At 67.5% G+C, this 57,200-nt stretch carries 53 protein-coding genes, 2 rRNA genes and 1 riboswitch (1 of these 56 running past the window's edge); of the genes, 13 read left to right on the top strand and 42 right to left on the bottom strand.

Annotated elements, in window-relative coordinates; all coding sequences use genetic code 11:
• Positions 1–304, bottom strand: partial view of a carbonic anhydrase gene (locus ACNJ7K_RS18750; protein ID WP_120281274.1) — the beginning only. The gene continues 326 nt to the left of window position 1, outside the view; the window shows 304 of its 630 coding nt (coding positions 1–304); its start codon is at positions 302–304; the stop codon falls past the left edge of the window.
• A gap of 93 nt (positions 305–397) precedes the next feature.
• Between ACNJ7K_RS18750 and ACNJ7K_RS18745 the strand changes: the two genes are divergently transcribed.
• Positions 398–1,282 (top strand): HhH-GPD family protein, encoded by an 885-nt coding sequence (locus ACNJ7K_RS18745; protein WP_120281273.1) that lies wholly within the window; start codon positions 398–400, stop codon positions 1,280–1,282.
• Positions 1,283–1,327: 45 nt separating this feature from the next.
• Here the strand turns inward: ACNJ7K_RS18745 and ACNJ7K_RS18740 are convergent, their stop codons facing one another.
• Complete coding sequence (locus tag ACNJ7K_RS18740) at positions 1,328–2,086, bottom strand: alpha/beta fold hydrolase (RefSeq protein ID WP_230788537.1); 759 nt, start codon at positions 2,084–2,086, stop codon at positions 1,328–1,330.
• Between the two features lie 33 nt (positions 2,087–2,119).
• Here ACNJ7K_RS18740 and ACNJ7K_RS18735 point away from each other — a divergent pair, with 33 nt between their 5' ends.
• The gene (locus ACNJ7K_RS18735) at positions 2,120–2,425 is read left to right on the top strand and encodes an antibiotic biosynthesis monooxygenase family protein (RefSeq protein WP_006550495.1); all 306 of its coding nucleotides are present in this window, start codon (positions 2,120–2,122) and stop codon (positions 2,423–2,425) included.
• 1 nt (position 2,426) lies between these two features.
• Positions 2,427–2,957 carry a DUF1990 domain-containing protein gene (locus ACNJ7K_RS18730; RefSeq protein WP_487042047.1) on the top strand — a complete coding sequence of 177 codons (531 nt, stop codon included), beginning with the start codon at positions 2,427–2,429 and terminating at the stop codon, positions 2,955–2,957.
• On the opposite strand, the gene ACNJ7K_RS18725 is transcribed toward ACNJ7K_RS18730, so the two are convergent.
• The 3 genes from ACNJ7K_RS18725 to ACNJ7K_RS18715 all read right to left on the bottom strand — a co-directional run bounded on the left by ACNJ7K_RS18725 (position 2,947) and on the right by ACNJ7K_RS18715 (position 5,551).
• Complete coding sequence (locus ACNJ7K_RS18725; RefSeq protein ID WP_159416832.1) at positions 2,947–3,633, bottom strand: DsbA family oxidoreductase; 687 nt, start codon at positions 3,631–3,633, stop codon at positions 2,947–2,949. The two genes, ACNJ7K_RS18730 and ACNJ7K_RS18725, sit on opposite strands and share 11 nt — an antisense overlap.
• A gap of 61 nt (positions 3,634–3,694) precedes the next feature.
• Positions 3,695–4,135, bottom strand: coding sequence for an OsmC family protein (locus tag ACNJ7K_RS18720; protein ID WP_060653552.1), 441 nt, complete (start codon positions 4,133–4,135; stop codon positions 3,695–3,697).
• 117 nt (positions 4,136–4,252) lie between these two features.
• Complete coding sequence (locus tag ACNJ7K_RS18715) at positions 4,253–5,551, bottom strand: oxygenase MpaB family protein (RefSeq protein WP_120281269.1); 1,299 nt, start codon at positions 5,549–5,551, stop codon at positions 4,253–4,255.
• A gap of 119 nt (positions 5,552–5,670) precedes the next feature.
• On the opposite strand from ACNJ7K_RS18715, the gene ACNJ7K_RS18710 reads away from it, so the two are divergent.
• Positions 5,671–6,297, top strand: a complete 627-nt coding sequence (locus ACNJ7K_RS18710; RefSeq protein ID WP_060653547.1) for a TetR/AcrR family transcriptional regulator — start codon at positions 5,671–5,673, stop codon at positions 6,295–6,297.
• Positions 6,298–6,355: 58 nt separating this feature from the next.
• On the opposite strand, the gene ACNJ7K_RS18705 is transcribed toward ACNJ7K_RS18710, so the two are convergent.
• From ACNJ7K_RS18705 to dacB, 21 genes are all read right to left on the bottom strand, one after another.
• Positions 6,356–7,000: an MBL fold metallo-hydrolase gene (locus tag ACNJ7K_RS18705; RefSeq protein ID WP_159416833.1), complete on the bottom strand. Its 645-nt coding sequence runs from the start codon at positions 6,998–7,000 to the stop codon at positions 6,356–6,358.
• A gap of 180 nt (positions 7,001–7,180) precedes the next feature.
• Entirely contained in the window at positions 7,181–9,724 is a 2,544-nt protein-coding gene (locus ACNJ7K_RS18700; RefSeq protein ID WP_120281267.1) for an ATP-dependent Clp protease ATP-binding subunit, read from the bottom strand.
• Positions 9,725–9,994: 270 nt separating this feature from the next.
• Positions 9,995–11,425 (bottom strand): phospholipase D-like domain-containing protein, encoded by a 1,431-nt coding sequence (locus ACNJ7K_RS18695; protein ID WP_120281266.1) that lies wholly within the window; start codon positions 11,423–11,425, stop codon positions 9,995–9,997.
• A 150-nt stretch (positions 11,426–11,575) separates the two neighbouring features.
• Positions 11,576–11,935: a histone-like nucleoid-structuring protein Lsr2 gene (locus ACNJ7K_RS18690; RefSeq protein ID WP_006550504.1), complete on the bottom strand. Its 360-nt coding sequence runs from the start codon at positions 11,933–11,935 to the stop codon at positions 11,576–11,578.
• 95 nt (positions 11,936–12,030) lie between these two features.
• Entirely contained in the window at positions 12,031–13,497 is a 1,467-nt protein-coding gene (lysS, locus tag ACNJ7K_RS18685) for a lysine--tRNA ligase (protein ID WP_230788602.1), read from the bottom strand.
• Between the two features lie 98 nt (positions 13,498–13,595).
• Positions 13,596–14,048, bottom strand: coding sequence for a rhodanese-like domain-containing protein (locus ACNJ7K_RS18680; RefSeq protein WP_159416836.1), 453 nt, complete (start codon positions 14,046–14,048; stop codon positions 13,596–13,598).
• A 93-nt stretch (positions 14,049–14,141) separates the two neighbouring features.
• On the bottom strand, positions 14,142–14,975 hold the full coding sequence (locus tag ACNJ7K_RS18675; RefSeq protein WP_006550509.1) for a type III pantothenate kinase: 834 nt from the start codon (positions 14,973–14,975) through the stop codon (positions 14,142–14,144).
• A 2-nt stretch (positions 14,976–14,977) separates the two neighbouring features.
• Entirely contained in the window at positions 14,978–15,415 is a 438-nt protein-coding gene (panD, locus tag ACNJ7K_RS18670) for an aspartate 1-decarboxylase (RefSeq protein ID WP_060653532.1), read from the bottom strand.
• 44 nt (positions 15,416–15,459) lie between these two features.
• Positions 15,460–16,398, bottom strand: coding sequence for a pantoate--beta-alanine ligase (gene panC / locus ACNJ7K_RS18665; protein ID WP_120281263.1), 939 nt, complete (start codon positions 16,396–16,398; stop codon positions 15,460–15,462).
• Positions 16,391–17,326 carry a Rossmann-like and DUF2520 domain-containing protein gene (locus tag ACNJ7K_RS18660; RefSeq protein WP_230788545.1) on the bottom strand — a complete coding sequence of 312 codons (936 nt, stop codon included), beginning with the start codon at positions 17,324–17,326 and terminating at the stop codon, positions 16,391–16,393. Before ACNJ7K_RS18660 ends, panC begins: the two co-directional genes overlap by 8 nt.
• 159 nt (positions 17,327–17,485) lie before the next feature.
• Complete coding sequence (locus tag ACNJ7K_RS18655) at positions 17,486–18,637, bottom strand: DUF6779 domain-containing protein (RefSeq protein WP_487042046.1); 1,152 nt, start codon at positions 18,635–18,637, stop codon at positions 17,486–17,488.
• Between the two features lie 74 nt (positions 18,638–18,711).
• Positions 18,712–19,188, bottom strand: a complete 477-nt coding sequence (locus tag ACNJ7K_RS18650; RefSeq protein ID WP_120281260.1) for a DUF3180 domain-containing protein — start codon at positions 19,186–19,188, stop codon at positions 18,712–18,714.
• An 11-nt stretch (positions 19,189–19,199) separates the two neighbouring features.
• On the bottom strand, positions 19,200–19,724 hold the full coding sequence (folK, locus tag ACNJ7K_RS18645) for a 2-amino-4-hydroxy-6-hydroxymethyldihydropteridine diphosphokinase (RefSeq protein WP_487042045.1): 525 nt from the start codon (positions 19,722–19,724) through the stop codon (positions 19,200–19,202).
• The gene (gene folB, locus ACNJ7K_RS18640; protein ID WP_487042044.1) at positions 19,721–20,104 is read right to left on the bottom strand and encodes a dihydroneopterin aldolase; all 384 of its coding nucleotides are present in this window, start codon (positions 20,102–20,104) and stop codon (positions 19,721–19,723) included. Before folB ends, folK begins: the two co-directional genes overlap by 4 nt.
• A complete protein-coding gene (gene folP, locus ACNJ7K_RS18635) occupies positions 20,101–20,922 on the bottom strand; it encodes a dihydropteroate synthase (protein ID WP_174247090.1) in 822 nt (273 codons plus the stop codon). Before folP ends, folB begins: the two co-directional genes overlap by 4 nt.
• A gap of 32 nt (positions 20,923–20,954) precedes the next feature.
• Positions 20,955–21,641, bottom strand: a complete 687-nt coding sequence (folE, locus tag ACNJ7K_RS18630) for a GTP cyclohydrolase I FolE (protein ID WP_269072366.1) — start codon at positions 21,639–21,641, stop codon at positions 20,955–20,957.
• Between the two features lie 50 nt (positions 21,642–21,691).
• Positions 21,692–24,247 carry an ATP-dependent zinc metalloprotease FtsH gene (ftsH, locus tag ACNJ7K_RS18625; RefSeq protein ID WP_487042043.1) on the bottom strand — a complete coding sequence of 852 codons (2,556 nt, stop codon included), beginning with the start codon at positions 24,245–24,247 and terminating at the stop codon, positions 21,692–21,694.
• Positions 24,248–24,498: 251 nt separating this feature from the next.
• Entirely contained in the window at positions 24,499–25,053 is a 555-nt protein-coding gene (hpt, locus tag ACNJ7K_RS18620; RefSeq protein WP_060653514.1) for a hypoxanthine phosphoribosyltransferase, read from the bottom strand.
• On the bottom strand, positions 25,035–26,087 hold the full coding sequence (gene tilS, locus ACNJ7K_RS18615; protein WP_487042042.1) for a tRNA lysidine(34) synthetase TilS: 1,053 nt from the start codon (positions 26,085–26,087) through the stop codon (positions 25,035–25,037). The genes hpt and tilS overlap by 19 nt, the downstream gene beginning before the upstream one ends.
• A 2-nt stretch (positions 26,088–26,089) precedes the next feature.
• The gene (locus ACNJ7K_RS18610; RefSeq protein ID WP_174246945.1) at positions 26,090–27,139 is read right to left on the bottom strand and encodes a zinc-dependent metalloprotease; all 1,050 of its coding nucleotides are present in this window, start codon (positions 27,137–27,139) and stop codon (positions 26,090–26,092) included.
• Positions 27,136–28,479, bottom strand: coding sequence for a D-alanyl-D-alanine carboxypeptidase/D-alanyl-D-alanine endopeptidase (dacB, locus tag ACNJ7K_RS18605; protein ID WP_230788560.1), 1,344 nt, complete (start codon positions 28,477–28,479; stop codon positions 27,136–27,138). The genes ACNJ7K_RS18610 and dacB overlap by 4 nt, the downstream gene beginning before the upstream one ends.
• 262 nt (positions 28,480–28,741) lie before the next feature.
• Here dacB and ACNJ7K_RS18600 point away from each other — a divergent pair, with 262 nt between their 5' ends.
• Complete coding sequence (locus ACNJ7K_RS18600; RefSeq protein WP_016933994.1) at positions 28,742–29,233, top strand: inorganic diphosphatase; 492 nt, start codon at positions 28,742–28,744, stop codon at positions 29,231–29,233.
• A gap of 68 nt (positions 29,234–29,301) precedes the next feature.
• Here the strand turns inward: ACNJ7K_RS18600 and ACNJ7K_RS18595 are convergent, their stop codons facing one another.
• Entirely contained in the window at positions 29,302–30,132 is an 831-nt protein-coding gene (locus ACNJ7K_RS18595; protein ID WP_120281251.1) for a crotonase/enoyl-CoA hydratase family protein, read from the bottom strand.
• A gap of 113 nt (positions 30,133–30,245) precedes the next feature.
• On the opposite strand from ACNJ7K_RS18595, the gene ACNJ7K_RS18590 reads away from it, so the two are divergent.
• The gene (locus tag ACNJ7K_RS18590; RefSeq protein WP_120281250.1) at positions 30,246–30,719 is read left to right on the top strand and encodes a YbaK/EbsC family protein; all 474 of its coding nucleotides are present in this window, start codon (positions 30,246–30,248) and stop codon (positions 30,717–30,719) included.
• Between the two features lie 219 nt (positions 30,720–30,938).
• Entirely contained in the window at positions 30,939–31,469 is a 531-nt protein-coding gene (locus ACNJ7K_RS18585) for a winged helix-turn-helix domain-containing protein (protein ID WP_487042041.1), read from the top strand.
• A 61-nt stretch (positions 31,470–31,530) separates the two neighbouring features.
• Here the strand turns inward: ACNJ7K_RS18585 and ACNJ7K_RS18580 are convergent, their stop codons facing one another.
• Both ACNJ7K_RS18580 and ACNJ7K_RS18575 read right to left on the bottom strand, forming a co-directional pair.
• Entirely contained in the window at positions 31,531–32,163 is a 633-nt protein-coding gene (locus ACNJ7K_RS18580) for a hypothetical protein (RefSeq protein ID WP_174246946.1), read from the bottom strand.
• A 207-nt stretch (positions 32,164–32,370) separates the two neighbouring features.
• Positions 32,371–33,684, bottom strand: coding sequence for an aminotransferase class V-fold PLP-dependent enzyme (locus ACNJ7K_RS18575; protein WP_120281248.1), 1,314 nt, complete (start codon positions 33,682–33,684; stop codon positions 32,371–32,373).
• Positions 33,685–33,752: 68 nt separating this feature from the next.
• A riboswitch (SAM riboswitch) is annotated at positions 33,753–33,870 on the bottom strand.
• Positions 33,871–34,035: 165 nt separating this feature from the next.
• Here ACNJ7K_RS18575 and ACNJ7K_RS18570 point away from each other — a divergent pair.
• Complete coding sequence (locus ACNJ7K_RS18570; RefSeq protein ID WP_159416847.1) at positions 34,036–37,941, top strand: Pls/PosA family non-ribosomal peptide synthetase; 3,906 nt, start codon at positions 34,036–34,038, stop codon at positions 37,939–37,941.
• Positions 37,908–39,287, top strand: a complete 1,380-nt coding sequence (locus ACNJ7K_RS18565) for a M1 family metallopeptidase (RefSeq protein WP_159416848.1) — start codon at positions 37,908–37,910, stop codon at positions 39,285–39,287. The genes ACNJ7K_RS18570 and ACNJ7K_RS18565 overlap by 34 nt, the downstream gene beginning before the upstream one ends.
• A gap of 12 nt (positions 39,288–39,299) precedes the next feature.
• Here the strand turns inward: ACNJ7K_RS18565 and ACNJ7K_RS18560 are convergent, their stop codons facing one another.
• The 9 genes from ACNJ7K_RS18560 to ACNJ7K_RS18520 are packed head-to-tail and all read right to left on the bottom strand — an operon-like array spanning position 39,300 to position 48,456.
• The gene (locus ACNJ7K_RS18560) at positions 39,300–39,866 is read right to left on the bottom strand and encodes a hypothetical protein (protein ID WP_159416849.1); all 567 of its coding nucleotides are present in this window, start codon (positions 39,864–39,866) and stop codon (positions 39,300–39,302) included.
• A gap of 39 nt (positions 39,867–39,905) precedes the next feature.
• A complete protein-coding gene (locus tag ACNJ7K_RS18555; RefSeq protein WP_159416850.1) occupies positions 39,906–41,168 on the bottom strand; it encodes an MlaD family protein in 1,263 nt (420 codons plus the stop codon).
• Entirely contained in the window at positions 41,165–42,286 is a 1,122-nt protein-coding gene (locus ACNJ7K_RS18550; protein ID WP_159416851.1) for an MlaD family protein, read from the bottom strand. Before ACNJ7K_RS18550 ends, ACNJ7K_RS18555 begins: the two co-directional genes overlap by 4 nt.
• A complete protein-coding gene (locus ACNJ7K_RS18545) occupies positions 42,283–43,389 on the bottom strand; it encodes an MCE family protein (RefSeq protein ID WP_487042040.1) in 1,107 nt (368 codons plus the stop codon). Before ACNJ7K_RS18545 ends, ACNJ7K_RS18550 begins: the two co-directional genes overlap by 4 nt.
• Positions 43,386–44,408 carry an MCE family protein gene (locus ACNJ7K_RS18540; protein WP_230788580.1) on the bottom strand — a complete coding sequence of 341 codons (1,023 nt, stop codon included), beginning with the start codon at positions 44,406–44,408 and terminating at the stop codon, positions 43,386–43,388. The genes ACNJ7K_RS18545 and ACNJ7K_RS18540 overlap by 4 nt, the downstream gene beginning before the upstream one ends.
• Positions 44,409–44,412: 4 nt before the next feature.
• Complete coding sequence (locus ACNJ7K_RS18535) at positions 44,413–45,450, bottom strand: MCE family protein (protein WP_487042039.1); 1,038 nt, start codon at positions 45,448–45,450, stop codon at positions 44,413–44,415.
• The gene (locus ACNJ7K_RS18530) at positions 45,447–46,763 is read right to left on the bottom strand and encodes an MlaD family protein (RefSeq protein WP_159416854.1); all 1,317 of its coding nucleotides are present in this window, start codon (positions 46,761–46,763) and stop codon (positions 45,447–45,449) included. The genes ACNJ7K_RS18535 and ACNJ7K_RS18530 overlap by 4 nt, the downstream gene beginning before the upstream one ends.
• Positions 46,764–46,765: 2 nt before the next feature.
• Positions 46,766–47,620, bottom strand: a complete 855-nt coding sequence (locus ACNJ7K_RS18525; RefSeq protein WP_120281240.1) for an ABC transporter permease — start codon at positions 47,618–47,620, stop codon at positions 46,766–46,768.
• A 2-nt stretch (positions 47,621–47,622) separates the two neighbouring features.
• The gene (locus tag ACNJ7K_RS18520; protein ID WP_120281239.1) at positions 47,623–48,456 is read right to left on the bottom strand and encodes an MlaE family ABC transporter permease; all 834 of its coding nucleotides are present in this window, start codon (positions 48,454–48,456) and stop codon (positions 47,623–47,625) included.
• A 94-nt stretch (positions 48,457–48,550) separates the two neighbouring features.
• Between ACNJ7K_RS18520 and ACNJ7K_RS18515 the strand changes: the two genes are divergently transcribed.
• Positions 48,551–48,778, top strand: a complete 228-nt coding sequence (locus ACNJ7K_RS18515; RefSeq protein WP_268655065.1) for a hypothetical protein — start codon at positions 48,551–48,553, stop codon at positions 48,776–48,778.
• A gap of 68 nt (positions 48,779–48,846) precedes the next feature.
• Here ACNJ7K_RS18515 and ACNJ7K_RS18510 read toward each other — a convergent pair whose 3' ends face one another.
• Positions 48,847–49,476 (bottom strand): TetR/AcrR family transcriptional regulator, encoded by a 630-nt coding sequence (locus tag ACNJ7K_RS18510; protein WP_120281238.1) that lies wholly within the window; start codon positions 49,474–49,476, stop codon positions 48,847–48,849.
• A gap of 227 nt (positions 49,477–49,703) precedes the next feature.
• Between ACNJ7K_RS18510 and ACNJ7K_RS18505 the strand changes: the two genes are divergently transcribed.
• Both ACNJ7K_RS18505 and ACNJ7K_RS18500 read left to right on the top strand, forming a co-directional pair.
• A complete protein-coding gene (locus tag ACNJ7K_RS18505) occupies positions 49,704–50,999 on the top strand; it encodes a cytochrome P450 (protein WP_120281237.1) in 1,296 nt (431 codons plus the stop codon).
• Positions 50,989–51,756 (top strand): SDR family NAD(P)-dependent oxidoreductase, encoded by a 768-nt coding sequence (locus tag ACNJ7K_RS18500; protein ID WP_016694630.1) that lies wholly within the window; start codon positions 50,989–50,991, stop codon positions 51,754–51,756. Before ACNJ7K_RS18505 ends, ACNJ7K_RS18500 begins: the two co-directional genes overlap by 11 nt.
• Before the next feature lie 99 nt (positions 51,757–51,855).
• On the opposite strand, the gene ACNJ7K_RS18495 is transcribed toward ACNJ7K_RS18500, so the two are convergent.
• A complete protein-coding gene (locus ACNJ7K_RS18495; RefSeq protein WP_230793008.1) occupies positions 51,856–52,362 on the bottom strand; it encodes a putative immunity protein in 507 nt (168 codons plus the stop codon).
• A 166-nt stretch (positions 52,363–52,528) separates the two neighbouring features.
• On the opposite strand from ACNJ7K_RS18495, the gene ACNJ7K_RS18490 reads away from it, so the two are divergent.
• Entirely contained in the window at positions 52,529–54,160 is a 1,632-nt protein-coding gene (locus ACNJ7K_RS18490) for an IS1634 family transposase (protein WP_487042038.1), read from the top strand.
• 133 nt (positions 54,161–54,293) lie between these two features.
• Here the strand turns inward: ACNJ7K_RS18490 and rrf are convergent.
• A 5S ribosomal RNA gene (rrf, locus tag ACNJ7K_RS18485) occupies positions 54,294–54,410 on the bottom strand.
• A gap of 110 nt (positions 54,411–54,520) precedes the next feature.
• Positions 54,521–57,200, bottom strand: a 23S ribosomal RNA gene (locus tag ACNJ7K_RS18480); the annotation flags it as partial.

The raw sequence follows: 57,200 nt of genomic DNA, 5'->3' as shown, positions 1-57,200 counted from the left end.
GGATGACGATGAGCGGAACGTCGAGGATGTCGACGGCATACTCGATGGAGCCGAGCACGGAGCTGTCGATGACGTGACCCGCGGTGCGGACCACGAACATGTCGCCGAGCCCCTGGTCGAAGATGATCTCTGCGGCGACGCGGGAGTCTCCGCAGCCGAACAGCACGGCGGTGGGATGCTGACCGTTGACGAGCTCGGCGCGACGGTCGATTCCCTGGCTCGGGTGCAGCGGGGTGCCGCTGACGAAACGATGATTACCCTCGGTCAGGGCTTTCCAGGCGGAGATGGGATTGGAGTTCGGCATGCGTACATTATTCACCTGCACCCATGTCCGATTTCGTTCGACATCTTCTCGATGGAACCCGACACCCGACCCTGTGACCGGAGGAGACCCGAGATGTCCGTGGATGCGCCGTCGTTGCTGCGCTGGTATGCCGCCCAGGCGCGCGACCTGCCGTGGCGCCGCGACGGGGTGACGGGCTGGCAGATCCTCATGTCCGAGGTCATGCTGCAGCAGACGCCGGTGGCCCGGGTCGCCCCGATCTGGGAGGAGTGGGTGCAGCGCTGGCCCGTGCCGTCCGCCATGGCCGTCTCGAGTCGGGCCGAGGTGTTGCGGGCGTGGGGCAAGCTCGGCTATCCGCGCCGCGCGCTGCGCCTGCACGAGTGCGCCGGCGTACTCGCCGCCGAGCACGACGATCGGGTTCCCGAGGACGTCGACGTCCTGCTGACCCTGCCCGGCGTCGGCGCATACACCGCGCGAGCGGTGGCGTGTTTCGCGTACGGGCAGCGTGTGCCGGTGGTGGACACGAACGTGCGTCGTGTCGTCGCCCGCGCCGTCCACGGCCGGGCGGAACCCGGAAACCCCTCGACCACGCGGGATCTCGCCGATGTCGAGGCGATCCTTCCGCGTCAGCGTGCGCGTGCGGCGACCTTCTCCGCGGCACTGATGGAACTCGGCGCGACCGTGTGCACCGCCCGCACACCCGACTGCGGGCGCTGCCCGCTGCCCGAGTGCGCGTGGGTGCAGGCCGGGCGACCCGCCCACGACGGACCGCCCCGGAAGGTGCAGAAGTTCGCCGGCACCGACCGGCAGGTGCGAGGCCGATTGATGGCGGTACTGCGCGAGAGCAGCGTCCCTGTGGAGCGACCCGTTCTCGACAGCGTGTGGACCACGGATCCGGGCCAGCGCGACCGCGCCCTGCATTCGCTGCTCGTGGACGGTCTCGTCGAGCAGACCGACGACGGCCGGTTCGCACTCGCCGGCGAGGGCTCGACCTCCTAGAGTCGGCTTACCGGCAGTGCTACTCGAGTCGGCTCGCCGACAGTGCTACCCGAGGCGGCTCGCCGAGAGTGCGTGCGCGGTGAGGAAGTGTTCCACGGCGGTGCGGAACTCGTCGGGCCGGTCGTCGTGCACGAGATGCCCGGCGCCGTCGACGAGGACGTGGTCGGTGCCGGGTCGCGTCGCCATCCGCCGCATCTGTCCCTCGGGGGTGATGGTGAACTCGCCTTCGAGCAGCAGCGCGGGCACGCGGATCGAGTTCCACTCGTCCCAGAAGTGCCGCGACCCCCACTCTTCCGAGATGTCGCGGAAGGTCTCGACGTCGCCGTGCAGATACCAGCCGTCGTCGCGGCGGACGAACGAATCGAGGAAGTAGCGACCCGCGACGGGCCCGAAGAAATCGAACACCGCGTCCTCGGTGGGGAACGGCTGCGGCCACTGCGTGATCATCGCCGCCCAGTTCGCGGCTGTGCGTCCCCGGAAGTCGGGCGCCATGTCCTCGAGCACCAGCCCGGTGACCCGCTCGGGATGGGCGGCGGCGAAGCACCACGCGTGCAGGGCGCCCATCGAATGCCCGATCACGACGAGTGGTTCGGTGATCTCAGTGAGGTGGGTTGTGAGATCGGCGACGAACGCTTCGGTGGTGAGTTCGTCGGGAGCGGGACGGCCGTGACCGGCGGCGTCGAAGGTGTACACGTGCCCGTGTCCGCGTAACCACGGCACGTGACGACGCCACGTGCGGGCGCTGCCCATGAGGCCGTGCAACAGCAGGATGGGTCGTCCGGTTCCGCCCTCGTCGTGCAACACAATCGACCAAGTTAGCGGAGTAGGCTCTCGCGCATGGCAGTCGTGAAGATCAACGCAATCGAAGTTCCCGAAGGCGCCGGCCCCGAGCTGGAGAAGCGATTCGCCAATCGGGCGCACACCGTCGACAACTCCCCCGGCTTCCTGGGTTTCCAGCTGCTCCGCCCCACCGCCGGCGAGAACCGGTACTTCGTGGTGACGCAGTGGGAGTCCGAGGAGGACTTCGCCGCATGGCGCGACGGCGACGCACGCGCCGCCCACGCGGGTGAGGCGAAGAAGCCCGTCGCGACCGGCGCCTCGCTCCTCGAGTTCGAGGTCGTCCTCGACGTCAAGAAGTCCTGAGATGTCCGCGTCCGGCGGGTCCGGGCGTGAGTTCACCTATCCGGAGGTGGGAGCGAGCCTGCGTGCCTTCCGCGGCGAGGCGCCGCTCCCCTCCGGTTATCGGCACCTGAGGGTCGAGAGCGAACTGGGCAGCGGCGACACCGTGTTCGAGGTCGCCGCTGCCCGGTTGTTCTCGTGGGACATGCATCGCGGCGCGGGCATGCGGATCCCGGCCGGTACGCCCCTCGCAGTACCCGGCGTCGAAGTGGATCTCGGCTTCGGTCTCGGTCCGGTGCGCGCGTCGGCGCGGTGCCGCGTGATCGACATCGTCGACACCCCGGACGTACGCGGGTTCACCTACGGCACACTCCCGGGCCATCCCGAATGCGGCGAGGAGACCTTCGTCGTCGAGCGCACCGCGGACGGGCGGGTGCGGGGCACGGTGCTCGCGTTCTCCCGCCCCGCCCGCTGGTATACGAAGGTGGCCGGTCCCGTCGGGCACCTGCTCCAGCAGCAGATCGCGCGACGTTATCTCGCGGCACTCACAGCTTGACCGTCACATCGTCGACGGCCTTGCGCAGGAACTGACGGAAGACGTCCACCGGCTGCGCACCCGACACTGCGACGGCGCGGTTGGCCACGAAGAACGGCACCCCCTGCATGCCGATCCGTCGTGCGTCGAAGAGATCGGCGGTCACGGCGTCGGCCGCGGCCTCACCGGCGGGATCGTCGCCGTCGAGGGCTGCGCGCGTCGACTCCGGATCGAGCCCGACCTCGGTGGCGACCTTCACGAGGACATCCACATCGTCGACCACCTCGCCGTCGACGAAATGCGCACGGAACAACGCCTCGAGGACCTCGTCGCGCTTGTCGCCGGCCAGATGCGCGAGCCGATGCGCATCGAAGGTGTTGGCGGCGACGACGTTGTCGAAGTCGATCTCGAGTCCCACGTCGGCAGCGGTGTCCGAGACCTGGGCGAACATCTGCCGGACCTGCTCGGCCGGCATCCCCTTCATCGCGACGAGCGCCTCGATCTCGGGGACCCGTCGCCCGACCGGTGTGTCGGGCGAGAGCTGGTACGACCTCCAGGTGACCTCGATCCGGTCGCGGTCGTCGAAGGACTCGAGCGCCTCCGCGAAACGCCGCTTGCCGATGTAGCACCAGGGGCAGGCGATGTCGGACCAGATCTCGATGTGGGCTGTGGGGAGAAGTACGTCGGGCATGCTCATATTCGGGTACAACCCGGCCCTGACGTGCTCTGTTCCCGGGCCGATCGGTCCATGAACCCGGTCAGCTCTCGAGGGCGGCGTCCAGGGAGATCTCGACGCCGGTGAGTGCCTTGCTCACGGGACATCCCGCCTTCGCGTCCTCTGCGGCCTTGACGAAGCCGTCGGCGTCGAGGCCGTCGACCTCACCCCGCACCTTCAGTTCGATTCCGGTGAGCCGGAATCCGCCCGCCGGGTCGGGCCCCAGCGAGACGTCGGCGGTGACCTCGAGGCTCTGCGGTGTGCCGCCCGCCTCCGCGATCAGTGCGGACAACTGCATCGCGTAGCACGACGAATGCGCGGCGGCGACGAGCTCCTCGGGGCTGGTGGTGCCGTCCGCGTTCTCCGCCGAGCGTTTCGGGAACGACACGTCGAACGTGCCACGGCCCGAGCTGGTGAGCTCCACCTGACCGGAGCCCTTCTGCAGATCCCCGTTCCATGCGGTCCGTGCGGTACGAGTGGGCATGACCTCTCCTTCTCTGCGTGCGACAGCTCTGCATGCGACAGTTCCTTCACGAACCACACTTGCAGAGTCGCGATGGTGGCGAGGGCTGTTCGCGCCAGAGCGTTCCCGATGTCCGGATCAGGCCGATCGCGCCCGGAGTTCGCGGTCGCGTTCGCGGATCGACTGCACGGCTCCGTCCCGTTCGTAGGGCCGTACTTCGAGCCGCCGCTTCACCTCGGCGATCTCCCGCATGCGCTCGGCGTGACCCCGCCGGGCGGCGCGTCCGGCACCACCGGGCACCAGGACACTCAGGCGGTCGCGTAGGAGGTTGCGCGCGAACCACACCGGATACAGCGCCGCCATCGGGCTCAGTCGCGGAACGCCCACGGCGTCGGCGTATCCGGAGCCCAGCGACAGGCGGGCCAGGTCGGCGTGGAAGTGGTAGTGCGCCCAGCTCCTGATGCGGTTCGCCGCGCCGGGGCCGTCGACCCCGTAGATGCGGGGAACGGCCTTCAGCGCGGCCTCGGTGAGAGCGGCGGACGAGTCGTCGGGGTCGACCTCCGACCAGACCGCCAGCCAGATCAGACGCAGGAGCTCGTCGAAGGACGTGACCTGCAGTTCCGCCGTCACGCCCATGGTGTGGGCGACGTAGCGGTAGAGGTGGACGATCGCGTCGCGCTCACGTCGCGAGTACCAGTGCCCGGCCGCCATGACGGCGAGGGCCACCCCGGCGATCGGGATCATCGTCACGCAGTAGTGCAACTGGTTCACGGGCCGGCCGTGCGTGTCGGTGTTCCAGTCGTCGACCCGATCGATCCCGGCACGGATGTAGGCGTGCACGACGCGGACACGGGCGGTGTTCTTCGTCCCCGCTCCGAAGCGCTCCATTCCGCCGGGCGCCGTGCAGTCCATCGACCACGAGACCGTCTCGACGATCCGACCCGCGGCGCGTTTCGCGAGGTCGCCGCCGCGCAACAGCACGTCGTTGACGCGCGGGGAGACGTAGCTGGCCGGGAAGGCGATGGCGGTGGTGAACGCCATGAGGGTGCTCATCGGCATCCGTGCGATTGCCCGCGCAGCGAGATCGAGCTTGTCGTAGTCGACCCAGAACGGCACGTCGTCGAGGGTGGCGATGAACGCTGCCACCTCGGGTGCGGGATCGTCCACGGTCTCGATGCCGTGTTCGAGTGCCTGCTCGAACTGTGTGCGGATGCGGAGCCGGTCGCGGCGCATCGCGGCGACCAGATCGTCGGCCACGGGATCGCAGGTGTGCGCGAACTTGGCGAACGCCCGGGCCTGGGCCCGGGTCGGTCGCACCGAGTCGCCGGCGAGCAACGACATCGCCAGACGCGGGCCGCCCTCTCGCAGGATCGGCTTCGGTGCGAGTCGATCGGTTCGGTCGTGCAGGTGGGCAGTCGACGGGGCATCGATCGTCACGTTTCCTCCTCGTCCGGATTCGGGGATCGACTATGACAAGGATTCCACAATTAGTAAACACTTGATTCCGGAATTGATCGATTCCTGAAGGTCGGTGGTGTTGTGCCACACTCGACGATGTGTCCGAGCCCGAAGCCACCCGCGCGTATCGCGGCGTCGCCCCGGCCGACCGGCGCGCCGAACGCCGCAAGCGTCTCCAGAACGCGGTGATCGACGTCGTCGCCGACGAGGGCTGGTCGGCGGCGACGGTACGGAAGGTCGCGGCCACTGCGGGAGTCGGCCCGCGCTTCTTCTACGAGAGTTTCACCGACATGACCGACCTCGTCACCACCGCCTACGACGAGCTCGGCGCGACCCTGCTCGAACGCGCCGTCGACGCCATCGCGGCGGCCCCCGACGAGCTGCACGCCAAGGCGCGCGCCGCGGTGGGAGCGATCGTCGGCGCCGTCGAACGCAACCCCCAGCAGGGTCGCTTCCTCATCTCCGACGCGCCCCCGCTCGCCGAGCGGAAGAGCGCGTTCATCCGGTCCGCCGCCGACGAACTCGCCAAGCAGAGCGACGCGGTGGGCACCCGCCTCGACTCCCGGCAGGCCGAACTGTGCGCGGTGGTCGTCATGGCCGGTGCCGTCGAGCTCGTCCGCGGCTGGCTCGACGGCACGCTCGACATCCGCCCCGACGAACTCACCGAGATCGTCGCCAGCACCCTGTCGACACTCACCGCGCACATGCCGACCATCGGCAGATGAGCCGGCGGCAAGGTCGGCCACGACCCGCGGCAGGGCAGACGGTCCGGAAGAGCTCTCCTCAGCCCTGCACCGCGGCAGACAACCCGGTCAGAGCCTGGTCGATGTGGGCAGGCCATTCGCGGGGGTCGATCCGGTGCACGCCCGACTCCCCCGCGAACGCACTCGAGATCACCACATCGGGTTCCGCCGTCGCCAGCAGGCGCAGACTGTCGGCGAGCGCACGGGCGTCGCTCATCCCCTCGATGTAGCCGGCCCGCCACTTCCCCGAAGCACCGCGGTACAGCGTGTCGCCGGTGAACAGGTAGCGGGTCCCGTCCGCGCCGGGCACCAGATAGCAGATGCTCCCCACCGTGTGCCCGGGCGTCGGAACGATCTCCACCCCGTTGTCGTCCACGTGACGTTCCGTCAGCGGGACGTCGATGCGGGCGTGCCGGCCGACCACATCGGCCTCCGCCGCCGCCGCGTGGAGTCTCGACCCGAAGCGCTCGGCGATCCTGCCGAGCATCGGGCCGGCCTCGTCCTGGTGGGACAGGTACTGGTCGGTGATCCCACCGAGGCGGTCCAGTGCGTCGAAATCGGACTCACCGGCAACCGAATAGAAGAGCACGTTGTTCTTCCCGGTCCACAGATAGGCGTGCGTCCTCAGCCCCGGGAACGGGTTGTCCTCCTGTGTCTCCCACAGATCGGGCAGTACTTGCCGCATCGCGATACCTCCTGGTCGTCGTCCGGTCACCACCACCGTGCAACCTCGAGCCGACTGGAGGTCAAGTGCGTCGGACGGCGAGAGGGGCGGCACCCTCTCGCGGGTGCCGCCCCTCTCGGTACAGCAGGCGCCTGCTCTCACAGGCAGCAACACGTGCCTGCTCTCACAGGCAGCGGACGCTTATCCGGATTCGGACTCGCCCTCGCTGGACTTGGCCAGCGCGACCGCCGGGGTGTCCGGGACCTCGGCCGGCTTCTCGCTCGGCGTGAACGTGAACTTCGCGTTCTCGCCGGCGCCCTCGCCGTCCCAGCCCTCGACGTCGACGAGGACGATCTGGCCCGCGCCGATCTCGCCGAACAGGATCTTCTCGGAGAGCTGATCCTCGATCTCGCGCTGGATCGTGCGACGCAGCGGACGTGCACCGAGCACCGGGTCGAAGCCGCGCTTGGCGAGCAGCGACTTCGCCTTCTCGGTGAGCTCGATACCCATGTCCTTGTTCTTCAGCTGCGTCTCCACACGTCCGATCATCAGGTCGACCATCTGGATGATCTGATCCTGCGTGAGCTGGTGGAAGACGATGATGTCGTCGATACGGTTGAGGAACTCGGGCCGGAAGTGCTTCTTCAGCTCGTCGTGGACCTTGTTCTTCATCCGCTCGTAGTTCGACTGCTCGCCCGTTCCGGCCGAGAAGCCGAGCCCGACGGCCTTCGAGATGTCGGCAGTGCCCAGGTTCGACGTGAAGATCAGCACGGTGTTCTTGAAGTCGACCGTGCGTCCCTGACCGTCGGTGAGACGACCGTCCTCGAGGACCTGCAGGAGGGTGTTGTAGATCTCCTGGTGGGCCTTCTCGATCTCGTCGAACAGAACCACGGAGAACGGCTTGCGGCGCACCTTCTCGGTGAGCTGGCCGCCCTCCTCGTATCCGACGTAGCCGGGAGGCGCACCGAACAGACGCGACGCGGTGAAGCGGTCGTGGAACTCACCCATGTCGATCTGGATGAGCGCGTCGTCCTCGCCGAACAGGAAGTTCGCGAGCGCCTTGGACAGCTCCGTCTTACCCACACCGGACGGGCCGGCGAAGATGAACGAACCGGACGGACGCTTCGGGTCCTTCAGGCCGGCACGCGTACGACGGATCGCCTTGGCGACGGCCTTGACGGCGTCCTCCTGGCCGATGATCCGCTTGTGCAGCTCGTCCTCCATGCGGAGCAGACGCGTGGTCTCCTCCTCGGTGAGCTTGAACACCGGGATACCGGTCCAGTTGGCGAGGACCTCGGCGATCTGCTCCTCGTCGACCTCGGCGATGACGTCGAGATCGCCCGCACGCCACTGCTTCTCGCGCTCGGCACGCTGCGCGACGAGCTGCTTCTCCTTGTCGCGCAGGCTCGCGGCCTTCTCGAAGTCCTGCGCGTCGATCGCCGATTCCTTCTCGCGACGGGCGTCGGCGATCTTGTCGTCGAACTCGCGCAGGTCCGGCGGCGCGGTCATGCGACGGATGCGCATGCGTGCACCGGCCTCGTCGATGAGGTCGATCGCCTTGTCCGGCAGGAAGCGGTCGTTGATGTAGCGGTCGGCGAGAGTGGCCGACGCGACGAGCGCCTTGTCGGTGATCGAGACGCGGTGGTGCGCCTCGTAGCGGTCGCGCAGACCCTTGAGGATCTCGATGGTGTGCTCCACCGTCGGCTCCCCGACCTGCACCGGCTGGAAGCGGCGCTCGAGAGCGGCGTCCTTCTCGATGTACTTGCGGTACTCGTCGAGGGTCGTCGCACCGATGGTCTGCAGCTCACCGCGGGCGAGCTTGGGCTTGAGGATCGACGCGGCGTCGATCGCGCCCTCGGCAGCACCGGCACCGACGAGCGTGTGCAGCTCGTCGATGAACAGGATGATGTCGCCGCGGCTGTTGATCTCCTTGAGGACCTTCTTCAGGCGTTCCTCGAAATCGCCGCGGTAACGGCTGCCGGCGACGAGCGAGCCCAGGTCGAGCGTGTAGAGCTGCTTGTCCTTGAGGGTCTCGGGGACCTCACCGTTGACGATGGCCTGCGCGAGGCCCTCGACGACGGCGGTCTTACCGACACCCGGCTCGCCGATGAGCACCGGGTTGTTCTTCGTACGACGCGACAGCACCTGCATGACGCGCTCGATCTCCTTCGCCCGGCCGATGACCGGGTCGAGCTTGCCCTCGAGAGCTGCCTGCGTGAGGTTGCGGCCGAACTGGTCCAGGACGAGCGACGTGGACGGAGTGCCGGTCTCGCCACGGCTCGTGCCGGATTCTGCGGGCTCCTTGCCCTGGTAACCGGACAGCAGCTGGATGACCTGCTGACGCACCCGGTTGAGGTCGGCGCCGAGCTTGACGAGCACCTGCGCCGCCACGCCCTCACCCTCGCGGATGAGACCGAGCAGGATGTGTTCGGTACCGATGTAGTTGTGTCCGAGCTGGAGCGCTTCGCGAAGGCTCAGCTCGAGGACCTTCTTGGCACGAGGAGTGAAGGGAATGTGCCCCGAGGGCGCCTGCTGACCCTGGCCGATGATCTCTTCGACCTGGCTGCGCACACCTTCGAGGGAGATACCCAACGACTCGAGCGACTTCGCCGCCACACCCTCACCCTCGTGGATGAGGCCGAGGAGGATGTGCTCCGTGCCGATGTAGTTGTGGTTGAGCATCCTGGCCTCTTCTTGAGCCAGGACAACGACGCGCCGCGCGCGATCGGTGAACCTTTCGAACATCGCACTCCCTCACACTCTCCGGCCGCCGGTCCGGTACGCCGATCGTCCCGCACCCTGCTGCCGCTCTTAAGCTCCGGCACTCGAGTCGTTCGTCGGAACCTTTCAGAGGTTCCAAGCTCCCACTCCACACTCTAGTGGTCGTGGTATCGACTCGCTTTCCCTCTACCCTTCGGAAGGCGGCGAGAAAACCCGGTTTCAGAAGTTAACGCTGCACGTGGCGGATACGTTTCCGCAAGCTGTACGCCACAAGCGAACAGCGGCAGTGGAAGATCAACGGGCGAAGAATCGCTCGATCCTGCGTCCGAGGCTCCGCGAGGCGCGTTCGGGATCGGCCAGAGCACTTTCTGCGAGGACACTGTCCTCGTCCGACACCGTACCCGGTTCGAACGGCCGCAGCGAACGTCCCGGGCCACGCAACCGTTCGATGGTGGAGATGAGCGAGCCGCCGTCCTTCGTGGCCTCGGCGATCGCTTCGGGGTCGACGTCGAGGTGTTCCGCCACCAGGATGTTGCGCAGCTCGACGGCCGCGCGGCCGACCGCGTCCCCGGGTTCGGCGGCTTCGATCGCCAGGTCGCATTCGGTGTCGAAGCCCATCGAACGATTGTTCAGGTTCGACGACCCGATCCGCAGCAGCGTCTCGTCCATCACGACGACCTTCGCGTGCACGTAGATCGGCTCACCGCCGGCGGTGACGGGATAGTAGGCGGCGAATCGGCCGTGCACGTCGGCCTCCCACAGCATGTGCAGCAGGGCACGCCGGGCACCGTCCATCGCCTTGCGTTCGAGCCAGCCCTCGGCGTTGCGCGGGATGACCACCACGATCTCGGGGCCGTCCGGTTCCTGCAGTCGTTCGGCGAGCGCGTCCGCGATCCTGCGCGAGGCCAGGTACTGACTCTCGAGGTAGAGGGTGTGCCGGGCCTTCTCGATCACCGACAGGTACAGCGCCTCGATCTCGTGGACGCCGTCCTTCCCGTCGTAGGTGGGCAGGGTGCGAGCGATGCCCACGTCGACACCGCGGAGGGTCGGTTCGAGATCGTCGGGCCAGATCGGTTCCGGCTCCGGCACGGGCTCGATTTCCTCCCCCGTGGCCGCCTTCCACCGGGCGCGGGCCTGGTCGCCGAGGGCCCGCGCGGCATCACCGTCGACAGCGGTCGTCACGTCGTGCCACGGCCCGTAGCGTTTACCGCTCGGCTCGCGCCGGTATTTGCTCCGGTCGGGATGATCCGGGGTGTCCCAGCGGTCGACGGTCATATCGATACCGCCGCAGAAAGCGATGCTGTCGTCGACGACGAGAATTTTCTGATGATGCGCCGCGCCCACGGGATGCGCCCCGTCTATTTCGAAGTGCAAGCGTGGGTCGGTGAGCCAATCGAGCACGAACACCGGCGTCATTCCGCGCGCGAGGGCACTGAACGCACCGATGTTCCACTTGAGGAGATAAATATCGAGATCGGGACGTCGTTCGGGAAGCCATTCGAGGAATTCACCGAGTTTGTTCGGTCCCTCGAGAGTCGCGCCGTCGGGTTCGAACTTGATCCGGGTGTCGAAATCCCATCCGATCAGCATGATGCGCTTTTCCGCGCGGAGCATCGCCGACTTGGCGTGACGGAAATAGTCGGCCGCGTCGACTATGCAGGTCAACCTCTCCGCTCGCGCGATTCGCCAGCAGGTGGAACCAGGTTCGAGCACGGTCTCGGCCATGAGCGGATGCTACTCCCCGACCGCATCGTGCCGGCTCGACCGCACGATCGGGTGGTGTGACGGGCGCCACTGTGTCGCAACCGAACCCGTCCACCGACGACTGTGGGGCGCCGTCCACGGATGGACGACGCCCCACGGACGAGGATGTCGTCAGTGCGCCTTGTTGTACGCCTCGACGATCTCCGCAGAGATTCGGCCACGCGCCGAAACCGGCAGATCGTTGTTCCGTGCCCATTCACGGATAGCGGCCGTCTGCTCGCGACCCGCACTTCCGGATCCGCTCTTGCGCGCAGCCGGCGCAGTTCCGGCCGCGGTCTTGCTCCGCTTACGGCCGCCGACCTTGCGAGCGTGTTCGATCCAGAATTCCAACTGCTCGCGCAGCCGTGCCGCATTGTCCTCGGAAAGGTCGATCTCGTACGTCACTCCGTCGAGACCGAACTCCACCGATTCGTCCGCCGCCGATTCCTGATCCACATCGTCGATCAGGGTGACAGTGACTTTCTTCGCCATGTGGTGTAAATCCTCTCGCATGCGCTTCCCCCCGCGGGACGGGCACCACACTACCCGCCGATTAACGCATCGCAATATGGAGCGGCGAAATCCGATTAACGGGTGTTCGGTCGGACAATCGGGAACAGGATTGTTTCGCGGATTCCCAGACCGGTAAGTGCCATCAGCAGACGGTCGATTCCCATTCCGGTACCGGTGGTCGGCGGCATTCCCTGTTCCATCGCGGCGAGGAAATCCTCGTCGAGGACCATTGCCTCGTCGTCACCTTCCGCAGCCAGGCGTGCCTGGTCGACGAAGCGCTCGCGCTGAATCACCGGATCGACGAGTTCCGAGTAACCCGTGGCGAGTTCGAAACCGCGGACGTACAGATCCCATTTCTCGGTGACCCCGCGCACGCTGCGGTGATCGCGGGTCAGCGGCGACGTCTCGACGGGGAAATCACGCACGAAGGTCGGCTCGTTCAGCTGGTCGCCGCACATGTGCTCCCAGAGTTCCTCGACGAGCTTGCCGTGGCCCCAGCCCTTACCCTCGGGAATCTCCAGACCGACGCGATCCGCGAGAGCCGTCAATTCCTCGAGCGTGGTGTCAGGGGTCACGTCCGTGCCGATCGCCTCGGACAGCGAGGGATACATTTCGAGGGTTTTCCATTCACCCCCGAGGTCGTATTCCGTACCGTCGGCGAGCGTCACCACATGGCTGCCGAAGACCGCGAACGCGACCTCCTGGATGATCTCGCGGATCATCCGAGCCGAATCGTCGTAGGTGCCGTACGCCTCGTACGTTTCGAGCATCGAGAATTCCGGCGAGTGCGTCGAGTCGGCACCCTCGTTACGGAAATTGCGGTTGATCTCGAAGACCTTCTCGATACCGCCGACCACGCAGCGCTTGAGGAACAGCTCCGGCGCGATACGCAGGTACAGGTCGATGTCGAGCGCGTTCGAGTGCGTCACGAACGGACGGGCCGCCGCGCCGCCGTGCAGGGTCTGCAGCATGGGCGTCTCGACCTCGAGGAAGCCACGACGCTCGAGTGCGTTGCGTAGCTCGCGCACCACCGCGACACGCATGCGCGCGTTGCGGCGCGCTTCGGGACGCACGATGAGGTCGACGTAGCGCTGACGCACCCGTGCCTCTTCGTTCATCTCCTTGTGCGCGACCGGCAGCGGACGCAGCGCCTTCGACGCCATGGTCCACGAGTCGGCCATGACGCTGAGCTCACCTCGACGGGAGCTGATGACCTCGCCGTGCACGAACACGATGTCGCCGAGGTCGACCTCGGACTTCCAGGCGGCGAGCGCCTCCTCGCCGACGCCGGCGAGGCTGAGCATGACCTGCAGCTGGGTGCCGTCGCCCTCCTGCAGCGTCGCGAAGCACAGCTTGCCGGTGTTGCGCGAGAACATCACGCGGCCGGCGACGCCCACGACGGTGCCGGTGGCGGTGTCGGGTTCGAGGTCGGGATACTCGGCGCGGATCTCCGCGAGCGTATGGGTACGCGGGATCTCGACGGGATAGGCGTCCGAGCCCTGTGCCAGGAGCCGTTCGCGCTTCTCGCGGCGGACCCGCATCTGCTCGGGGGTGTCGTCGGGCTGCTGAACGGTGGCATCACTCACGGGTAACCAGACTATCGGACACCCGAGGTCACTATTCCTGCAGATGCGCGCTTTCAGTGAGCGGTGACCCGCGCCACGTCCTGCGCGACGTGCTGGGCCTCGGCGACTGCGCCGACCAGGCGGGCCGCGCGGATGGCGTCGTAGCCTCCGACGAGGTGGGTGACCCTGCGCAGACCCTGCGCGTGCAGTTCGGTGACCACACCGTGCGAGCTCACGCCGTCGGACGAGACGAGGATCCATTCGACGTCGCGGTCGACGGCGAGGGCGAGACGGCCCTTGCCGCTCGGATCGAGTCGCTCGGCGACGAGATCGACGGAGATGGCGAGTGCACCGGGAAGTGTTCCCTGAGCTGCACGTTCGGCGTTCGAGCGGATGTCGACGACGACGGCTCCGCGGGCGACCGCTGCGGACAGTTCGGTGGGGTACGTGCGCTCGACGGCAAGCCGGTGGAAGGCGACCGGAGCAGCGGTGGAAACAGAAGTGGTGGAAAGAAGCGCAGCGCGCATGAGAAAACTCCCAGGAATGTGTTATCGGTCGAGGCGGCGGTCAGCCTCGACAACACTCCTGGGTGCTCATGCAACGGATCACGAAGAACATTTTTACACAGAATGGCGCTCAGCGGAACCCGCAGTTCCGCGTGCCGCTCGTCTCACCTGGTTCCGCTCGTACACCAGACGCAGTCCCTCGAGGGTCAGATCCGGCTCGTGGTGCTCGAGAGTGCGCGACTCCGGCATGATCAGCGGCGCACTGTCGCCGGTGCCGATCACAGCCACGTCGTCGCCGTCGAAACCGGGCACCTCGGCGCAGATCCGCCGCACGATGCCGTCGACCATCCCGGCGAACCCGAAGACGGCCCCGGACTGCATGCACTCGACGGTGTTCTTGCCCAGAACACCTCGGGGACGGAGCAATTCGACCTTCCGCAGTGCCGCCGACCGCGACGCCAGCGCATCCATCGAGATCTCCACACCCGGAGCGATGGACCCGCCGAGGAACTCCCCCTTGCCCGACACGACGTCGACGCACGTGGACGTCCCGAAATCCACGACGATGCACGGGGATCCGTAGAAGTGGTAGGCCGCCAGACTGTTGACGATGCGGTCGGCGCCGACCTCCTTCGGGTTGTCCACGAGCAGCGGCACTCCCGTGCGCACCCCCGGCTCCACCACGACGTGCGGCACCGACGACCAGTAGCGGTCGAGCATGACGCGCAGCTCGCGCAGCACCGACGGCACGGTCGACAGCGCCGCCACCCCGGTGACCTGCTCGGCGGATTCGCCGAGCAGACCGCGGAACAGCAGGGCGATCTCGTCGGCGGTCATCCTGGGATCGGTACGGACGCGCCAGTCGCGCAGCAGCCGCGCGTGCGAGCCGCTGCCCGCGAACACTCCCAGGACGATATTGGTGTTGCGGACGTCGACGGTGAGGAGCACCTCTAGACCAGGGACGGCGAGTCGAGGGTCGACAGCATCCGCGGCGTGATCAGGCCCGAGCCCTCGGGAGCGTGGGCGGGATCGTTGCCGAGCTCGACCTGGCGGTTGTCGGCGTCGACGAACACCACGCGCGGGTTGTAGTCCTTGCACTCCTGCTCGTTCATCACGCCGTAGGCGATGAGGATGACGAGATCGCCGGGGCTGACGAGACGTGCTGCGGCACCGTTGATCCCGATGACGCCCGATCCACGCTCACCGGCGATGACGTACGTCTCGAGCCGGGCGCCGTTGTCGATGTCGACGATGCAGACCTGCTCGCCCTCGAGCAGATCCGCGGCGTCCATCAAATCCTGGTCGACGGTCACCGAACCGACATAGTGCAGATCCGCGTGGGTGACCGTGGCGCGGTGGATCTTCGACTTCATCATGGTGCGGAACATGCTCGTCCTCGGTTTCTTTCTCGTTTCCGAATTCGATCGGTGGGTCAGCGGTTCGTCAGGTTGTCTTCGGCGTCGGGATCCACCGGGCCGGTGGCTCGTTCGAGGAAACCGGTGCCGACGGCGACCCCGACGTTGTCGATGAGGCGTGTGGAGCCGAGCCGTGCGGCGACGAGCAGTCGGCCGTCGCCGCGTTCGGGTGCCGGCCCCAGATCGGCGCCGCGCACCTCGAGATAGTCCACCTCGATCTGCGGGCTCTGCGCGAGCACGTCGCGTGCCGTGGACAGGATCGCCTCGGATCCGCCTGCTGCGGCGTGTGCGCCGGCGACGAGCGCCGCAGACAGCGTGGTCGCGATCTCGCGCTGCTCGGGGTCGAGATAGCGGTTGCGGGAGGACAGTGCGAGCCCGTCCTGTTCGCGCACGGTGGGAACGCCGAGGATGCGGATGTCGAGATTCAGGTCGGCGACCATCTGACGGATCAGGGTGAGCTGCTGGTAGTCCTTCTCACCGAAGAACGCCGTGTTGGGACCGACGATGTTGAACAGCTTCGCGACGACCGTCAGCATGCCCGCGAAATGCCCGGGGCGCGAAGCACCTTCGAGCTCCGACCCGAGCGGACCCGGGTGGATCGTTGTGCGCGGGCCCTGCGGGTACATCGCCGAGACCGTCGGCACGAAGGCGAGTTCGACGCCCGCTTCGCGGAGCAGTTCGAGGTCGGCGTCGAGAGTGCGTGGGTAGGCGTCGAGGTCCTCGTTCTTCCCGAACTGCAGCGGGTTGACGAAGATCGACACGACCACGACGGCACCGGTGAGCTTGGCCTGGCGCACGAGTTCGAGGTGACCGGTGTGCAGCGCACCCATCGTCGGCACGAGTGCGACGGTGCGGCCGACGCCGCGCAGAGCCCGGGTGACCTTGGTCAGGCCTGCGGGATCGTGGTGAACGGTCAGTTCACCTCGCACGTATCCGCGCTGTCCTGCTTCACTCACCGTATTCAGCTCCTTCGAGAATTGCCATCAGTTCCGGCTTCGACCCGGTCCGTTGCGCCGATCGCAGCGACAGCGCGCGGTACCCGGCGGCGATCTGCGGGTCGACGGCCTCGAGCGCACGCAGGTGCGCGGCCACGGCGTCGGCATCGCCGCGCGCGACCGGCCCGGTGAGGGCCGAGGGCCCGCGCCGCAGCACGTTGTCGAGCGCCGCGGAGAGCAATGGCTGCAACACCCGCTCGGCGACTCCACCGGGGGCGTCGTCGACGAGTTGCTGGCCGAGCAGTTCCTCCCCCTGCAGGGCGCTGCGCAGCGCCTCGACGGCGTCGGCGACCAGCGTGACCAAGTGGTTGCTGCCGTGCGCGAGCGCGGCGTGGTAGGTCGTGCGCATGGACTCGGGGACGCGGACCGGCTCGCCGCCGATCTCGAGGACGAGGGACTGCGCGATGGCGTAGCCGATCTCGTCGGCGGCCGTGATGCCGAAGCACGCGGAGGAGAGCCGGTCGATGTCCTCGTCATGGCCGGTGAAGGTCATCGCGGGATGGATCGCGAGCGGCACGGCGCCCTGCTCGGTCAGCGGCTCGAGGATCGCGGTGCCGTGGGCACCGGAGACGTGGACGACGATCGTGCCGACGGCGACCGAACCGGTGGCTGCAAGGCCCTTGACCAGGGACGACAGTTCGGTGTCGGGAACGGCGAGAAGAAGGAGATTGCAGCGGCCGGCAACCTCGTCGACCGGCAGGATCTGCGAATCCGGCAGGCGGGTGGCGGCACGGTGCCGCGAGACGTCGGAGACGGCCGAGCAGGCCACGACGACATGACCGACGCGTTCGAAAGCTGCGCCGAGTGCAGTGCCGACCCGTCCGGCGGACACGATTCCTACCGACAGGCGCGCAGGCGCGGGTGCGTTGGTGATCCCGAAGGAATTCACGGGAGTCCTCTCGTTCGTTCCAGTCCCGCTCAGCGGGTACCGGACGTTCCGCTCGACAATAGCGCGCGCTTTCCGGGGCTCGCCACGGTCGGGCCGAGTGATCTGCGCCTCATCGACCGAGGTGGGGTGGCCGTGACCTGCCTTGCGGGCGCCCCGCGATCAGCGCTCGGCGGACAACGACGCGAGGATCTCGGCGACCGTCCGGCCCTCGCCGTCGGCGCGACGACGCCGGGAGCGGCGTCCGGACGATTCGTCATCGTCCTCGTCGTTCTCCTCGGTCGTTTCCGCAGCTCCATCGGCCTTCGCGGCGGTGTTCTTCCCTTCCGCGGGGTCATCGCCCTTCGTCTTCGCTCCGGCTTCGTCTGCGTCCGTTTGCGGGACGGGGTCGGAGTCGGACTCGTGGTTACCGGGCTTCTGCGGCTCCGACTTCCCGCCCGCCGTCTTCTCGGCGCTCGCGACCTTCGCGTCCCCGGTCTTCGCGTCCCCGGTCTTCGCGTTCCCGGTCTTCGGGTCCTCGACTTCCGCGTCCTCGATCTCGGCATCCTCGACGTCCGGTCCTGCGGTCGCCGATGCAGCCGTCGCCTTCCCCGCCGTCGACTTCTCGGCCGTTCCCTTCCCGGTCACCGTCTTTCCGGTCGCAGGCTTCCCAGTCGCAGCCTTGTCCTTCGCCTGCTTCTCGGGTCGCGGTTCTTCGATGCCACCCTTTCCGGGCGTCTTCTCCGACTCCTTCGCCGCGCGCATGGCCGCCTCGACCGATTCGGTCTCCGCGGTGACCGGCTCGTCGTCGGGGGACGCGAAGGCCGGCCCCGACGGACGCGGAGCGGACACCCGCGCCGCCTCGCTCAGCTCACGCAGCTTCTCGGCCTGACCTTCGAGGGCGACGACGTCGTCGGGCAACCGGCCGTCGAACAACATCTCGAGCGTGCGACGCAGGGTGGCCAGTTCGGTGCGCAGGGCCGCCATCTCACCGGCGTCGAGCTTCAGATCGGCGCGGACCTTCTCCTCGACGCTCAGCTCGTACTCGCGTCGCGCCGCGATCTCCCTTTGCAACTGCAGCTCGTAGACCGTCTTCAGGTCGTCGGCCTTCGCCCGATCGAGCGCCGATTCGCGACGGTACTTGTTCATCGCGATGGCTCCGACGGTCGCGGCCCACAGGGCGACGACCACCGCGACGCGCAGCAATTGCACGCTCTCACTGAAGATCAACAGCAGGGAGGCGATCATCGCCAGAGCGAGCAGACCGGCCACGATCATCGAGCCGGTACTGCGCCACGGACGGCGATTCCTGTCTGGTCGCGCCGAAGTTGCCATGACCATCAGGGTACTTGGAGGGGTCCACCGATCGGAGCCGGACGACACGCCCTGCCCCACCGCGAAATCCGAGGTCAGAGCGCCGGTTCGTTCGGTTCGTCAGGATCTTCCGGTGTCCGGCAACAGTATTCGAGCCACAGTGCGGCCGCCGCCAATGCGATACCGGCGAGGGCTCCGACGAGCACACCCGAGGTGTCGTCGGTGGCGGCCTGCACGACTCCGCGCTGCGGCACGAGATACAGCAGGAAGCCGACCCACACTCCGGCGCTCGCGGCACCCACCAGTGCGGACGCCTTGGCGAGCGCGACCGCACGCGCCGCGGTGATGGGATGCAGCCTGCCGGGGCCCTCACCGATCTCGTGCTTGCCCACCCGCGACCGGATCATGAACGCCAGGACCACTTCGATGATCGCAACGGGATACAGCGAGGCTCCCGCGTAGACGGGGATGGGCGGCAGCGAGCCGTACATCGTGCGGACGAGCAGCCACGCGACGATCGCTGCCAGCACGGCCAGTGCCAGCAGATCTCGGATCCGGGTCTGTTTCAGCACTCGCTGCGCCCCTAGGTCGACGGCCCGGTCAGCGTCAGGTCGGTGCGGTGCACACCCTCACGTTCGGCGGCGTCGAGTTCGCCCAGCCACGCGCCGATCCTCAACTGCCGGCCGTCGGCGGTGAGCACCGCTCCGGGTTCGACGTCGAGCCACGGGACGAGCACGAACGCCCGCTGGTGTGCGCGCGGATGCGGCAGGATCAGTTCCGGGTCGTCGCTGCGCACCTCACCGTCGCCGCTGTCGCAGGTCACGACGTCGACGTCGAGGCTGCGCGGACCCCAGCGCTGGATCCGGACGCGTTCTGCGGCCTCCTCGAGTTCCTGACCGAACCGCAACCAGTCGTGCGGACCGAACGCGGGGTCCTCCGCGACGACGACGACGTTGAGGAAGTCCTCCTGCTCGACCCCGCCCCACGGTGCCGTCGAGTACACCGCCGAGACGGCGACGGCCCGCTCACCCAATGCGTCGACGACCGACCGCAGGTGCGCGAGCCGGTCGCCGATGTTCGATCCGATGGACAGCACGGCACGACTCATGAGGCGTTCCCCGTCGCGTCGCTGCGGGAGCGGTCGATCACCACGGCGACGTCGCCGAAGGTCAGCGGGATCGGTGCCGACGGCTTGTGGAGCGTGACCTCCACCCGGGCAACACGCGGGTCGGTGAGCACCTCGTCGGCGATCTCACCGGCGACCGTCTCGATGAGATCGCGACCCGGACCGGCGATGATCGCCGCAGCACGCTCGGCGAGTTCGCCGTAGTGCAGGGTGTCGGTGAGTTCGTCGGACGCCGCGGCCGGTGCGAGATCGAGCCACACGACGATGTCGACGACGAAGTCCTGACCGTCCCGCTTCTCGTGCTCGAAGACGCCGTGGTTGCCGCGGACCGTCAGTCCCCGTAGTTCGATGCGGTCGCTCACGCGTGCACTCCTTCCGCGCTGCCGCGCTGCCAGGCACGCACCACCGCGAGCGCGTCGCGGGATGCCTGCACGTCGTGGACGCGCACACCCCACGCGCCGTGGGTGGCGGCGAGCGCCGAGACGACCGCCGTGGCGACCTCGCGACCCGCGGGCGGGCGGACCGTGCCGTCGGGCGCCGCGAGCAGCGACCCGAGGAACCGCTTCCGGGACGCCCCGATCAGCACCGGGAAACCCAGGTCGGTGAGCTCGGGCAGACGCTGCAGCAACTGCCAGTTGTGGTCGGGTTCCTTCACGAAGCCCAGACCGGGATCGAGCACGATCTTCTCGGAGTCCACGCCTGCGGCCACCGCGATGTCGACCTGTGTGAGCAGCTCGTCGCGAACATCACGGACGACGTCGTCGTAGTGCGTCGAACCGCCCGCGTGGACGAATTCACCGAGGGGACGCCAGTGCATGAGGATCCACGGCACCCCGGCCTCGGCGACCACCGCGGCCATGTCGGTGTCGGCACGCCCACCCGAGACGTCGTTGATCATCGTCACCCCGGCCTCGATCGCCGCCTCGGCGACCGAGGCACGCATCGTGTCGACACTTGTGGGGATACCCGCCTCCGACAGGGCCGCGATGACCGGCGCCACCCGGGACGCCTCGACCTCCGGGTCGACGCGCACCGCGCCCGGCCGGGTGGACTCGCCACCCACGTCGACGATGTCGACGCCGAGCTCGCGCAGCTCGAAGCCGCGGGCTATCGCGGTCTCGCGGTCCAGATAGCGACCGCCGTCGGAGAAGGAATCACTGGTGACGTTCAGTACGCCCATCACGACGGGCCACTGTTCTGCGGGGAAGACGGTCACCGGCGCAGGATCAGATCCAGGGCCTCGGCACGCGACGCCGAACTGGTCTGGAACAACCCGCGCACAGCGGAGGTGGTGGTGCTGGCGCCGGGCTTGCGGATGCCGCGCATCGCCATACACAGGTGCTCGGCCTCGACCACGACGATCACTCCGCGCGGCTGCAGCTTGCGCATCATGGCGTCGGCGATCTGGCTGGTGAGGCGTTCCTGGACCTGCGGGCGCTTGGCGTAGAGGTCCACGAGACGCGCCAGCTTCGACAAGCCGGTGACGCGTCCCGTCGGGCCCGGGATGTAGCCCACGTGGGCGACCCCGTGGAACGACACGAGGTGGTGCTCGCACGTCGAGTACATGGGGATGTCGCGCACGAGGACGAGTTCCTGGTGACCTTCGTCGAAGGTCGTGTCGAGGACCTCGTCCGGGTCCGTGAACAGTCCCCCGAACACCTCACGGTAGGCGCGGGCCACCCGGGACGGGGTGTCGCGCAGACCTTCGCGGTCCGGATCCTCACCCACCGCGATCAGCAGTTCGCGCACGGCCGCTTCGGCTCGGGCCCGGTCGAACGTACGTCCCGCGTCCACGCTCAACTCGTGGGTCGTCACGTCCTCCGGGTCGGAACCCGTATCCGATTTCAGGTGGTTCACCGACACCCGCTCGCCCTCCACTCTTCGCTCACTCGTCTCCATCGGAACCGACGGTCCCGATGTGCGCCCGGTACCGGACTCACCGACACGGATCAGTGCCGGCCGGCCGGGCCTTCCCACCGTTGTGTGGGAGGAGGCTCGGGAGTGCCGTAACCATCGCGCGGTTGCGAGTCTCCCACGTGGTTCTCCCCGCGGTGCGCATCTCCCGCACCGTTGTCGCCCGAGTCCGCCGGACGGTCGGCGTCCTGCGGCTCCTGCGGACGCCCGAAACTCTGCGTTTCCTGGGCCTGTCCGTAGCTGGGTTGTCCGTAGCTCTGGGGGTTCTGACCCTGAGGTCCCTGCGGATACCCGTAACCCTGCGGTTGTCCGGAGCTCTGCGGCCCGTGCCCCTGTTGTTCCTGCGGGGTCTGCTCGCGCGGCGGCCAGCCGGGAGCCGACCATCCGGCGGGAGCGCCGTAGTCGGGCCGCGTCGCGTGCCGCGGACCACCCGGGTACGGAGCCGCCGGCTGGAAGCCCGGAAGCGGCTCGGAGGCCGGGACCGGCTGCGACTGCGGTTGGGGCTGTGCCTGCGTCTGTGGCTGGGGGTAGCCGTTCGCAGGTTGGTACTGCGGCTGCGCGCCCGGCTGGTAACCGGCGGGAGCGGGCACCTCGCCCTGGCCCGGATACTGCGGATGCTGATGCGCCGGCTTCGTCAGCGACGGCGGTTCCGGCGGCCACGGCTCGCCACGCTCGGCCGCGAGCTCGGCGGGTGTCTTGATCGGCGGCTTGTCGGACGGGACCCGATCACCGAAATCGTTGAAGGTCGTGATCCGCGGACGCTTCTTCACGTCGGCCAGGATCCGGTCGAGGTCCTTGCGGGTCAGCGTCTCGTGCTCGAGCAGCTCGGCCGCCAGCACGTCGAGGGCGTCGCGGTAGTCGTTGAGGATCGCCCACGCCTCGGTGTGCGCGGCCTCGATGAGGTTGCGGACCTCCTCGTCGATCTCGCGTGCCACCTCGTGCGAGTAGTCGGACTGCACCCCCATCGACCGGCCGAGGAAGGGGTCGCCCTGTTCCTGGCCGTAGCGGACGGCGCCGAGCCTCGCGCTCATGCCGTACTCGGTGACCATCGCACGCGCGATCTTCGTGGCCTGGTCGATGTCGGACGAGGCGCCGGTGGTGGGCTCGCGGAAGACGAGCTCCTCCGCGGCACGACCACCCATCGCCATGACGAGGCGCGCGATCATCTCCGAACGCGTCATCAGGCCCTTGTCGTCCTCGGGCACCGTCATCGCGTGACCGCCGGTGCGGCCGCGGGCGAGGATGGTGACCTTGTAGACGGGCTCGATGTCGGGCATCGCCCACGCGGCGAGGGTGTGACCGCCCTCGTGGTAGGCCGTGATCTTCTTCTCGTGCTCGCTGATGATGCGGCTCTTGCGGCGGGGACCGCCGATGACGCGGTCGACCGATTCCTCGAGGATCGCCTCGGTGATCACCGTGCCGTTCTCACGGGCGGTGAGCAGGGCGGCCTCGTTGACGACGTTCGCGAGGTCGGCGCCGGACATGCCCACCGTGCGCTTGGCGAGCGCACCGAGATCCGCATTGGGATCGATCGGCTTGCCCTTCGAGTGCACGGCGAGGATCGCCCGGCGACCGGCGAGGTCGGGGTTCGTGACCGGGATCTGACGGTCGAACCGGCCGGGACGCAGCAGCGCCGGGTCGAGGATGTCGGGGCGGTTCGTCGCGGCCATCACGATGATGCCGGAGCGGTCGCCGAAGCCGTCCATCTCGACGAGGAGCTGGTTGAGGGTCTGCTCGCGCTCGTCGTGCCCACCGCCGAGGCCGGCGCCGCGCTGGCGGCCGACCGCGTCGATCTCGTCGACGAAGATGATGCAGGGGGCGTTCTGCTTGGCCTGCTCGAACAGGTCGCGCACGCGGGAGGCGCCGACACCGACGAACATCTCGACGAAGTCCGAACCGGAGATCGTGAAGAACGGGACGCCCGCCTCGCCGGCGACGGCGCGTGCGAGGAGGGTCTTACCGGTGCCGGGAGGGCCGTAGAGCAGCACGCCCTTGGGGATCTTCGCGCCGAGTGCCTGGTAGCGCGCCGGGTTCTGCAGGAAGTCCTTGATCTCGTAGAGCTCCTCGACGGCCTCGTTGGCGCCGGCGACATCGGCGAAGGTCGTCTTGGGCATGTCCTTCGACAGCTGCTTGGCCTTCGACTTGCCGAAGCCCATCATGCCGCCGCGGCCGCCGCCCTGCATGCGGCTCATCACGAAGAAGAACACGCCGAGCAGGATGATCATCGGCAGGACGAACAGAAGGATCGACGTCAGCCAGCTCTCCTGGGTGACGTTCGTGTCGTACTTCTGCGCGCCCGACGCGGCGACGAGGTCGAAGATCTGCTCGGAGGCCGACGCGGGGTACTTCGCGATGATCTCGGTGCTGCCCTCGGTCGCGTCGTTGCCGTTCTCGAGCCACAAGCGCACCTGCTGCTCGCGGTCGTCGATGCGGGCTTCACTGACGTTCTGCGATTCGAGTTGAGCCACCGCGACGGACGTGTCCACCTGAGTGAAACCGCGCGTGTCGTCGCCGAAGTAACTGAAGGCGTAGATCACCAGCAGAATGCCGGCGACGATCGCCAGATTACGGAACACTGTCTTGCGGTTCATACAGGTTCGGCCCGAGCGGCCGGTCCTTTCGATCGAGTTCGTCGGGGTCTCGCAGTCGCGGCGCTTCGTGCCCGGGGTGGCCGCATGCCGCAACGGTCACTGACCAGGCAACGCAAGGTTACCGCGTAGCAACGAGCAGTCGCCCCGGCACCGGCCGGAGCCGACACCGGGAAGACGTCGTAATCGACAACGATCGGGACGGAACCGGAGTTCCCCGGGCCGGGGACCTCACCACCCGGCTCGACCGGAGGTCAGCTGCTGTAGACCTTGGGATCCAGCGTGCCGATGTAGGGCAGGTCGCGGTAGCGCTCGTCGTAGTCGAGGCCGTAACCGACGACGAACTCGTCCGGGATGTCGAATCCGACGTCCTTGACCTCGACGTCGATCTTCACGGCCTCCGGCTTGCGGAGCAGCGTGACGACCTCGAGCGACGCGGGGTTGCGCGTCGAGAGGTTCTTGAGCAGCCACGACAGCGTCAGACCCGAGTCGATGATGTCCTCGACGATGAGGACGTTGCGACCGGCGATGTCCTTGTCGAGGTCCTTGAGGATGCGCACGACACCCGAGGACGAGGTCGACGACCCGTACGAGCTGACGGCCATGAACTCCATCTGCGTCGGGATCGGCAGAGCGCGCGCGAAGTCGGTCATGAAGAAGATGGCGCCCTTGAGCACCCCGATGAGCAGCAGATCGCCTTCCGGCGCACCCACCGGGTAACGCTCGGCGATCGACTGCGCCAGCTCTGCGGTCCGCTCCTTGATCTGTTCCTCGGAGATCAGCACCGACGCTATGTCGTTCTCGTACACCGGGGTCCTTCCCTACCTTCTGCTGCCGGTCGCCCGGGTCTCGTCCGGTCGACGTACTCCACGGCAAGCGTGCCACGCCGACGCGACACCACCAACCTCGTCCCCGTCCGCGGGCCCCGCCCGACCGCGACCGGGCCCTGTCCGCGCCACGCCACTACCAGGTCGTCGACCGCTCGCAGCATCGTCTCGTTCGGCGTGGCGGTGTGATCGATCAGCCACGATCGGAGGGCTCTGCGTCGTACTGCGGCGGGAGCCGCCGCGAGTGCGTCGGTGTCGAGCAGGTCGTCCTCGCGCCGCGCCGTCACGAGCAGGTCGTCGGCCCAGACATCGAGGGCGTGACCGTCGTCCTGCAGTTGCCCGGCCGTGCGCGCGAGGGCTTCGGCGACGCCGCCACCGAGCACGTCCTCGAGCAGCGGCAGTACCTCGCGGCGCAGACGCACGCGCGTGAACCGGTCGTCGGCGTTGTGCGGATCCTCGTACGGGCGGTAGCCGAGTTCGTCGCACGCCCGGCGGGTCGTGTCGCGGCGCACGCCGAGCAGCGGCCGGCCCCACGGCGGGTCGAAGGGTGCCATCCCGCGGATCGAACGCAGACCCGATCCGCGGCCGAGACCGAGCAGCACCGTCTCGGCCTGGTCGTCGAGGGTGTGCCCGAGCAGCACGGGCCGTCCGTCGCGGTTCTCGTCGAGCGCCCGGTAGCGGGCCGCGCGCGCGGCGGCCTCGATGCCTCCCCCGCCGGTGACGTCCACGCCGACCACCGTGACGGTCGCGCAGCCGCGGGCCCGGGCGAACTCCGCGGCCCGCGCGGCGACGACCTCGGAACCGGACTGGAGACGATGATCGACGACGACGACATGCACCGCGTCGGTCTCCGCGACGGCCGCTGCGGTCAGGGCTGCGGAATCGGCCCCACCCGACAGCGCGACGGTCACCGCAGCGGTCGGGTGCGCGCCCAGCCAGGCCCGCACGGCGAGTCGCACCTCGTGGATCGCAGGGGCCTCGGGCAGCAGCGGACGATCGGCCGATGGTGAAGCCACGATCAGCTCAGCACCCGCGCGATCCACGCGTCGGGATGGTCGATCTCGGTCAGGGTGGGCAGGGCGTCCGGACCGGACCACACGGCGTTGAAGTCGTCCATGCCGACCTTCGCGACGACGGCGTCGACGAACTTCTTGCCGTGCACGTACTGGGCCATCTTGGCGTCCATGCCGAGGACGAGCCGGATGAGGCGATGCACCGGGCTGCTGTTGCGGTGCCGCCGGTTGTCGAACGCGCGCCGGATCCGCGCGACCGATGGGACCACGGCCGGGCCGACACCGTCCATCACATGATCGGCGTGTCCTTCGAGCAGCGTTCCGAGCGCGAGGATCCGGTCGAACGACTCGCGCTGAGACTGTGCTTGCAGCGCCCGCACGACACCGAGCATGCCCCGCTCCGACATCGGCTTGTCGCCGGGAGTGCGCAAATCCTTCACCGCGGACACCACGCGGGTCGCGACGTCGCCCATCGGTTCCTCGACCGCGGTGGCGAGGTCGGCGGCGGCCTCGCGCATCAGCTCGGCCATCCACGGTGCCTGTGCGAACTGCACGCGGTGGGTCACCTCGTGCAGGCACACCCACAACCGGAAGTCGGCGGGCGGCACCTTCAGGGCGCGTTCGACCGCGACGACATTGGGCGCGACGAGCAGCAGCGAACGGGAGAACGGGTCGTACTGTCCGAGCACCGCGGACGACAGGTAGGCGAGCATGGCGCCGGCCTGCGCGCCCGCCGGTTTGCCCACCCAGCGCCGGGAGGAGCCGGCCGGATCGTCGCCCGATGTCGCGGTGAGGTCGGCCATCGACGCTGCGGCCGCACGCACCCAGCCCGGCCGGTCGACGACCTGCGCGGGCGGCGGCTCGGTTCCGTCGTCGAGACGTGTGTGCTCGCGCACCGGTCCCTCGGCGCGCGCGGCGGCCGAGAACAACTCGTCCTGCACCGCGTCGCGGGTGTACCGCGACATCGCGGGTTCGGAGCGGGTGAGGCGCACGCCGACCCCGGCCGCGAACGACCAGTCGATCGCGTCGCCGAGTGCCCGCTCCTTGCCGGTCATCGGCAACCGCACTCACGGAGTACCGACGCCACGGCGTCGAGGGCGGGCCGGGCCTCGCTCGGGGACCTGCCGTTGGAGAGCAGCGCGAACGACAGCACGCGGCCGTCGGAGTCGACCACGTATCCGGTGAGTCCGTTGACCTCGGTCAGCGTGCCGGTCTTCGCGCGCACCCATCCGGCTCCGGCACGGGTCGTGGTGCCGTAGCGATCGGCGAGCGTGCCGGTCGCTCCGGCGACGGGAAGATAGTCGAGCATGGGCCGCAGCTCCGTCCTGTCCGGTCCGGCCGCCTCCGAGATCACGCGATCGAGCGTGCGAGCGGGGATCCGGTTCTCGACCGAGAGCCCGCTGACGTCGCGCAACGTCACTCCGGTGACGTCCAGACCCGCTTGCTGCAGGGTACCGGTCACAGCCTTCGTCGTGCCCTCGAACGAGTGCTCGTTGCCGGTCGCGACCGCGACCTCCCGTCCGATCGTCTCCGCGAGGACGTTGTCGGATCGGCGCAGCATCTGGCCGAGGCGCACGGTGAGCGGCGCCGACTGGACCGACGCCATGGGCGCCGCGCCCGGCGAGGCGGACCCGGGCGCGACCCGCGCCGGATCGGCGCCGAGCGCGGTCGCCAGTGCGCGTCCGGCGTCCAGAGCGGGCGTCGCGCTGCGGGGCGATTCGTCCTCGAGCGGGTTCGACCGGCCGCCGTCGAGCATCACGGGTTCGATGGGCGCGACGTAGCCGTCGCCGACGTCCTGCGGGAACCAGCCCGGCGCGAGCGGATCTCCGCTGTACAGGCTCGTGTCGACGAGGACGGTCTCGACCGTCGCGCCGCTGCGCCGGATCTGTTCGGCGAGGTCGGCGACGCGGGGGCCACCCGGGTAGAAGCTTTCCTGTCCGGGCGGCATCGCCGAGAGGGTGGGGTCGCCACCGGCGATGAGGATGATCTCCCCCGGCTTCGAACCCTCGACGACGCGCGTGGTGATCCGATGGTCGGAGGGCAGCACGAGCATGGCCGCCGCGGCGGTGAGGATCTTCGTCGTGGAAGCCGGGATCAGCGCGCGATCGGCGTCCTTCGACCACAGGACCGTGCCGGTCGTGGGGTCGGTGATCGACCCGGCGAAGTCACCGAGGCCGGGATTGTTCACGGCCCGGTCGAGTGCCGCCGCCAGCGAGGTGGGGTCGGGCATCGGAGCGTCGGGCGAGACCGCGGCGACCGCGGGGGTCGCGACCACCGGCGCCGGGGCGGGGAGTACGACCGCGCCGGCGGACGCCCGCACGTCGTAGATCGCGAAGGCCCCGCCCACGACGAGAGCGAGGAAACCCGCACCCCAGATCCCGAAGAGGATCTTCATGTTCCGTCGTCGCCTGGTTGCCAGTGAACCCTGCTTCTTGTTGCCACCCTGCCCCGTCAACACGCCTCCGCTGCATCCTGCACACACTGGTCGACCAGCCACCCGCACTTCCCGCTGCCGGCCGCATACTGCTGTGACGCACTCGGGGCCCCGGTACCTGCACCTCCAGCCTAGCGCCGCGACCGTTATCCTCTCTGCGGACCATCACCGCAGATACGGATGTCGTATCCGCCGGAAAAACACCGACGAAGTGAGGCAAGGCGTGGAGTTCGAGGTCACCATCGAGATCCCCAAGGGACAGCGGAACAAGTACGAGGTCGATCACGAGACCGGACGCGTCAAGCTCGATCGTTACCTGTACACCTCGTTCGGCTACCCGGCCGATTACGGCTACATCGAGAACACCCTCGGTGAGGACGGCGATCCGCTCGACTGCATGGTCCTGCTGCCCGAGTCGGTCTTCCCCGGCGTGATCGTCGAGGCCCGCCCCATCGGCATGTTCAAGATGGTCGACGAGGCCGGTGGCGACGACAAGATCCTGGCCGTCCCGGCCGGCGACCCGCGGTGGGATCACGTCCAGGACATCAGCGACGTCTCGCAGTTCGAGCTCGACGCGATCAAGCACTTCTTCGTGCACTACAAGGATCTCGAGCCGGGCAAGCACGTCGAGGCCGCCGACTGGGTCGGTCGCGCCGAGGCCGAGGCCGAGGTGACCGCGTCGGTCGAGCGCCTGAAGAACAACGGCGGGCACTGACACCGAGCCTTCACAACGCGGATCCCCCGGACGATGTGATCGTCCGGGGGATCCGTCGTATGCGGGGTCTACTCGCCCTTGAACTGCGGCGGGCGCTTCTCGAAGACGGCGGTGATCGCCTCGGTGAGGTCCTCCGACGGCAGGAACGCCGCGTTCCACGCCGCGACGTAGCGGAGGCTGTCGTCGACCTGCGGCGAGCGCGTGTGGTCGAGGACGTTCTTGATGCCCTGGACGACGAGCGGCGGGTTGGCGGCGATCTCCGCGGCGGTCGCGTGGGCGGCGGCCAGCACTGCGTCGGCGTCGTCGTGGACGTCGTTGACGAGACCGATCTTCTCGGCGCGGGTGGCGTCGATGTCCTTGCCCGTGAGCGCGAGCTCGCGGACGTGACCGTCGCCGATGATGAGCGGGAGCCGGGCGAGGGTGCCGACGTCGGCGACCATTCCGACCTTGACCTCGCGGACGCTGAACTTCGCATCGGCGCTCGCATAGCGGATGTCGGCGGCGGAGATGAGATCGACCGCTCCGCCGATGCACCAGCCCTGGACCGCGGCGACGACCGGCTTGCGGCAGTCGGCGACGGCCGTGATGGCCGCCTGCATGTTCTTGATCAACGTGTGGAAGTCCGTGCGCGGCTTCGCGAGCGCCTTGCCGGAGACGACGGCGCCGAGGCTGCCGCCCATGGCGACGAGGTCGAGGCCGTAGGAGAAGTTCCGGCCGGAACCGGCGAGGACGACGGCGCGGACCTCGGGGTCGGCGTCGAGCTCACCGAAGAGGACGGGCAGTTCCGCCCAGAAGTCGGGACCCATGGCGTTGCCCTTGCCAGGGCCGATGAGCGTGACCTGTGCGACGTGATCCTTGCGTTCGACGGTGAACGCTTTCCAGGGCGAGTGATCGGACATTACTGAAGAGTAACTTGTGGATCTTCGTTTCGCACCGACCCCACGACACGACACGACGACGACGCGTCCTCGGAACCGCGCCCATCGCGCGGCGATTTTCATACTCTTGATCCATGACCAGGTCGCTGCATCCGAACGCCCACCGCGTGTCGGACACGCTCATCTCCCGCGGCCATCACGGTCTGATCGTCCAGCAGCCGGAGACCGTGCACACCGCCGAGCAGGCCGCTGCCGCGGTGGGTGTGGAGGTGGGCGCGATCGTGAAGTCGCTCGTCTTCCTGCTCGACGACGATCCGATCCTGTTGCTCGTGTCCGGCGCGCACCGCGTGTCGGTCGAACGGACCGGCGAGCGTCTCGGCGGCGAACTCGTGCCGGCCTCCCCCGATCTGGTCACGGAGGTCACGGGTCAGCCACTCGGTGGCGTCGCACCGCTCGGTCACCCCACGAACCTTCCCACCTACATCGACCGTGCGCTGCAGCACTATCCGGATCTGTGGGCATCGGGTGGGTGCCCGAACACACTGTTCCGGACCGTCTATTCGGAGCTCATGCGCATCACCGCAGCGATCGACGTCGACGTGGACTGAGACCGTCCACCTACCGGTACCGCCGGCATCTCCACCCGGGTACACTCTCCGTCGTGACAGTCCGAGCGTGGAGCCGCAGGCATGTCGACCTGTGCCGTACCCGCTCGTGCCTCTGTGCGTTCTGAGATCCGCACCATCCCTTCCTCTTTCCCGGCGCCGCACTGCTGCGGGTAGTTGCCTGCCCGGCGCCGTTCACCTTCCGACCAGCGGAGCCCTTCCATGACCACGTCCTCCATCGAGAACCCGGCCGGCAGCTCGGTCGATTCCCCCGAACTCGTTCTCATCGTGCAGATCTCGGACACGAACGCCGGATCGGCGGGCGATCTCGCAGCCCTTGCCGACGCCCTGCGGGAGACCGCGCTCGATCTGCTCCCGGATGCGCGCACCCACACCCTCCTCAGTCCCGGCCCGACCCCTCTGGTGATCGATCTGCCGGCCCGCGGACTGGTGCTCGACAATCAGCGGGTCGAGTTGAGTCACAGCGAGTTCGAGATCCTCGCGCATCTGGTTCGCCGGCCCCGCGTCGTGGTGTCCCGCGCGGCGCTGCGGCCGCTCGGCGCCGGTTACTCCGAGAACGACGACGTCGACAGCGACCGCGGCAACCGCAGTGTCGACGTCCACGTCTCCCGGATCCGTTCCAAGCTGGGACGTTTCGGCAACATCATCACGACCGTGCGTGGTTCGGGTTACCGGTTCGATCCCGATCCGCGCGTGCACGTCGTCGAAGTACTCGACCGCCGCACGGCGTGAACGCATGCGAAGGAGGGGCAGGAGTCGAACACCTGCCCCTCCTTCGTGATACCGACCGATGTCAGGAAGCGCGCACGGACGCCTGGGCACCTTCACCGAACCGGCGCAGGACCTCGACGACGGTCGGTGAGACCTCGATGAGGCCGCGCGACTCCAGCCACGGCAGCGTTCCGTCGACGAGATGCTCGACGGTGAACGGCGCGGCGAGCGGGATCAGCGTGACGCCGTCGGCGACCTGCACGGCATGGATGTCGGCGATCAACCCGGCGAGACCGTGCGGCGTTCCGACATAAGACAGCGTGCCGGCCTCCCCGCGAGTCGATTCCGGGCGGGTGCGCCGGGTGCGGGCGGTGCGGGCATCGGAGGCGAGGACGACCTCGACGTCGACGAGCACCGTGACCGAATCGGGATCGCGCCCCTCCCCGGCGGCCTCCGCGCGGATGCGGTCGCGCAGTTTCCCGGCCTCACGCAGGTCGGCGGCACGCACCCGCACGACGTTGGATGCATCGGCACTGAGGTCGAGCGGCGGGTCGCCGGCACGCCCCAGGGTCAGGTCGGCCCAGTAGTCGGGCCCGGAGTGACCGGCGAGTTCGACGGCGACACGCAACGGCCGGACGGTTTCGGACTCGACGACGGCCGGGTCTGCGGTGGCCGGATCTGCTGATCCAGGGGTGACGGTGGATGCGACGGACATGGGATGCCTCTCGGTACGGGCCGCGGAGCGGCACGGAGGGATCGGCCTGTGAGCCGGAAGACTGTGAGGAGAAGACCTTCAGTCCGGACAGATTCCCGATGCCGTACGGCAGAGGTCGACATGGCGACGGCACCAGCGTGCCGCAGCGATCGCCCTCGTCCGTTCCATGCGAATTACCCTACTTATCCTGTGGGGAATTGTCGACCGCTAGACGCACGGAGATGCGTCGCCATCGGTCGCCCCGAGACCGGGACGCGTCTCCGGCGAGGGATTCCACACGCCGTCGGTCTTCGCGTGCACCCACGTCGGCCCGCTCTCGACCAGCGACCGGAGCGCTCCGAGGAGCCGCTCGACGTCAGCGGACGAGCTGCCGAGCCCGAGCGACGCCCGGACGGCACCGCCGGCGCGACCGACCCGCGCGAGCAGCGGGTGGGCGCAGAAACGTCCGTCACGGACGCCGATGCCGTGCTCGGCGGACAGATAGGAGGCGACGTGGCCGGGCTCGTAACCGTCGACCGTGAAGGTGACGATGCCGACGCTGTCGGCCGAATCGTTCCACAGCCGAAGCACTTCCACACCGTCGATGGTCTGCAGACCGTCGACGAGCAGGGCGCACAGGGCCTCCTCGTGACGGGTCACCGCGTCGGAGTCGAAACCGGCGAGCGCATCGCACGCGGCGGCAAGAGCGGCGACACCGAGCACGTTGGGGGTGCCGGCCTCGTGACGTGCAGGGGCGCAGGCCCATTCGGTGTGATCGAGGCGCACCTCGCGCACCGCGCCGCCACCGGCGAGATACGGCTCGGCGGCGTCGAGCCAGTCTCGGCGGCCGACGAGCGCTCCCGCACCGAACGGCGCGTACAGCTTGTGGCCGGAGAACGCGAGGTAGTCCACACCGAGCTCGGCGAGATCGACACGGCGGTGGGGCACGAGCTGCGCACCGTCGACGAGGATCCGGGCGCCGGAAGCGTGTGCGAGCTCGGCGAGTTCGGCGATCGGCAGGACCTCACCGGTGACGTTGGAAGCACCGGTGACGGCGAGCAGGGCCGCGGGGGCACGCTGCAGTTCGACCGCGAGGCGCCACACCGTCTCGGAGACGGTGTCCGCGGCCTCGACGATGCGAGAATTCTTCCAGGGCAGCAGATTCGCGTGATGCTCGATGTCGAGCACGACGACATCGCCGGGCACCGCACTCGCGAGCAGGTTCAGCGAATCGGTGGTGTTGCGCGTGAAGACGACGACCTGGTCGTCGGCCGCGCCGACGAAGCGCGAGACGGACGTGCGGGCGTCCTCGTAGGCGGTGGTGCTGATCCGCGAGGCGTATCCGGCGCCGCGGTGCACGCTCGCGTAGAAGGGCAGCAGCTCCGTGATGCGGTCGGTGACGGCGGACAGCGCCGGTGCGCTCGCCGCGTAGTCGAAGTTCGCGTAGGTGCAGGTACCACCCTGGACGAGCGGAACCTGCACGTCACAGCCGGAAACGGTGGCGAACGGAGCGATGCAGGTGGTGGCGGCTACAGCAGTCATGACAAATCCCTCGTGTACTCGGGGACCCGCCGGTGACGCCTACGACGGAGAATTCTCGTCGCCGGCGGAGTCCGCGCTTGCCGTGTCCGGTAGTGGATTCACGGCCCGGTCGTCACCCGGAGCACCCCACCGCGGTTGGAGGGTTGCCGACCAGCTAGCCGGGGCTTGACGCTGGTACTCATGACCTGGCGAAGAGAATGGCAGGACGACCGAGCCGTGTCAACCCCGCACCGCTCCGCGTCGCCCGGCACCGCACGACGCCGACACGCGTTCTGCGCGCCGAACGTTCACCTGCCGTCCACCCGGACGTGAGATAACCGGAAGCACCATCGAGCAGAAGGACCCGCGGAGTTGCCAGCCATAACCTCGACCCCCGTCGGCCGGTCCCCCATCCCGGACGAGTTTCTCCGCGCGTCGCACGCTCCACCCGCCCGCACCCTCGTCGACCTGCTGCGGAGCACTGCCGAAGCACATCCCGACGCCCCCGCGATCGACGACGGCTCGACGGTCCTCGAATACGCCGAACTGGCCGAGGCGGTGATCGCGGGTGCGTATGCGCTGAACGACGCGGGTGTCGGGGCCGGCGACAGGGTCGGGGTGCGCATGACCTCCGGGCGCAGCGACCTGTATGTGACGATTCTCTCCATTCTCGCCGCGGGCGCCGCGTACGTCCCCGTCGACGCCGACGATCCCGACGAGCGGGCCGAACTCGTGTTCTCGGAAGCGCAGGTCACCGCCATCGTCACCGACGAGGGCATCGGACCGGGCACGGCCGCACCGTCGGGCACCCCGGTGGTACGGGGTCCGAACCTCGACGACGACGCGTGGATCATCTTCACCTCCGGTTCGACCGGGACACCGAAGGGTGTCGCCGTCACCCACCGCAACGCGGCGGCCTTCGTCGACGCGGAAGCACGGATGTTCTGCCAGGGGGCGCCGCTCGGTCCCGGCGACCGGGTCCTGGCCGGCTTGTCGGTGGCGTTCGACGCCTCGTGCGAGGAGATGTGGCTCGCCTGGCGGCACGGCGCCTGTCTGGTTCCGGCGCCCCGCGCGCTGGTCCGCTCCGGCATGGATCTCGGGCCGTGGCTCGTCTCGCGCAACATCAACGTCGTCTCCACGGTGCCCACCCTCGCGGCGATGTGGCCGGCCGAAGCCCTCGAGGCGGTGCGTCTGCTCATCTTCGGTGGCGAGGCCTGCCCACCCGATCTCGTCGAACGTCTCGCCGTTCCGGGACGCGAGGTGTGGAACACCTACGGACCCACCGAGGCGACGGTCGTGGCCTGCGCGTCGCTGATGGACGGCACCGGACCGGTCCGCATCGGCCTGCCCCTCGACGGATGGGATCTCGCCGTCGTGGACGCCGACGGCAACCCCGTCGAGGAGGGCGCGACCGGTGAACTCGTCATCGGCGGTGTCGGTCTCGCGCGCTACCTCGATCCGGCGAAGGACGCCGAGAAGTACGCTCCCATGCCCACTCTCGGCTGGGACCGCGCCTACCGCAGCGGTGATCTCGTGACGCTCGACCGCGCCGGCCTGCTGTTCCAGGGGCGCGCCGACGACCAGGTCAAGATCGGTGGCCGCCGCATCGAACTCGGCGAGGTCGACAACGCGCTGCAGAACCTGCCCGGTGTGGCGGGCGGCGCGTGCGCGGTCCGCAAGACGGTCGCGGGACATTCGATCCTCGTGGGATACATCGCCTCCACCGATCCGGACTTCGACATCGCGTCGGCCCACGACCTGCTGTCCGAACAACTCCCGGCCGCGCTCGTCCCGCGACTCGCGCTCGTCGACGAACTGCCCACCCGCACGTCCGGCAAGGTCGACCGCAACGCCCTGCCGTGGCCGCTGCCCGGCGCCGATGCCGACTCGGTGGAAGCACTCGGTCTCGATCCCACCGCCGAATGGGTCGCCGAACTGTGGACCGACATCCTCGGCGCCCGGATCGAGGGCGTCGACGACGACTTCTTCGAACTCGGCGGTGGTTCCCTCGCGGCGGCGCAACTCGTCACGGCGCTGCGGAGCCGGTATCCGGAGATGACGGTCGCGGAACTGTACGACCACCCGAGGCTCGGATCGCTCGCCGTCTATCTCGACGAACTCGCGCCGACGGAAGCGGCGACACCGCGTGAGGTGATGCCGGTGCCGCGACTCGCCCAGCTCGGGCAGATCGCGGTGACGGCCGTCCTCACCACCCTCACCGGACTGCAGTGGGTGACGTGGCTGGCGATCCTGAACAACGTCGTCGCGTTCGTCGTGGACGTGCCGTGGACCGTCACCCTGTCGTGGTGGTGGGTCGCGTTCGGTGTCCTGCTGTTCCTCACGCCCGTCGGACGCATGGCGATCTCCGTCGCGGGTTCGCGTCTGCTCCTGCGCGGCATGAAGCCCGGAAGCTACCCCCGCGGCGGGAGCGTCCACCTCCGGCTGTGGACGGCCCTGCGACTGTCCGAGGCCGTGGGTGCCGTGAACATCTCGAGCGCTCCCTGGATGCGCCAGTACGCGCGGGCGCTGGGAGCGAAGGTGGGCCGCGACGTCGACCTGCACAGTCTTCCGCCCGTCACTGGCCTCCTCGAACTCGGCGACGGTTGTGCCGTCGAGCCGGAGGTGGATCTCGGTGGCTACTGGGTGGACGGCGACGTCGTCCACATCGGAAGCATCCGGATCGGTGCCGGTGCCACGGTGGGCGCCCGATCGTTCCTGGCCCCCGGTGCGCGGATCGGTAAGAACGCCGAAGTGGAGGCCGGATCCGCGGTGTTCGGTCGCGTGAAGGCCGGGCAGAACTGGTCGGGTTCCCCCGCCCGCAAGGCCGGCAAGGCCGACCGGCCGTGGCCCGCCGCGACTCCGCCGCGGGGCGGCAGGTGGGTGCCGGTCTACGCGCTGTCGTCGATCCTGCTCGGCGGCCTGCCCGTCGTCTCGATCGCCGCCGGGGTCGCGCTGCTCGTGTGGTGGGTGCACGACACCCCCACCGTCTCCGACGCCGTGGTGCACTCCCTGGCGATGCTGCCCGTCGCGGCGCTGCTGACGATGTTCGTCTTCGCCCTGCTCACCCTGATGGCGGTGCGACTGCTCGCCGTCGGGATGACAGAGGGCTGGCATCCCGTGCGCAGCCGCGTGGGCTGGCAGGTGTGGTTCACCGAGCGCCTCATGGATTCCTCGCGCACCTTCCTGTTCCCGCTCTACGCGTCGATGCTCACCCCGATCTGGCTCCGATTGCTCGGCGCCGACATCGGCAAGGACGTCGAGGCGTCGACCGTGCTGATGGTCCCCAAGTTCACGAAGGTCGCCGACGGAGCGTTCCTTGCCGACGACACGATGGTCGCCTCCTACGAACTCGGCGGCGGATGGCTGTACATCTCGCATGCGAAGGTCGGCAAGCGCGCCTTCCTCGGGAACTCGGGCATGGCGGCGCCGGGTCGCCGGGTCCCGAAGCACGGGCTCGTCGCGGTGCTCTCCGCGGCTCCGGAGAAGGCGAAATCCGGCTCGTCGTGGCTGGGCAGTCCCCCGGTGCGCCTGCGGCGCGCGAGCGGCGACAGCGACGCGAGTCGCACCTTCGAACCGCCGCTGAAACTCAAGATCGCGCGTGGCGCGGTGGAGACTTTCCGGCTCGTGCCCATGGTCGTCACCTACGGCATCGGGCTCGGTGTGCTCTTCGCCCTCAACACCCTCGCCGTGCACCTGGGCTATCTCGCCGCTGCGCTGCTGGGCGGTCTCGTGCTCATGGTGGCCGGAGCCGTGGCGTGCCTCGTGACCGTGATCGCGAAGTGGCTCGTCGTCGGTCGGATCGGACGCGTCGAGCACCCGCTGTGGAGTTCGTTCGTGTGGCGCAACGAGGTCTCCGACACCTTTGTCGAGACCGTCGCGGCACCGTGGTTCGCCCGGGCCGCGGCGGGCACCGCCGTGATGAACCTGTGGCTGCGCGCGCTGGGGTCGAGGATCGGCCGCGGTGTGTGGTGTGAGAGCTACTGGTTGCCCGAGGCCGACCTGGTGTCACTGGGCGACGGTGCGACCGTCGAACGCGGTTGTGTTGTACAGACCCACCTGTTCCATGATCGGATCATGTCCATGGACACCGTGACCCTCGGCGCCGGCGCCACGCTCGGCCCCCAATGCGTCGCGTTGCCCGCCTCGGGCATCGGCGACGGCGCCACCGTCGGCCCGGCCTCGCTGGTGATGCGCGGTGACGTCGTCCCGCCGTCCACTCGCTGGCAGGGCAATCCGATCACGCCGTGGACCACGCCGAACGACTGGTCACCGCGGTGAAGCCCATCAAGGCCGCCAAGCCCGTCGCGCCGGTCGCCGCGGACCGGCCGCTCGACCCCTATCTGCCCGAGAGCGGGAACCGCGGCTACCGGGTCTCCCGCTACGAACTCGAACTCACCTACAAGGTCGTGTCCAACCGACTCGACGGCCGGGCGAAGATCATCGCCACGACGACGGACGTGCGCGCCGAGTACTCGCTCGATCTCGCGCGATCGATGCGGGTCGCGAAGGTGACCGTCAACGGCCGACGTCCCGCCAAGTTCGCGCATCGCGGTGGCAAGCTCACCGTCACCCCCGCCGAGAAACTGCCCGCCGGGGCGGTCCTCGTCTTCGGTGTGCAGTACTCGGGGACTCCCATCCCGCTGCGGACCATGTGGGGTGAGGTCGGCTGGGAGGAACTCGACGAGGGGTCGCTCGTCGCGAGCCAGCCCAACGGCGCACCCACCTGGTTCCCCTGCGACGACCATCCCGGTTCGAAGGCCACCTACCGCATCGCGGTCACCACCGACGCTCCGTTCGTCGCGATCGCGAACGGCACGCTGGTGCACAAGACCACGAAGGCGAGCCGCACCACCCGGGTGTACGAGCAACCCGAACCGATGGCGACCTATCTCGCCACGGTCCAGACCGGACACTACGAGATACGCACCCTCGCAACGGAACCCGTACCGCAGTACGGAATACACCCGCCTCGCCTGCGCGCGGAGTTCGATCGGGACTTCGCTCGCCAGACCGAGATGCTCGAGTTGTTCACACGCCTGTTCGGCCCGTACCCGTTCGCGCACTACACCGCTCTGGTGACCGACGACGACCTCGAGATCCCCCTCGAGGCACAGGGATTGTCGATTTTCGGCGCGAACTTCTGCGACGGTACCGGCCGCGAGGAACGGCTCGTCGCACACGAGTTGGCGCACCAGTGGTTCGGCAACAGCCTCACACTGAACCGATGGTGCGACATCTGGCTCCACGAAGGATTCGCGTGCTACGCGGAGTGGCTGTGGTCGGAGAACTCGGGCGGCAGACCGGCGCATGCACACGCGCTCGACGCCCACCGGGGACTGGCCCGCAAGCCGCAGGACATCCTGCTCGAGGATCCGGGCCCGAAGGACATGTTCGACGACCGCATCTACAAGCGCGGGGCACTGACCCTGCACGCCCTGCGCTTGCAGCTCGGCGACGAGCCGTTCTTCACCCTCCTGCGGACGTGGACCGAGGAACACCGGCACGGCAACGTGACGACGGCGCAGTTCAAGGATCTCGCCGCACGCTTCTCGGAAGTCTCGCTCCGGCCGCTGTGGGAGGCATGGTTGAGCACGCGAGAGCTCCCTCCGGCACCGACCGCCTGACTCGACACCGGCTCAGGGCAGATCCACCTGCGACGCGAGCCACCGGCCGTCGACGAGTTCCATCGTCATGACCACGCGGCTGCGATCGAGTCGCGGTTCGGGAACGAGAGTGTTCGTGACGCTCTGGTCGACGAACAACAGGACCTCGACCTTCGTCGTGGTCGCGGACCTGATACCCGACTCCACGACGACACCCTCCGAGCGTGCCTGGTTGTCGATCAGCACCTGTTCGAGTTGTGCACTCGACTCGGCGTACATCTTCTCGAATTCGCCGGTGGCTCCGTCGAGTACCGCGGCGAAGTCGGCGTCGAGGTCCGCCGAGTCCACCGACGTCAACGTCACGGCGAACTGCCGTGCAGCCTCCGACGCCGCGCGGGCGGCGTCCTCCACGGCGCGGGCGTTCCGGAGTTGGGTTCCCAGCACCGCTGCGGCCACCAGTCCCGCCACCGCGACGAGCACGAGCAGAAGGAGGGGAATCCGCGCGAACCACCTTCTTCTCGAATTCTTCTCGGATACAACCGTATCCGTGTCGTCGGTCGTCTCGGTTCCGTCCGTGCGGGTCGCGGTGTCGGTGCTCATGTCGGTTCTCCTGGGTTCTGCACGATCGTCGGGCACAGGTCAGTTCGGCACTGTCGGTCCGCCGTAGTCGAGTGGGACGCTGTACGGCCCGACGGGAGCCGGGTCGGACGTACGGAGCGGATCGACGCCGGGCGGCATGGTCGCGGCGCCCTCCTCACCGGGAGGACGCGGCGCGTTGCGGGCGCCGCGCACGAGCGTCGACGGGTCGGGGTCGGTGCAGTAGGTGTACAGATACGGCTCCGGATGATCCGCGATCGTCGGTGGTCGTCGCGGCAGGTCGTAGTCGCACGAGTTGCGGGGATAGATGTTCACCAGCGCCCAGATGCCGCCGTCGCGGAAGGCGGTCATGAGCGCTTCGAGCGTCGACCCGTCCCGATCGCTCGGGAAGAAGAACTCGTTCAGGGCGGGGACACGCACGTGCGCCATCTGCGCCACCGTCGTCAGGTTGCCCAGCAGTTGCACCATCGTCGGGGAGTTCTCCGCGAGGAGAGCGTCGACGGAGTGCATCGTCGCGGGTGTCCTGTCGACGAAACTGCGGAATCCCTCGTCCATCGATTCGACTCCGCCGAGCAGGGTCGACATCTCCCCCGACATGCCTTGCAGTCCGGGTGCGGCATCCGCGAGTGTGCGGAGCACGATCCTGCCGGAGCGCAACAACGAGACCGTCTGCGGCAGAACCCCGTCGAGCGTCGAGATGAGGAAGGTTCCGCCCTCGACGATGTCGGTGAGTTTGCGCGGACCCTCCGGCCCGACACCGAGTTCCTCCACGATCACCCGCAGCGAGTCGGGGTCGATCTGGGCGAGCATGCCGTCGAGGTCGTGCATGAGGGTCGACAGCGGAACGGGTGTCGCGGTGTCCTCGGCCGAGATCTCGGCGCCGTCCTCGAGATAGGGGCCGTCGTCGCTGTCGGGACGCAGGTCGAGATACTGCTCGCCCGCGAGCGACAGGCCCGCGACGCGAATTTCTCCACCCGCCGGAATCCGTGCCCGCGAATCGATCTCGGCGACCGCGACCACCCCGCCCTCCGTCAGGTCGACGGACGAGACCGTACCGACGGGAACACCGCGCAGCGTGACGTCCCGGCCGGGCAGCAAGCCGCCCGACTCGTCGAAGTGCACCCGGATCCGGTAGGTCTCGGCCGTCGGGTCCGCGTCGAACACACCGAACACCAGGTACGTCATCCCGACGACGAAGGTGGTGGCGAGGGCGACCACGGACAGTCCCAGCCGACGCGCGTAGCCGTAGCGTACCCCCGCGACGATGCCGCCGGCGGCGACCTCGACGGGGCCGCGGCGGCTCACGGACCCTCTCCGTCCAGTCGCTGCTGCAATCGCATCAGCGTGTACGTCAGCGTTCCCACGAACGCCTGCCAGTCGGTCTCGTCGGGCAGGCGACTGCCCGGGTCTCCCGAATGTCCGGGCGCGGGAACAGCGCCGATCACCAGTTGCTCGAGGTCGGCGTCGACGTTCGCCGACGTGCTGTTGGTGACCCGCATGATCGGTGCGAGCAACCGGTTGACCGAGTTCAGGCTGGCGTCCGGATGGGTCGCGGCGGCGTTCAGCTGTTCGGCGATCCGGTCGAGGTCCGCGAGGGTGCTGCGGGTGTCGGTGCCCTGCACGGACGGGAACTTCCCGATCTGTTGCCCGATCCGGTCGACCTGCCCGACGAGGTCGAGCAGCTGCGCGGTATCCGAGGCCACGACGTCGAGCGCCGGGCGCGCGGCCAGCATCACCTCGTCGATCGTCGACCGACGCTCCGCAAGGGTCGCGACGAGCCGGTCGGTGCGGGTCAGGGACTCCTCGATCTCGGCGGTGCGTGCGGTGATGAGGCCCGCCAGCCGCGTCGACTCGTCGACGAGCGTCCCGAGCCGGTCGCCGCGATCCCCCACCGCTTCCCCCAGCCCGTCGACGATCTTCGTGAGGTTCCGCAGCGCTCCACCGTTGACGAGAACCGATGCGGTGGACAGCACCTCCTCGATGGTCGCTGCTGCCGCAGTCGACGACAACGGGATCGTGTCCCCCGCAGCGAGGGCCGCGGCACCGGCCGCATCCACCGGGGGCTGCAGCGAGACGAACACGTCACCGAGCGGCGTGGCGGATCTCAGTTCGGCGGCGGTTCCCACCGGGACGGACACATCCTCGGCGATGCGCATGGTCACGATCGCGGAGTACTCCTCCACCCGCATGGACGCGACCTCCCCGACGTCCGCACCCGCGAGCTTCACCTTGGCCTTCGTCGGCAGGTTGAGCGCGTTCTCGAAGGTCGCGTGGAGCAGATAGGACTCGCCGTCCACGCCCGGTTCGGGAAGGGGAAGACTCTCGAGGCCGACCGAACAGGCGGTGGTGCCGAGAACCGACGCGGCGATCATCGCGACCACGGCCCGCGTCCGTCGTCGCCCGGTGGTGTGTCGGTGTCTCATCGTGGCAACCCCGCGATCCCCTCGAGCATCGAGGCGATGCCGAAGCCCGGGCCGAAGTCCTTCAGGTTTCCGGAGGTGCACCCGTGGTCGTGCATCTCCAGCGCCGCGCATACCTGGGAGACGAGATGTCCGTCGAAGAAGACCTTCTCGAGCTGGGCGTGGACGCGGGCCGCACCGTGTTCCTGGTCGATCGCGTTGTACGCGTTGCCGAGGAGAAGCGGTGACAGATCGAGGAATTCGGCGACCTCGTTGCGGTAGTCGACAAGCGCGCGGGTGACCGATTCGGCGTTCGTCACCGTCGAGTGCATCTCGTCGCGGTGGGTCTCGAGCAGTTGCTCGGCGTGCGCGAGGATCTCGTTGAGTTTCGTTCCGGTGTCGCCGGTTCCGACCCGGGCGTCGGCGAGGACCGTGCTGAGTCTTCGCGTGGCTTCGCCGAATTCACGAATCTCGACGTCGTTGGCGGCGGCGATGTCCGTCAGGGCGGAGAGGTTGTCGACGATGGCGGTGATCTCGTTGCCCGTCACCGCGCCCTTCTCGGCGCTCATCCGCAGTGCGTCCGACAGACGGCCGAGAGCGGCCCTGATACCGACGCCGTTGCCTGCCGTCATCCCGGTTCCGACATCGAGTAGTCGTGCCACCGGTCCGTCGCCCGTCCCGTCGCCCTCGAGTTCGAGGGCCAGGGTGTCGGCCATCGCGAGCAGGCGGTCGAATTCGATCGGGGTCCGGGTCCGGTCCAGGTCGATCACCGCGCCGTCCGCGAGGGTCGGTCCGCCCTGATAGGCGGGGGTCAGTTCGACATGCCGGTCGGTGAGCACGGAGGTCGACACGGCCACCGCCCGGACGTCGGCAGGTACCTCGACACCGGCGTCGATCTCCATCGCGACCGCGACGTGAGTGCCCTGCGGTTCGATCGTCAGCACGCGCCCCACCGGTATCCCGAGGATCGACACCTCGTTCCCCTCGTACAGACCGGCGGCGTTGTCGAACCGTGCGGTGACGGTGACGGGCCGATCCGGTGACAGGACCCGGTCGAGCACGAGGGCTCCCGCCAGTGCGACGATCGCGACCAGCACGATCCCCTTCACCATCGTCTTCACCGTCATCGGCACTCCCCGAGATAGTCGCGCAGGCTCGGCTCGCCGGTCTGCCCCACGAGGGCGCACATCCAGGAGTCGATCATCGGTCCGGCCGGCGCCGTGAAGTCGACCTCGTTGCCCGTCCCCGACGCGTTGGTGAAGTTCCGGATCGGGACGGGGAGGATCTGGAGGATGTTGCGGAGCAACGCGTCGTTGTTCGCGAGGGTCTGCAGGAACTCGTCGAGATCGGCGATCATCGCGTCGACGTGCGTCCGGTCCTCCACGACGACCGAGTGCAGGGAGTTCACGAGCCGGGTGGTCGAATCGAGCAGGCGCTGAACCAGATTGCGGCGGTTCTCGATCTCGGCGAGCATGCTGTAGCCGTCGCGGACGAGGACACCGAGACTGTCCTGCTGGGCGCGCACGATGGTGGTGATCGACGCGGTCGCCTCGAGGATCGACCCGATCTGCCTGCGTCGGTCGGCGAGGGTGCCGGAGAGACTCTCGATGTTCTGCAGGACCTGCGGGAGAAGCTCGGGTACGCCGTGGAGTTCGTCCGCCATCAGCGTCATCGTCTCCCCGAGACGTTCGGCGTCCACCTGCTCGAAGGTGGTCGTCGCGTCCGCGAGCAGCTCCTGCAGGTCGTAGGGAACGACGGTGTTCTCGAGGGGAATCCTGTTGTCGGTCAGGGGTTCTCCTCCTGCGGGTTGCAGTTCGAGATAGCGGGATCCGAGCAGTGTGGTGAGCTTGATCGACGCCACGGTGCCGGATCCGAGTTCGACGTCGCGGTCGATGTCCATCGCCACCACCACGTGATCCCCGGCGAGTCGCGCTCCTTCGACGGTTCCCACCTGGACACCGGCGATCGTCACGGCGTCGCCGGCGCTGATCCGGGCCGCCTGCGCGAACTCGGCCTCGTAACGCACGGAGGAGAATCCGATGCGGGAGACGACGACGGTGGCGGCCAGCGCGAGGACGATCACCACGACCGCCACGGTCCCGATGACCAGAGGATTGCGATCTTCGAGGGTCGGTTTCCGCGTCACGGTCTCACCTGCACACCGGGGAATGCGTGATCCGCCCTTCGGGCGTGACCTCGGAGACGACGGACGGGATGATCGATCCCACTTCGGGGATCAGGGTGACGTTGAAGTTGCACAGGTAGGTGTTCAGGTAACTGCCCTCCTGACTGACGCGCGCGAGGCCCTTGAGCAGCCCCGGCAGATTCGCCCCGAAATATCCGAAGCTGTCCTTGTTGTCGAGGAAGTGCCGGGTGAAACCGGGTCGGCGGCTGATCATCGCATGCAGGTCGGGGTGCACCTCCCGGCTCATCGCCGCGATCCGGTCGACGGTCGCAGACAGGGAGTCGAGCGAGCCGATCGTCTCGTCGCGCCGCGCGGACAGTTCGGAGAAGATCGCACGGGCACTGGTCAGGACGGCGTCGACGTCCTCGCTCTGCGTCGCGAGGTCGCCGATGACCGCGTCCAGGTTGACGATGATGTCACCGAGGATGCGGTCGGGTTCGGCGAGCGACTCTGCGAGACGCGATGTTTCGGCGACGAGGGCCGTGACGGCACCACCGTCCCCCTGCAGTGCCGCGATGATCGCGCTCGTGATGCGGTCGACCTGTTCCGGGTCGAGCACGCTGAACAAGGGCTCGAATCCGTTGAGCAGCACGGAGATGTCGAACGACGGATCAGTGCGCTCGAGGGGGATCTCCCAGTTCTCCGGGGCCGGTGCCCCGGAGCCGCCCTCTCCGCGGGAGAGTCCCAGATATCGCTGACCGATGATGTTCTGATAGGTGATCGCGGCCTCGGTGTCGTCGTGGATCGTCTGCCCCGCCTCGATGCGGAACGCCACCCGCGCGATCGACCCGTCGAGTTCGATCGCGTCGACGCGTCCGACCCGCACGCCGGCCATCCGGACGTCGTCACCCACCCGCAGGCCGGAGACGTCGCTGAAGACCGCGCTGTAGCCGGCCGTGTCGCCGTGGACGTTCCGCTGGAGGGTGACGACCACCGGCCACGTCGCCGCGAGGGCCAGCACCAAGAACAGGACGAGGCCGATCAGGGGCTTGCGATAGCTCACCTCGGTCCGCTCCCCTCGTCCGGGAGCATCGAGATCATCGCTCCGCGCGCCACCGGTCCGAGCAGTACTTCGGCGGCGGCCGACGGATCGCCTCCGAGGAGGGCACCGAGCAGCTTCTTCTCCTCGTCACTGCCCACCGGGCCGACGTTGCCGCCGGAGGGGATGCTGCTGAGTACCTGCGTTCCGCTCCGGGGGCCGGTGTTCAGCGACGAGACCGGAGGTGCCCCGGTCTCGGGTGCCGTCTCGCAACTCGGGCCGGCGAGGTCGCCGTAGCGGGGGCAGTCGGCACGCGTGTACATCCGGTGCGGCGTGAACTGGAAGATGAACTTGCCCATCCCGCGCGGTGCGCCGTAGGGCCAGAAGGTTTCGAACCACTTGTCGGAGATGCGACGCATCCGTGTGGTGATGCGTGGGAACTCGTCGGCTCCGTCCGCCATGACCCCCAGCACCGGCGTGAGGGAGGTCGTCACCCCGATGACCTGGTCGATGTGCTTCTCGAAGCCGTTCGCCACGTGGTCGAGAGTGGTGGCGCTCGCCGTCAGGAACGTCCCGAACTCCGCCTGCTTCTCCGCCAGGGTCCGCATGGGAACCACGGCATGGTTCACGGCGTCGAGCAGATCCGGTGCGGATTCTTGCAGCCCGCGCACGGCATCCGAGAGTGCGACCAGCGTCGAGGGCCCGCCGTCGGGGGTGAGGACCGCTCCGAGTTCACGGACCATCCGGTCGAGTTTCTCTCCGGCGGCGACGATGTCGGCGCCTCGGCGATCGGTCGCCTCGGCCACGGTCGCGAGGATGCCGAGGGTGTGCCGGGTGTCGACGCGGGCGGTCGCCGCGGTGATGTCGCGGAGTTTCGTCAGCGCGGTCTGCAGTTGGACGGTCTCGAGACCGGTGTCCTGCGGAATCGTCGCCCCGGCCACCACAGCGGGCGCCGGACCGTTGTCGACGAGTTGCACGGACGACACCGCGAACACGTTGCTCGGCACGACCCGCGCGGTGACGGTATTCGGGATCGAGTGCGCATGTTCAGGTTTCAGCGTGATCCTCACGACGAGGGAGGACATGTCGTCCGGACGGACGACCTCGCCGACCTCACCGACCAGGACACCCCGGAACTTCACGTCCGAGCGCGCCGGGAGGCCGTCACCGATGTCCGAGAGCACGGCCTCCACATCGACCGTCCGGGTGAATCTGCCGTCGGCCTTCGCCACGACGGCCCCCACCCCGAGGACACCGAGGAGCAGTGCCACCGCGCCCGCGACGAACAGCCTGGTGGGGGTCGCCCGACCGACGTCGCTCTCGAGCAGTATGGACATGCCTACCCTCCGAGCCTTGCGCCCGAACCGATACCCCAGAGGGCGACGGTCATGAGGAGGTTGACCACGATCATCGCAGAGATGCTCGCCCGCATGGCGCGGCCGGCCGCCGTTCCCACACCCTGCGGCCCACCGGCGGCGTAGAAGCCGTAGTAGCACTGGATCGTGGTGGTGATGACGACGAAGACCACGGTCTTGAGCAGTGAATAGGCGATGTCGGTGCCGTTGAGCACGAGGGAGAAGTAGTGGCCGTAGGTGCCGGCCGACACTCCCCCGGTCAGCCCGATCACCGATTGCACGGCAACGTAGTTCACGGTGAGACAGACCAGATACAGCGGCACCACCGCGACCACCGAGGCGAGCAGCCGGGTCGTGACGAGATACGGGATCGACCGGATCGCCAGCGACTCCATGGCGTCGATCTCCTCCGAGATGCGCATCGCACCGAGTTGGGCGGTGAACCGGCACCCGGCCTGCGCGGCGAACGCGAGCGAGGCCATGATGGGCGCGAGTTCGCGGGTCGTGGCGGTCGAGGACACCATTCCCGTCGCGGGTTCGAGCCCGAGCAGGTGCAGCGCGTTGTATCCCTCGATGGCGACGATCGCACCCGCCGACGCACCCAGGACGATGATCACCCCGGCCGTGCCGCCTCCGACCACGAGAGAGCCGTTGCCCCAGGTGACGTCGGAGAGGATGCGTAGGAACTCCTTCCGGTAGTGCCGCAGGGTCGTCGGGATCGCGGCCACGGCACGCAGGAGGAAGACGACCATGTGGCCGAGACGCTGGACCGAACGGACCTGCGCCGTCGCGACGACGACGAACGACCGGGTGCCGGGGGGGAAGTACCGGGACGCCATCGTCAGAACCCCGTCTTCGGGAAGAGCAGCACGTACAGCTGCGTGAAGGCGACGTTGACGATCATCAGGAGCAGGATCGACGCGACGACGGTCGCATTGACGGAGTCGGCGACGCCCGCCGGTCCGCCGCGCGTCGACAGACCCTTGTGGCAGGCGACGACCGCGACGATCGCACCGAAGACCGCCGCCTTGATCATGGTCAGCACGAAGTCACCGATCGTCGCGAAGGACGCGAACGTCGTGACGAAACTGCCTGGCGTTCCGTTCATCACGAAGGTGTTGAAGATGTATCCGGAGAGGAAGCCGACAAAGCAGACCAGGCCGGTGAGGGCGAGACCGACCACCACTGCGGCCACCAGGCGCGGCACCACGAGGCGTCGGACGACCGACAGGCCCATCACCTCCATGGCGTCGATCTCGTCGCGGATCTTGCGGGAGCCGAGATCGGCACAGACAGCGGAACCGGCTGCCGACGCCATGAGCAGGGCTGCCACCATGGGTGCGCCCTGCTTGATGACCGCGAGACCGCTCGCCGCACCGGCCAGGGAGGTCGCGCCGACCTGACCGGCGAGCAGCCCGAACTGGATCGACAGGGTCACCCCGATCGGGATCGCGACGAACATCGTGGGCAGCGCGGAAGCCGAGGCCATGAAGGCCGCCTGGCGGACGAACTCGGCGAACGGGAACCGGAGGGTGGCGATGTCGAGGATCAGGTACTGGAGGGCACGGATGCCCAGCACACACTGACCACCGACGGTTTCGAGCGCCGCCATCGGATGCCGGCGGAGGTAGCCGCGGGCCCACGCGCCGATCTCTTTCGTGGCCGTCGTGCTCATCGCGGCCTACCGCACCGATCCGACATCGAGCACACACCACCGTCTCGACGACCCCCACCTCGCAGGTGTCACGGCTGCTCCCCTCCAGGAGTAGATGAGCGTGGACGACGCCGACCATCGAACGGTCGCAAGCATCGCCGAAACAGACTGTGTTCGCAGACTTTTCGAGAATTTTTTCGAGATCCGGCACGACGAGCGCATCGCCGGCCGGAGCGCACGGGCGGGACCGGCCGATGCCGGGTCACGCACGGTGGCGCAGCGCCTCGGCAACCCGCGGGCGATCGGGTGCCGAAGCCGGGCTGTCTGCCCGAGCCAAAAGTAGAATACTATTCTCGTAGTTGCAATACACGATTTCGGACGACTTCGATCTCCGACCCCTACCGCGGCGCATCAGGCCAGGTCACGGCGTTGGAAAGCAGATTCCGTTCCGCCGCTGTCGGCACCACCTTCGAGCATCGACAGGCACCACTCGACGAGTTCGTAGGTCTCGGCATGACCCGCCGTCAGACCGAGGGACTCCTCCATCACGAGCACTCGCGAGATGCTCGTCATCAGCACCGACAGCACCACGGGGGGAATCCGCGCCAGGTCGTATCCGGACCGTGCGAGAGCGGCGCGCGCGGCATCCCGCTGCCCGACGCGGAACAGCTCCGAATAGCGCGCGATCTCGGAGCGGAGCGCGTCGCGATGACGCGCCATCGCGATGAACTCCATCGTCACGGCCACCGCGGCGGGATCGGTACTGAACTCCCAGAGGGCCCGAAGAGGGTTGGGGGACTTCGCCACTTCGGCCTGGACCGCCAGGCCCTCTTCGGCGCGCCGGCGGAACATCTCGAGGAAGAGATCGTCCATGGTCCGGAAGTAGTAGTGCACGAGTTGCGGCTTGAGTCCGGCACGTTCGGCGACACGTCTCGAAGTAACTGCTGCGTAGCCTTTTTCGATCATCAACTGCTCGGCCGCGTCGAGCAGAACGGTCCTGTTCTTCGCATCCGGTGAGCCGATCCGCCTCGACGACGTCATCCCCTACCTCCGTGGTCGTCGGCGTCCGCTTCGCGCGGCCGGTGCGGCGCACCGATGCGTGCTCATCGTAACCACACCGGCGAGTGTGCTCTTGACCACATTCGGCCCCCGTGCTATCCATGTAACCAGCACTGCTAGGCAGGCGCTCAGCATCGGGCGAGGCTGGCGTTCTCATCGGAAAACACCGCAGTTGCGCACCTCGTGTGCGCACGACGTCAGGAGCCCGAGTGAACGACTTCGATTCCAAGGATTTCTTCACGGATCCGTCCTTCATCCCCGACCCGCATCCCTACTTCGATCACCTCCGTTCGGAATGCCCGGTGCGGTTCACCGGTCCACGCAACGTGGTCGCGGTGACCGGATTCGAGGAATGCCTTGCCGTACTTCGCGATACGGCGACGTACTCGAACATCAACGCCGCGACGGGACCGTTCCCCGGCATGCCGTTCGAACCCGAGGGCGACGACATCGGCGAACAGATCGAACGTCATCGTCCCGAGATCCCGCTGAACGAGCACCTCGTGACGATGGATCCGCCCCAGCACACCCGTGTCCGGCGACTGCTCGGCGGATTGTTCACCCCGCGACGTCTCGCCGAGAACGAGGACTTCATGTGGCGGCTCGCGGATCGCCTGATCGACACCTTCCACGAGTCCGGCAAGGTCGAGCTGCTCCACCAGTACGCGCAGCCCTTCGCGTTGCTCACCATCGCCGATCTCCTCGGCGTACCGGAGGAAGACCACGCCGCCTTCGTCGCGCACCTGTCGACGCAGACACCCGGGGCGATGGCCGAGGACGGCGCCCTCGGGACCAATCCGCTGGAGTTCCTGGATTCGAAGTTCTCGGCCTACATCGAGGACCGGCGGAAGAACCCGGGGAAGGACGTCCTGTCGATCCTCGCCGGATCCACCTACGCGGACGGCGATACTCCCGAGGTCGTCGATCTCGTCCGGCTCGCCACCTTCCTGTTCGGTGCCGGGCAGGACACCACCGCACGCCTGATCACGGCAGCCTTCCGGCTCATCGCCGAGAACCCCGACCTGCAGAAGCAACTCCGCGAGGATCGCAGTCTCGTACCGCAGTTCGTGGAGGAAGCGCTCCGGTTGGAAGGTCCGGTCAAGAGCGACTTCCGACTGACCAGGAAGAAGACGAACCTCGGGGGCGTCGAGATACCGGCGGGCACCACCGTCATGGTGTCCCTGCCGGCGGGCAACCGCGATCCCCGCAGATTCACCGATCCCCACGAGTTCCGGATCGATCGGGAGAACTCCCGCGAACACATCGCCTTCGGGCGCGGTGTCCACTCGTGCCCCGGCGGTCCGCTGGCCCGCGTGGAAGCACGTGTCACCGTCGAGCGGCTGCTGGACCGACTCGGCGACATTCGGATCTCCGAAGAGAAGCACGGACCCGCCGACGACCGGCACTTCGCCTACGAACCGACCTACATCCTCCGCGGACTGACCGAGATCCATCTCGAGTTCACTCCCGTCTCCGTCACGGAAGGAAGCGCCCATGTCCACTGAGAACAGCACGGCAGCAGATCGGGTGGCCATCGTCTCGGGCGCCGCATCCGGCATCGGACGAGCGATCGCCGGAGAACTTGCCGGACGCAACCACCCCGTCGCTCTGCTCGACCGCAGCGGCGACGCCGTCCGGGCCGCAGCGGACGAACTGGCGAACGACGGAGCTCGGGTGATCGGGCTCGAGGTGGACGTCTCGGATCGGGCGAGCGTCGACGCGGCCGTCGAGAAGGCACGCGCCGAACTCGGCCCGATCTCGATCATCGTCACGAGTGCCGGCATCCAGGAAAGCGCACCGTTCGGTGAAATCACCGCGGAGTCGTGGCAGCGGACCCTCGACGTCAATCTCACCGGCACCTTCAACACGATCCAGTCGGCACTGCCCGACCTCCTCGAAGCAGGATGGGGCCGCATCGTGACGATCTCATCGTCGAGCGCGCAGTCCGGCGCACCGGATCGCGCACACTACGTCGCATCCAAGGGCGGTGTCATCGCGCTGACGAAGGCGCTGGCATTCGAGCTGTCCCCGAAGGGCATCACCGCCAACACGATTCCACCGTCGATCATCGACACACCGATGGCGCGGGCCGAGGAACAGCCCGGTCAGTTGATCGACCTGGACGTGCTGGCGAACATGACTCCGGTGCGCCGCACCGGCACGCCGCACGACGTGGCCGCGGCGGCTGCCTTCCTGTGCACGGACGACGCCGGCTTCATCACAGGGCAGGCCATCGGCGTCAACGGCGGGTGGTACCTGTAGGCGTGATCTTCCGGACGGCGACCGGTGAGATGGGCACCGGTCGCGGGGGATGGAGATCCGGAGGGGGACCCGAACACCGGGTCCCCCTCCGGACGTTGCCTAGTTCGCGCGACGCAGAGACGCATCCAGTGCGTTCATCAACTCTCCGACCCGAGTTCTCGAGGTGGGGGCGAGCGGATAACGGGAGAGGACGTCGACCACCACGGGAGTCGCGCGTCGCCGGGCGTCGTCGAGCGCGTCCTCCGTTGCTCCCGGGTCGCCGTCAGCCCGGAGTTCGGCGATGCGAGCGGCACTCGCGGCGGCACGCAGGATATGCCCGACCTGGGTCGCCTTCACGATCGGGTGCAGATAGGCAGCCGCTGCAGCATCGCCGGCGCACCGTGCGGCAAGGGAAGCCTCCTCGGTCGGTGCGTCCTTCGCAGCTCTGTGGGCATCCAGGGCGGTGACCCGCTGGAGTCTCGTTCGTCGCGCACCGTCGACGAATTCCCGGGCCGCGTCGAGTGCTGCACGTGGACGACGGTCGTCGGGCACGGACTCCTCGAAGACGGGGAGCACGGCCTGTGCACTCTCCGCCACGTATCGGGCGACCGCCCGTAGTTCGTCCATGGTGAGTTCGAAATCACCGAACACGCTTGTCGCCGGCTCGATCCGTCCCACATCTCCGACCTGAGTTAGGACATTACTGGCCGGTATAACCCCTGACGAGGCTTTCACCTGCGCATCCACTCCGTCGCCGAAGCGGATCGGGACACTAAGCAGGTAGGTTCGGACAGTGGCATTCGTGCGGAAGGTGCGTACCGCATCCGGGGCGGTAGCGGTGCAGGTCGTGCGCAAACACCGCGGCCGGCACGAGATCCTCGCCCACGTCGGGTCCGCGCACACCGACGTCGAGCTGGGCATTCTGCTCGAACGAGCCCGCCAGCTCCTGCACGGCGATCAAGGCATGCTCGACCTGGATGTGCCGACGCCCGTCGAGCAGATCGCCGACGTGGCCGACTGGCGGACCGGTCGACTACCCGGCCCGACCACGAGCAAGGGCGGCGAGCTCGCCGGCGCGGGACGAACCGTGCGCACCAGCGCCCGGTTGCTCTACGACGTGCTCGCCTTCGTCTACAACCGGCTCGGCTTCGACGTCCTCGACGATGCGGTGTTCGAGGATCTGGTCATCGCCCGGATCGTGGAACCGACCTCGAAGATCGATGCGCTGCGCGTTCTCGAAGATCTCGGCGCGGAACCGGTGTCGTACAAAACGATTCAACGTCACCTTGCGCAGATCATCACCGGTGACTACCGCGATCGGATCGCCCGCCGCTGTTTCGAGTATGCCGCCGAAACCGGCGGGTTGGGGTTGTTGCTGTTCGATGTGACCACCTTGTACTTCGAAGCGGAGAAGGAAGACGACCTGCGCAAGGTCGGCTACAGCAAGGAGCGCCGGGTCGATCCGCAGATCGTGGTCGGGCTGCTCGTCGACCGCACCGGGTTCCCACTGCAGATCGGCTGTTTCGAAGGCAACAAGGCCGAAACCCACACCCTGGTCCCGATCGTGCGTCAGTTCCAGGCCCGCCACGACATCGAGGGTGTGGAGATGGTCATCGCCGCCGACGCCGGCATGCTGTCGGCGGCGAATCTGACTGCTCTGGACGAGGCGGGCCTGAAGTTCATCGTCGGCTCCCGGGTGACGAAGGCACCCGCTGATCTGACGTCCCATTTCCATTGGCACGGTAATGTATTCACCGACGGGCAGATCATCGATACCGTCACACCCCGGCACGCCCGCAGCGTGGTCAACACCGTGAAACGGCGCGCCGAACCGGTCTGGGATCCGGGACGGCATCCCAGCTCGTGGCGGGCGATCTGGCAGTACACCCGCAAACGTGCCGTCCGCGACAACCAGACATTGAACGCGCAGGAAGCGCGGGCGCGGGCGGTGGTCGAGGGCACGACGAAGGCCAAGGCCACCCGCTTCGTCAAGACCACCACCGCAGGTCAGCGACTCGACGACGCCGCGCTGGCACGAGCTCGATCGCTGGTGGGCTTGAAGGGATATGTCACCAACATTCCCGTCACGCGCATGGAACCGGGCGAGGTGATCGGCAAGTACCACGACCTATGGCATGTCGAGCAGTCGTTTCGCATGTCGAAAACCGATCTGCGGGCCCGGCCGATGTTCCACCGCACCCGCGACGCCATCGAAGCGCACCTGACCATCGTGTTCGCCGCCCTGGCTGTGGCCCGCTGCGCCCAGGACCAGACCGGTGTGGCGATCGCGAGACTGGTCAAGCAACTGCGGCCGCTACGGACCTCCACCATCGCCATCAACGGTGCCGTCCAGGACTTTCCGCCGCAGATCCCGGCTGCCGAGCTGGAGATTCTCACCCGTCTCGGGTTCGAATTGGGACACTAAGCCAAATGTCCTAACTCAGGTCCGAGCATAGGTCGACCGGATGTCCGCATACGAGAAAAGGGGACCCGCGAAAGCGGGTCCCCTTCTCAAAGCCGAAGACCCCCAACAATGTTGGGGGTCTTCGGTAACGGGTGTTCGGCGGTGTCCTACTCTCCCACACCCTGTCGAGTGCAGTACCATCGGCGCAGACAGGCTTAGCTTCCGGGTTCGGAATGGGACCGGGCGTTTCCCTGTCGCTATGGCCGCCGTAACTCTATGAAACAATATTCCACGCATCGGATTCGGTTCTCCCGCAGGGGGATTTCCGGTATCTGATGTGTGTGTTGTTTCAGATACCGCACAGTGGACGCGTAACATCTTCGTGGTAAGTCCTCGGCCTATTAGTACCGGTCACCTCCACCCATTGCTGGGCTTCCAGTTCCGGCCTATCAACCCGGTGGTCTGCCGGGGGCCTTACCCCCTCGAGGGGGTGAGAAACCTCATCTTGGAACAGGCTTCCCGCTTAGATGCTTTCAGCGGTTATCCCTTCCGAACGTAGCCAACCAGCCATGCCCCTGGCGGGACAACTGGCACACCAGAGGTTCGTCCGTCCCGGTCCTCTCGTACTAGGGACAGCCTTCCTCAAGTTTCTAACGCGCGCGGCGGATAGAGACCGAACTGTCTCACGACGTTCTAAACCCAGCTCGCGTGCCGCTTTAATGGGCGAACAGCCCAACCCTTGGGACCTACTCCAGCCCCAGGATGCGACGAGCCGACATCGAGGTGCCAAACCATCCCGTCGATATGGACTCTTGGGGAAGATCAGCCTGTTATCCCCGGGGTACCTTTTATCCGTTGAGCGACACCGCTTCCACATGCCGGTGCCGGATCACTAGTCCCGACTTTCGTCCCTGCTCGACCTGTCAGTCTCACAGTCAAGCTCCCTTGTGCACTTGCACTCGACACCTGATTGCCAACCAGGCTGAGGGAACCTTTGGGCGCCTCCGTTACATTTTGGGAGGCAACCGCCCCAGTTAAACTACCCACCAGGCACTGTCCCTGAACCAGATCATGGTCCGAGGTTAGAGGTCCAATACGATCAGAGTGGTATTTCAACAACGACTCCACCCATACTGGCGTATGAGCTTCACAGTCTCCCACCTATCCTACACAAACCGAACCGAACACCAATACCAAGCTATAGTGAAGGTCCCGGGGTCTTTTCGTCCTGCCGCGCGTAACGAGCATCTTTACTCGTAATGCAATTTCGCCGAGTCTGTGGTCGAGACAGCAGAGAAGTCGTTACGCCATTCGTGCAGGTCGGAACTTACCCGACAAGGAATTTCGCTACCTTAGGATGGTTATAGTTACCACCGCCGTTTACTGGGGCTTAAATTCTCAGCTTCGCCACCGAAATGGCTAACCGGTCCTCTTAACCTTCCAGCACCGGGCAGGCGTCAGTCCGTATACATCGTCTTACGACTTCGCACGGACCTGTGTTTTTAGTAAACAGTCGCTTCTCTCTGGTCTCTGCGACCACCCCCAGCTCGGACCGCTAGGATCGTCACCGGGCGTGGTCCCCCTTCTCCCGAAGTTACGGGGGCATTTTGCCGAGTTCCTTAACCACAGTTCTCTCGATCGCCTCGGTATTCTCTACCTGACCACCTGTGTCGGTTTGGGGTACGGGCCGTGTACCAACTCACTAGAGGCTTTTCTCGGCAGCATAGGATCACTGAATTCCCCTCAACGGGTACGCATCACCTCTCAGGCTGTATGTGACACGGATTTGCCTATGTCACGCCCTACCGGCTTACACCAGGTATTCCATCACCTGGCCCAGCTACCTTCCTGCGTCACCCCATCGCTTGACTACTACAATCAGGGTCCCGTGCAGCCAGTTCGTCGACTCCCGAAGGAGACGACCAACCTTTTGGACGGTTAGCACAACTGATTCGCCATTGGGCGCGGATACACGGGTACGGGAATATCAACCCGTTGTCCATCGACTACGCCTGTCGGCCTCGCCTTAGGTCCCGACTCACCCTGGGCGGATTAACCTGGCCCAGGAACCCTTGGTCATCCGGCGGACGAGTTTCTCACTCGTCTTTCGCTACTCATGCCTGCATTCTCACTCGCGCAGCCTCCACACCTGGATCACTCCGGCGCTTCTACGGCTGCACGACGCTCCCCTACCCACCCACACACCTGGCTGAATCTCCGTGGAGACCCAGCGGGTTCATGTGAGTGCCGCGGCTTCGGCGGTGTACTTGAGCCCCGCTACATTGTCGGCGCAGAACCACTTGACCAGTGAGCTATTACGCACTCTTTCAAGGGTGGCTGCTTCTAAGCCAACCTCCTGGTTGTCTCAGCGATCCCACATCCTTTTCCACTTAGTACACGCTTAGGGGCCTTAGCCGGCGATCTGGGCTGTTTCCCTCTCGACTACGAAGCTTATCCCCCGCAGTCTCACTGCCGCGCTCTCACTCACCGGCATTCGGAGTTTGGCTGATTTCGGTAAGCTTGTGGGCCCCCTAGACCATCCAGTAGCTCTACCTCCGGTGAGAAACACGCGACGCTGCACCTAAATGCATTTCGGGGAGAACCAGCTATCACGGAGTTTGATTGGCCTTTCACCCCTACCCACAACTCATCCCCTCAGTTTTCAACCTAAGTGGGTTCGGGCCTCCACGACGTCTTACCATCGCTTCACCCTGGCCATGGGTAGATCACTCCGCTTCGGGTCTAGAACATGCCACTACAGACGCCCTATTCGGACTCGCTTTCGCTACGACTACCCCACACGGGTTAACCTCGCGACATGCCACTAACTCGCAGGCTCATTCTTCAAAAGGCACGCCATCACCCCCAGCAGCAAGCTGCTCGAAGGCTCTGACGGATTGTAAGCGCACGGTTTCAGGTACTATTTCACTCCCCTCCCGGGGTACTTTTCACCTTTCCCTCACGGTACTAGTCCGCTATCGGTCACCAGGGAGTATTCAGGCTTATCGGGTGGTCCCGACAGATTCACACCGGATTTCACGGGCCCGGTGCTACTCGGGTA

Source organism: Rhodococcus shunpengi (genome assembly GCF_048381395.1).
In the GTDB taxonomy this organism is placed as follows: Bacteria; Actinomycetota; Actinomycetes; order Mycobacteriales; family Mycobacteriaceae; genus Rhodococcus.
Note: the sequence above shows the minus strand (reverse complement) of the source record. Positions and strands in the feature narration are given on the sequence as shown.

Bases quoted from the DNA above. Each gene is read 5' to 3' on its own strand.
- ACNJ7K_RS18745 (WP_120281273.1), top strand. From the start codon at position 398: ATGTCCGTGGATGCGCCGTCGTTGCTGCGCTGGTATGCCGCCCAGGCG.
- ACNJ7K_RS18735 (WP_006550495.1), top strand. From the start codon at position 2,120: ATGGCAGTCGTGAAGATCAACGCAATCGAAGTTCCCGAAGGCGCCGGC.
- ACNJ7K_RS18730 (WP_487042047.1), top strand. From the start codon at position 2,427: ATGTCCGCGTCCGGCGGGTCCGGGCGTGAGTTCACCTATCCGGAGGTG.
- ACNJ7K_RS18725 (WP_159416832.1), bottom strand. From the start codon at position 3,633: ATGAGCATGCCCGACGTACTTCTCCCCACAGCCCACATCGAGATCTGG.
- ACNJ7K_RS18720 (WP_060653552.1), bottom strand. From the start codon at position 4,135: ATGCCCACTCGTACCGCACGGACCGCATGGAACGGGGATCTGCAGAAG.
- ACNJ7K_RS18705 (WP_159416833.1), bottom strand. From the start codon at position 7,000: ATGCGGCAAGTACTGCCCGATCTGTGGGAGACACAGGAGGACAACCCG.
- ACNJ7K_RS18700 (WP_120281267.1), bottom strand. From the start codon at position 9,724: ATGTTCGAAAGGTTCACCGATCGCGCGCGGCGCGTCGTTGTCCTGGCT.
- ACNJ7K_RS18695 (WP_120281266.1), bottom strand. From the start codon at position 11,425: ATGGCCGAGACCGTGCTCGAACCTGGTTCCACCTGCTGGCGAATCGCG.
- ACNJ7K_RS18690 (WP_006550504.1), bottom strand. From the start codon at position 11,935: ATGGCGAAGAAAGTCACTGTCACCCTGATCGACGATGTGGATCAGGAA.
- lysS (WP_230788602.1), bottom strand. From the start codon at position 13,497: ATGCGGGTCCGCCGCGAGAAGCGCGAACGGCTCCTGGCACAGGGCTCG.
- ACNJ7K_RS18680 (WP_159416836.1), bottom strand. From the start codon at position 14,048: ATGCGCGCTGCGCTTCTTTCCACCACTTCTGTTTCCACCGCTGCTCCG.
- panD (WP_060653532.1), bottom strand. From the start codon at position 15,415: ATGTTCCGCACCATGATGAAGTCGAAGATCCACCGCGCCACGGTCACC.
- ACNJ7K_RS18655 (WP_487042046.1), bottom strand. From the start codon at position 18,637: ATGGCAACTTCGGCGCGACCAGACAGGAATCGCCGTCCGTGGCGCAGT.
- folK (WP_487042045.1), bottom strand. From the start codon at position 19,724: ATGAGTCGTGCCGTGCTGTCCATCGGATCGAACATCGGCGACCGGCTC.
- folP (WP_174247090.1), bottom strand. From the start codon at position 20,922: ATGGGCGTACTGAACGTCACCAGTGATTCCTTCTCCGACGGCGGTCGC.
- folE (WP_269072366.1), bottom strand. From the start codon at position 21,641: ATGGAGACGAGTGAGCGAAGAGTGGAGGGCGAGCGGGTGTCGGTGAAC.
- ftsH (WP_487042043.1), bottom strand. From the start codon at position 24,247: ATGAACCGCAAGACAGTGTTCCGTAATCTGGCGATCGTCGCCGGCATT.
- ACNJ7K_RS18610 (WP_174246945.1), bottom strand. From the start codon at position 27,139: ATGACCGGCAAGGAGCGGGCACTCGGCGACGCGATCGACTGGTCGTTC.
- dacB (WP_230788560.1), bottom strand. From the start codon at position 28,479: ATGAAGATCCTCTTCGGGATCTGGGGTGCGGGTTTCCTCGCTCTCGTC.
- ACNJ7K_RS18595 (WP_120281251.1), bottom strand. From the start codon at position 30,132: ATGTCCGATCACTCGCCCTGGAAAGCGTTCACCGTCGAACGCAAGGAT.
- ACNJ7K_RS18590 (WP_120281250.1), top strand. From the start codon at position 30,246: ATGACCAGGTCGCTGCATCCGAACGCCCACCGCGTGTCGGACACGCTC.
- ACNJ7K_RS18585 (WP_487042041.1), top strand. From the start codon at position 30,939: ATGACCACGTCCTCCATCGAGAACCCGGCCGGCAGCTCGGTCGATTCC.
- ACNJ7K_RS18580 (WP_174246946.1), bottom strand. From the start codon at position 32,163: ATGTCCGTCGCATCCACCGTCACCCCTGGATCAGCAGATCCGGCCACC.
- ACNJ7K_RS18575 (WP_120281248.1), bottom strand. From the start codon at position 33,684: ATGACTGCTGTAGCCGCCACCACCTGCATCGCTCCGTTCGCCACCGTT.
- ACNJ7K_RS18560 (WP_159416849.1), bottom strand. From the start codon at position 39,866: ATGAGCACCGACACCGCGACCCGCACGGACGGAACCGAGACGACCGAC.
- ACNJ7K_RS18550 (WP_159416851.1), bottom strand. From the start codon at position 42,286: ATGAGACACCGACACACCACCGGGCGACGACGGACGCGGGCCGTGGTC.
- ACNJ7K_RS18545 (WP_487042040.1), bottom strand. From the start codon at position 43,389: ATGACGGTGAAGACGATGGTGAAGGGGATCGTGCTGGTCGCGATCGTC.
- ACNJ7K_RS18530 (WP_159416854.1), bottom strand. From the start codon at position 46,763: ATGTCCATACTGCTCGAGAGCGACGTCGGTCGGGCGACCCCCACCAGG.
- ACNJ7K_RS18525 (WP_120281240.1), bottom strand. From the start codon at position 47,620: ATGGCGTCCCGGTACTTCCCCCCCGGCACCCGGTCGTTCGTCGTCGTC.
- ACNJ7K_RS18520 (WP_120281239.1), bottom strand. From the start codon at position 48,456: ATGAGCACGACGGCCACGAAAGAGATCGGCGCGTGGGCCCGCGGCTAC.
- ACNJ7K_RS18515 (WP_268655065.1), top strand. From the start codon at position 48,551: ATGAGCGTGGACGACGCCGACCATCGAACGGTCGCAAGCATCGCCGAA.
- ACNJ7K_RS18510 (WP_120281238.1), bottom strand. From the start codon at position 49,476: ATGACGTCGTCGAGGCGGATCGGCTCACCGGATGCGAAGAACAGGACC.
- ACNJ7K_RS18500 (WP_016694630.1), top strand. From the start codon at position 50,989: ATGTCCACTGAGAACAGCACGGCAGCAGATCGGGTGGCCATCGTCTCG.
- ACNJ7K_RS18495 (WP_230793008.1), bottom strand. From the start codon at position 52,362: ATGGACGAACTACGGGCGGTCGCCCGATACGTGGCGGAGAGTGCACAG.